Annotated in this window: 51 protein-coding genes, 1 tRNA gene, 2 rRNA genes and 2 pseudogenes (2 of these 56 running past the window's edge); 7 read left to right on the top strand and 49 right to left on the bottom strand. The window is 32.1% G+C overall.

The features are described from left to right. From KQH81_RS02395 to KQH81_RS02360, 8 genes are all read right to left on the bottom strand, one after another. Nucleotides 1-1474 carry the 5' end (the start) of a S8 family serine peptidase gene (locus KQH81_RS02395; RefSeq protein WP_035770978.1) on the bottom strand. It extends 6935 nt beyond the left edge of the window, so 1474 of the gene's 8409 nt are visible here — the first part of the coding sequence; its start codon is at nt 1472-1474; the stop codon falls past the left edge of the window. Continuing rightward, a complete protein-coding gene (locus KQH81_RS02390; RefSeq protein ID WP_027639328.1) occupies nt 1471-2157 on the bottom strand; it encodes a cohesin domain-containing protein in 687 nt (228 codons plus the stop codon). The genes KQH81_RS02395 and KQH81_RS02390 overlap by 4 nt, the downstream gene beginning before the upstream one ends. A gap of 495 nt (nt 2158-2652) precedes the next feature. Next, nucleotides 2653-3093 carry an aminoglycoside 6'-N-acetyltransferase gene (gene aac(6') / locus KQH81_RS02385; protein WP_035770980.1) on the bottom strand — a complete coding sequence of 147 codons (441 nt, stop codon included), beginning with the start codon at nt 3091-3093 and terminating at the stop codon, nt 2653-2655. Nucleotides 3094-3182: 89 nt separating this feature from the next. Then, entirely contained in the window at nt 3183-3572 is a 390-nt protein-coding gene (locus KQH81_RS02380) for a hypothetical protein (RefSeq protein ID WP_051196295.1), read from the bottom strand. Nucleotides 3573-3897: 325 nt separating this feature from the next. Then, a complete protein-coding gene (gene dcuC / locus KQH81_RS02375) occupies nt 3898-5304 on the bottom strand; it encodes a C4-dicarboxylate transporter DcuC (protein WP_027639331.1) in 1407 nt (468 codons plus the stop codon). A 103-nt stretch (nt 5305-5407) separates the two neighbouring features. Beyond that, a complete protein-coding gene (gene rihC / locus KQH81_RS02370; protein ID WP_027639332.1) occupies nt 5408-6331 on the bottom strand; it encodes a ribonucleoside hydrolase RihC in 924 nt (307 codons plus the stop codon). 14 nt (nt 6332-6345) lie between these two features. Next, nucleotides 6346-7263 (bottom strand): ribokinase, encoded by a 918-nt coding sequence (gene rbsK, locus KQH81_RS02365; protein ID WP_027639333.1) that lies wholly within the window; start codon nt 7261-7263, stop codon nt 6346-6348. 8 nt (nt 7264-7271) lie between these two features. Then, nucleotides 7272-7685 carry a GNAT family N-acetyltransferase gene (locus KQH81_RS02360; protein ID WP_027639334.1) on the bottom strand — a complete coding sequence of 138 codons (414 nt, stop codon included), beginning with the start codon at nt 7683-7685 and terminating at the stop codon, nt 7272-7274. A 158-nt stretch (nt 7686-7843) separates the two neighbouring features. On the opposite strand from KQH81_RS02360, the gene KQH81_RS02355 reads away from it, so the two are divergent. Continuing rightward, the gene (locus tag KQH81_RS02355; protein ID WP_206153119.1) at nt 7844-8851 is read left to right on the top strand and encodes a LacI family DNA-binding transcriptional regulator; all 1008 of its coding nucleotides are present in this window, start codon (nt 7844-7846) and stop codon (nt 8849-8851) included. Nucleotides 8852-8934: 83 nt separating this feature from the next. On the opposite strand, the gene KQH81_RS02350 is transcribed toward KQH81_RS02355, so the two are convergent. Next, nucleotides 8935-9279, bottom strand: a complete 345-nt coding sequence (locus KQH81_RS02350) for a hypothetical protein (protein ID WP_051196297.1) — start codon at nt 9277-9279, stop codon at nt 8935-8937. 394 nt (nt 9280-9673) lie between these two features. Between KQH81_RS02350 and KQH81_RS02345 the strand changes: the two genes are divergently transcribed. Next, nucleotides 9674-10420 (top strand): NAD-dependent protein deacylase, encoded by a 747-nt coding sequence (locus KQH81_RS02345; RefSeq protein WP_027639337.1) that lies wholly within the window; start codon nt 9674-9676, stop codon nt 10418-10420. Between the two features lie 342 nt (nt 10421-10762). Here KQH81_RS02345 and KQH81_RS02340 read toward each other — a convergent pair whose 3' ends face one another. Then, entirely contained in the window at nt 10763-11764 is a 1002-nt protein-coding gene (locus tag KQH81_RS02340) for a patatin-like phospholipase family protein (RefSeq protein ID WP_051196298.1), read from the bottom strand. Nucleotides 11765-12018: 254 nt separating this feature from the next. On the opposite strand from KQH81_RS02340, the gene KQH81_RS02335 reads away from it, so the two are divergent. Continuing rightward, nucleotides 12019-12390 (top strand): hypothetical protein, encoded by a 372-nt coding sequence (locus KQH81_RS02335; protein ID WP_143081347.1) that lies wholly within the window; start codon nt 12019-12021, stop codon nt 12388-12390. Between the two features lie 220 nt (nt 12391-12610). Here KQH81_RS02335 and KQH81_RS02330 read toward each other — a convergent pair whose 3' ends face one another. From KQH81_RS02330 to KQH81_RS02310, 5 genes are all read right to left on the bottom strand, one after another. Then, on the bottom strand, nt 12611-12793 hold the full coding sequence (locus tag KQH81_RS02330; RefSeq protein WP_230028785.1) for a PadR family transcriptional regulator: 183 nt from the start codon (nt 12791-12793) through the stop codon (nt 12611-12613). Between the two features lie 149 nt (nt 12794-12942). Next, nucleotides 12943-14142 carry a sodium/glutamate symporter gene (gene gltS / locus KQH81_RS02325; RefSeq protein WP_027639339.1) on the bottom strand — a complete coding sequence of 400 codons (1200 nt, stop codon included), beginning with the start codon at nt 14140-14142 and terminating at the stop codon, nt 12943-12945. A gap of 219 nt (nt 14143-14361) precedes the next feature. Then, a complete protein-coding gene (locus KQH81_RS02320) occupies nt 14362-15678 on the bottom strand; it encodes an APC family permease (protein WP_027639340.1) in 1317 nt (438 codons plus the stop codon). A 99-nt stretch (nt 15679-15777) separates the two neighbouring features. Beyond that, complete coding sequence (locus tag KQH81_RS02315; protein ID WP_027639341.1) at nt 15778-17022, bottom strand: YeeE/YedE family protein; 1245 nt, start codon at nt 17020-17022, stop codon at nt 15778-15780. A gap of 48 nt (nt 17023-17070) precedes the next feature. Then, a complete protein-coding gene (locus KQH81_RS02310) occupies nt 17071-18771 on the bottom strand; it encodes an FAD-dependent oxidoreductase (protein WP_027639342.1) in 1701 nt (566 codons plus the stop codon). 226 nt (nt 18772-18997) lie between these two features. Here KQH81_RS02310 and KQH81_RS02305 point away from each other — a divergent pair, with 226 nt between their 5' ends. After that, nucleotides 18998-19891 carry a LysR family transcriptional regulator gene (locus KQH81_RS02305; protein WP_027639343.1) on the top strand — a complete coding sequence of 298 codons (894 nt, stop codon included), beginning with the start codon at nt 18998-19000 and terminating at the stop codon, nt 19889-19891. A gap of 201 nt (nt 19892-20092) precedes the next feature. Here KQH81_RS02305 and KQH81_RS02300 read toward each other — a convergent pair whose 3' ends face one another. The 13 genes and pseudogenes from KQH81_RS02300 to KQH81_RS02240 all read right to left on the bottom strand — a co-directional run bounded on the left by KQH81_RS02300 (nt 20093) and on the right by KQH81_RS02240 (nt 32825). Continuing rightward, a complete protein-coding gene (locus KQH81_RS02300) occupies nt 20093-21121 on the bottom strand; it encodes a transglutaminase-like domain-containing protein (protein WP_027639344.1) in 1029 nt (342 codons plus the stop codon). A 48-nt stretch (nt 21122-21169) separates the two neighbouring features. Further along, on the bottom strand, nt 21170-22102 hold the full coding sequence (locus KQH81_RS02295; RefSeq protein ID WP_027639345.1) for a WD40/YVTN/BNR-like repeat-containing protein: 933 nt from the start codon (nt 22100-22102) through the stop codon (nt 21170-21172). 155 nt (nt 22103-22257) lie between these two features. Next, a complete protein-coding gene (locus KQH81_RS02290) occupies nt 22258-23076 on the bottom strand; it encodes a hypothetical protein (RefSeq protein ID WP_027639346.1) in 819 nt (272 codons plus the stop codon). 42 nt (nt 23077-23118) lie between these two features. Next, on the bottom strand, nt 23119-23364 hold the full coding sequence (locus KQH81_RS02285) for a DUF2812 domain-containing protein (protein ID WP_268254228.1): 246 nt from the start codon (nt 23362-23364) through the stop codon (nt 23119-23121). A gap of 148 nt (nt 23365-23512) precedes the next feature. Continuing rightward, nucleotides 23513-24829 carry a DUF2812 domain-containing protein gene (locus KQH81_RS02280; RefSeq protein WP_081670339.1) on the bottom strand — a complete coding sequence of 439 codons (1317 nt, stop codon included), beginning with the start codon at nt 24827-24829 and terminating at the stop codon, nt 23513-23515. Next, nucleotides 24816-25145, bottom strand: coding sequence for a PadR family transcriptional regulator (locus KQH81_RS02275; RefSeq protein ID WP_074846104.1), 330 nt, complete (start codon nt 25143-25145; stop codon nt 24816-24818). The genes KQH81_RS02280 and KQH81_RS02275 overlap by 14 nt, the downstream gene beginning before the upstream one ends. 139 nt (nt 25146-25284) lie before the next feature. After that, on the bottom strand, nt 25285-25695 hold the full coding sequence (locus tag KQH81_RS02270; RefSeq protein ID WP_027639349.1) for a YjdF family protein: 411 nt from the start codon (nt 25693-25695) through the stop codon (nt 25285-25287). Nucleotides 25696-25731: 36 nt separating this feature from the next. Further along, nucleotides 25732-27888 (bottom strand): YhgE/Pip domain-containing protein, encoded by a 2157-nt coding sequence (locus KQH81_RS02265; protein ID WP_027639350.1) that lies wholly within the window; start codon nt 27886-27888, stop codon nt 25732-25734. Nucleotides 27889-27898: 10 nt separating this feature from the next. Further along, a complete protein-coding gene (locus tag KQH81_RS02260) occupies nt 27899-30058 on the bottom strand; it encodes a YhgE/Pip domain-containing protein (RefSeq protein WP_035770982.1) in 2160 nt (719 codons plus the stop codon). 142 nt (nt 30059-30200) lie between these two features. Then, complete coding sequence (locus KQH81_RS02255; protein ID WP_027639352.1) at nt 30201-30470, bottom strand: helix-turn-helix domain-containing protein; 270 nt, start codon at nt 30468-30470, stop codon at nt 30201-30203. Between the two features lie 17 nt (nt 30471-30487). Further along, a complete protein-coding gene (locus KQH81_RS02250; protein ID WP_027639353.1) occupies nt 30488-31474 on the bottom strand; it encodes a hypothetical protein in 987 nt (328 codons plus the stop codon). Nucleotides 31475-31553: 79 nt separating this feature from the next. Continuing rightward, a pseudogene (locus tag KQH81_RS17580) lies at nt 31554-31760 on the bottom strand (ATP-binding cassette domain-containing protein); the annotation flags it as partial. Nucleotides 31761-32201: 441 nt separating this feature from the next. Continuing rightward, nucleotides 32202-32825, bottom strand: a pseudogene (locus tag KQH81_RS02240) (YitT family protein). A gap of 121 nt (nt 32826-32946) precedes the next feature. On the opposite strand from KQH81_RS02240, the gene KQH81_RS02235 reads away from it, so the two are divergent. Then, nucleotides 32947-33765: a MerR family transcriptional regulator gene (locus tag KQH81_RS02235; protein WP_027639354.1), complete on the top strand. Its 819-nt coding sequence runs from the start codon at nt 32947-32949 to the stop codon at nt 33763-33765. Nucleotides 33766-33858: 93 nt separating this feature from the next. Here the strand turns inward: KQH81_RS02235 and KQH81_RS02230 are convergent, their stop codons facing one another. The 5 genes from KQH81_RS02230 to KQH81_RS02210 form a co-directional block, all read right to left on the bottom strand. Beyond that, entirely contained in the window at nt 33859-34161 is a 303-nt protein-coding gene (locus KQH81_RS02230) for a Dabb family protein (protein WP_027639355.1), read from the bottom strand. 19 nt (nt 34162-34180) lie between these two features. Further along, nucleotides 34181-34546, bottom strand: coding sequence for a ribosomal maturation YjgA family protein (locus tag KQH81_RS02225; protein WP_027639356.1), 366 nt, complete (start codon nt 34544-34546; stop codon nt 34181-34183). 36 nt (nt 34547-34582) lie between these two features. Then, nucleotides 34583-35347, bottom strand: a complete 765-nt coding sequence (locus KQH81_RS02220; protein WP_230028783.1) for a hypothetical protein — start codon at nt 35345-35347, stop codon at nt 34583-34585. A 279-nt stretch (nt 35348-35626) separates the two neighbouring features. After that, nucleotides 35627-36448: a PH domain-containing protein gene (locus tag KQH81_RS02215; RefSeq protein WP_230028781.1), complete on the bottom strand. Its 822-nt coding sequence runs from the start codon at nt 36446-36448 to the stop codon at nt 35627-35629. Nucleotides 36449-36551: 103 nt separating this feature from the next. Then, entirely contained in the window at nt 36552-37454 is a 903-nt protein-coding gene (locus KQH81_RS02210; RefSeq protein ID WP_027639359.1) for a hypothetical protein, read from the bottom strand. Between the two features lie 189 nt (nt 37455-37643). On the opposite strand from KQH81_RS02210, the gene KQH81_RS02205 reads away from it, so the two are divergent. Continuing rightward, on the top strand, nt 37644-38225 hold the full coding sequence (locus KQH81_RS02205) for an AAA family ATPase (RefSeq protein ID WP_027639360.1): 582 nt from the start codon (nt 37644-37646) through the stop codon (nt 38223-38225). Between the two features lie 204 nt (nt 38226-38429). Here the strand turns inward: KQH81_RS02205 and KQH81_RS02200 are convergent, their stop codons facing one another. From KQH81_RS02200 to KQH81_RS02175, 6 genes are all read right to left on the bottom strand, one after another. Beyond that, on the bottom strand, nt 38430-38846 hold the full coding sequence (locus KQH81_RS02200; protein ID WP_027639361.1) for a MaoC family dehydratase: 417 nt from the start codon (nt 38844-38846) through the stop codon (nt 38430-38432). Between the two features lie 44 nt (nt 38847-38890). After that, the gene (locus tag KQH81_RS02195) at nt 38891-40294 is read right to left on the bottom strand and encodes a GntP family permease (RefSeq protein ID WP_035770985.1); all 1404 of its coding nucleotides are present in this window, start codon (nt 40292-40294) and stop codon (nt 38891-38893) included. Nucleotides 40295-40313: 19 nt separating this feature from the next. After that, nucleotides 40314-41897: an acyl CoA:acetate/3-ketoacid CoA transferase gene (locus tag KQH81_RS02190; RefSeq protein ID WP_051196299.1), complete on the bottom strand. Its 1584-nt coding sequence runs from the start codon at nt 41895-41897 to the stop codon at nt 40314-40316. 302 nt (nt 41898-42199) lie between these two features. Continuing rightward, nucleotides 42200-43561, bottom strand: a complete 1362-nt coding sequence (locus KQH81_RS02185; RefSeq protein WP_051196300.1) for a sigma-54 interaction domain-containing protein — start codon at nt 43559-43561, stop codon at nt 42200-42202. 195 nt (nt 43562-43756) lie between these two features. Beyond that, on the bottom strand, nt 43757-44848 hold the full coding sequence (locus KQH81_RS17710) for a hypothetical protein (protein WP_343751798.1): 1092 nt from the start codon (nt 44846-44848) through the stop codon (nt 43757-43759). A gap of 130 nt (nt 44849-44978) precedes the next feature. Then, entirely contained in the window at nt 44979-46535 is a 1557-nt protein-coding gene (locus KQH81_RS02175; protein WP_027639870.1) for an ABC-F family ATP-binding cassette domain-containing protein, read from the bottom strand. Nucleotides 46536-46688: 153 nt separating this feature from the next. On the opposite strand from KQH81_RS02175, the gene KQH81_RS02170 reads away from it, so the two are divergent. Then, the gene (locus KQH81_RS02170; protein WP_027639869.1) at nt 46689-47690 is read left to right on the top strand and encodes a phospholipase C/P1 nuclease family protein; all 1002 of its coding nucleotides are present in this window, start codon (nt 46689-46691) and stop codon (nt 47688-47690) included. Between the two features lie 181 nt (nt 47691-47871). Here KQH81_RS02170 and KQH81_RS02165 read toward each other — a convergent pair whose 3' ends face one another. From KQH81_RS02165 to KQH81_RS02120, 10 genes are all read right to left on the bottom strand, one after another. Continuing rightward, complete coding sequence (locus KQH81_RS02165; protein ID WP_051196355.1) at nt 47872-48813, bottom strand: CPBP family intramembrane glutamic endopeptidase; 942 nt, start codon at nt 48811-48813, stop codon at nt 47872-47874. A 181-nt stretch (nt 48814-48994) separates the two neighbouring features. Then, complete coding sequence (locus KQH81_RS02160; RefSeq protein WP_027639868.1) at nt 48995-50227, bottom strand: competence/damage-inducible protein A; 1233 nt, start codon at nt 50225-50227, stop codon at nt 48995-48997. Between the two features lie 415 nt (nt 50228-50642). Further along, on the bottom strand, nt 50643-50792 hold the full coding sequence (locus KQH81_RS02155; protein WP_168972712.1) for a hypothetical protein: 150 nt from the start codon (nt 50790-50792) through the stop codon (nt 50643-50645). Between the two features lie 11 nt (nt 50793-50803). Next, on the bottom strand, nt 50804-50968 hold the full coding sequence (locus KQH81_RS02150) for a hypothetical protein (protein ID WP_168972713.1): 165 nt from the start codon (nt 50966-50968) through the stop codon (nt 50804-50806). Nucleotides 50969-51180: 212 nt separating this feature from the next. Continuing rightward, complete coding sequence (locus KQH81_RS02145) at nt 51181-52128, bottom strand: ROK family protein (RefSeq protein ID WP_027639867.1); 948 nt, start codon at nt 52126-52128, stop codon at nt 51181-51183. Between the two features lie 124 nt (nt 52129-52252). Next, the gene (locus KQH81_RS02140) at nt 52253-52483 is read right to left on the bottom strand and encodes a hypothetical protein (protein WP_027639866.1); all 231 of its coding nucleotides are present in this window, start codon (nt 52481-52483) and stop codon (nt 52253-52255) included. A 173-nt stretch (nt 52484-52656) separates the two neighbouring features. Next, nucleotides 52657-54744: an elongation factor G gene (gene fusA, locus KQH81_RS02135; protein WP_027639865.1), complete on the bottom strand. Its 2088-nt coding sequence runs from the start codon at nt 54742-54744 to the stop codon at nt 52657-52659. Nucleotides 54745-55019: 275 nt separating this feature from the next. Further along, nucleotides 55020-55094 (bottom strand) — tRNA-Asn (locus tag KQH81_RS02130). Nucleotides 55095-55101: 7 nt separating this feature from the next. Next, a 5S ribosomal RNA gene (rrf, locus tag KQH81_RS02125) occupies nt 55102-55219 on the bottom strand. A gap of 133 nt (nt 55220-55352) precedes the next feature. Continuing rightward, nucleotides 55353-57671: ribosomal RNA gene (locus KQH81_RS02120) — 23S ribosomal RNA — on the bottom strand (it continues 585 nt past the right edge of the window).

Below are 57671 nucleotides of genomic sequence, written 5' to 3'. Positions count from 1 at the left end.
ATACATAGTCATATGATTTATTTATACCAAGCTGGTTAAGGAAATTAGTATAGTTAGTTGATGCAGTGTCAGTGTATGCTATATTCTTTCCATCTACTGTAATCGTAAATGCTTTAATAGCATTATTATCAACGCTGGCTACTGTCATAGAGTCTGTATATGAGCCAGGATTCCCAACAAGACCTATGTCAGGATTCTTAGCTAAGCTCATATTGTTTCCATGTAGATTGTTGAAGGCATTGTTAGTATCATTACCAGCTGCTATTGCAACTTGAATATCTGTATTGGCAAACTTATCAAACACTGCATTAGTTGATGCTTCTGAATCTGTGAATCCAGCTGTAGAACCTAGTGATAAGTTCATTACATCCACATTAAGGTATACAGCATCTTCCATAGCCGCAAGAACATCTACAAAGTCAGCCCCGCCTTGTGGACTAAACACTTGCATTACTGCTAATTGTGCATCTGGCGCAATTCCTACTACTTCTGTAGAATCTATCTTATTTGCGGCAGCTATACCTGCTACATGAGTACCATGATCTGATCCAGTATGTGCTACATCTAAATTATGACCAACATAATTGTATGCATATGGCACCTTTGTATTACGATATACTCCTATAGGCCTCGCAGTATGCTTGGCAGCATTAAGTTTATTCCAAGTTTCGACTACATCTTCTGCATCCATAGAATTTTCATTAAGCTTATCCCCATTTAAAGGCTTAAAGCTATCGTGATTTAAATATATTCCTGTATCTATTATGGCTATCTTCATGCCTTGTCCAGTATATCCAGTTTCATTCCATACTTTATTTGCACCTATCATAGTTGACGCATTAGATGTAAATGTCTCAGCATCATCTGATAAATAATACACTGGAGATATCCAAGCATCTTTTACTCCTGTCATGTCTTTGATAGATTTAAGATTTTTATACTCTGTACTTACAGCTATACCCGTGATAGCAACCTTGTATTCATAAAGTATCTCTAAATTACTATCGATCTCATCCTCCATTTTTGCTTCCATAGTGTCTATATGATTCTGTTGATTATTTGCATGTGATACAACTCTTATCCCTTCTGCTATTTGTCTCGCGCTGTATCCTGCATCTATTAGAGAATCTTTTTCTAGTTCTACTATAATTTTGACTTTTTTCTCTGGATCATGAACTTCTTTTATGTCAATTTCAGATGCTTTTTTTAATTCATTTTCTTGAATATGAGGTCCTTCTTCTTTCTTTTCCCTCTTTATACTTGGAGCGAAATCAATAGGACTTGATTTGCTAGCATCACTACTTTCAAACTTTTGTCCTGAAACATCTGTTTTCTTTGAAGTATGCTGTTGCTGTTCAACTTTATCTCCATTTGCCATTGTAGTTGCAGCTTTTACTGGCATACTTGTAAATAACATAGTTACAGTAATAGCAGCTGCTAAAACTCTACTTAACATCATACGCTTTCTTATCATGCTCTATCCCTCCCCGCACTATGTTTCTTCAATGCAGCAAGTGCAATTAAGCTGACAATAATAATTAGTCCATATCCTATTAGAGACGAATCTCCTGTTTTAATATCACTATTGTTATTTTTATCAGAAGATCCATTATTGCCTGTACTACCTGGATTACTTACATCGCCTGTTCCTTGTCCAGATCCGCTTCCTATTTTTATATTTATGCTTTTGTCACCATCTAATTTTATAGGAATAGCTTCTCCTTCTTTATCATTAGCATATTTGCCTTCAAGACTAACTTTTGCTATATCATTATTCGCTGCCGAATCGTTAACCTTGAAATCTAAAGAAATTATATCCCCGGCTTTTTCTACTGGATCTACTGTAGCCCATGCAATAACTAGTTTCCCATTTCCAAGGGCATTTACTACAAATTCTGATTTTTCAGCATCACTACAGTATGCAAGTTTTCCTCCTTGGTAAGTCATTTTACTGTTGTCATAAGTTACAATGGCTTTTCCATCTGTAAGTCCTGCCGTGTCTACTCCAACTGCTACATTTACTGTTTCACCTTGCTTTGCTGTTTCTACTGAACCTAGAGTAAAGTCCATTTGATTTGCTGCAAATGAAGCTACACTAGGGTTAACTGCTAATAGAATCAGCGTAAACAAAGTAACAATCGCTGTCTTTGTTTTCATTTTCTCATCCTCCTTTTTATATTTTAGAGTTTGATTTTATATTCTCGTACTCTACAGTACTGAAAATTTTTATATTTTTTTAATTACATTCATATTTTTAATTCAATTTTCATTCAATTAAGAATATTTTAACATTTGATTATTCTATTGTAAATATATGTTAATTTTTTTAGAAAATTCTTATTTTTCTTATGATTTTTTTTAATATCTTTATTAGTAATAGATTATTTCATAGTTTTTTTAACAATCAGTTCATTTTTATTTTTTTCTGTGCATAAATCACTTAATTTTTAAAGAAAAAACACAACCACTAGGATTTATCCAAATGATTGTGTTTTTTAACCTTTATTTATATTTACTGTTTTTTAATTAATTCTTGCTAAACCTATAATAATAAAATGGCTTTTTCTCTTTTTCACCTGAATTTAAAATCATTCTCGTTTCAAGCTTTTCGAATCCTACTCCTTTAAAACTTATTTTCTCATATCAAAACTTTTATTTAAGATTTTTTACAAAGCAAATTATTCTATTAGCCTCTTTGAATCCTATATTTAAGTGAAATTTTAAACTATCTGTGTTTTTAAGCTCACAGTCACTAGCAAATTCTTCTGCACCTTTCATCTTTGCCCATTCTTCACAATATCTTAAAAGTTCTTTTCCTATTCCTTTATTTCTGTATTCTTCTTTTACAAAAATTCCTTCAAAGTATCCAACGGGACAACTGTCCGTTCCTTCTACATAATCAAATCTTAGAGAGCATTGTGCAAATCCAATGAATTCACTTTCATTGCATACTAAAAATATCTTTGAATTATCATTTTCGATTATTGTTGAAAATTCAAGAATTAAATCCTCTATAGTATTTGATGGCCAAAGCTTTAAAGCAATTTCTGCTACTGATTTAATGTGCTCACTTGTTGCAGTTATAAACTTCATATGAATCCTCCTATTTTTAACTTATTATTTCTTAATTACCTCTCCATGAATAAAAACTCGTCCTTCATCAGGTTATGCCTCCATTACCATTATTTTTCCCAAGAAAATTCATATCCTCCAGAATGGTTCTTTGCATCTACCCTAATAGTGTATTTCCCGGGATCTGAAAGTGTAATAGTAAATGTTGATGTTTGAATATCATTTCCTTCATAACTGCAATCAGTTTTGTCGTCATCTTTAGCTATATATGCACTAATTGTTCCATCTTTCGTAACGATATTAACATCTATCTTAACCAGTTCCCCCTCTTTAACAGTAACATTAGTTTCTTTATATCCGCTAAACCTTTTATATGTCATAGACATCATAGTTGACGTATTATGTTCTTTTGACATCACAGTTATTTGGGATCCTCTTGTACATCCATTAAGTACAAGCATCACTATGATTACTAAATATAATATACTTCTTTTTTTCATCATTTCTTCCTCCTGCACTATTTATCCTATGTAATTATTTTACACCTTTAATGTAAATTATACTACAATATTTACCATTCAATAATGAAAGAAGATATGTGACTTTGGGAGTTGGCATTACTTTAGTGCAGTTCAATAACATTTGAACTTACTTTTATTATTAAAAACATGAGTGAAAAGTAAAAGAGTCAGCATCTCATGCTGACTCTAATATTAATTACTTCCTATAATATATAACAAATAATACAATAAAAATTTAACCCTAGTTCCTTGCTATATCTAATCTACATTACTGTAAATTCTACACACAATTATCGATATTTAATTAAACAAACATTATCATTGATAGAACGAACATGAATATTAATCCTGCTATCATTGGTACTGAAGTTCTCTTTACAATATCTAATGATGATTTCTTAACAGACCCAGCTACTATTACTGTTACCGCTGCTACTGGAGAAACCGCTCTCATGATATTTCCAGCAAGACCCATTGGTACTGATAATGCTATAGGATTTATTCCAGCTGCTTCTGCAAGTGGCATTACTAATGGAACCATTGCAAAGAATAATGCTGTTCCACTTCCTGAAAGTAATACTATAAGCACTGTTAATCCAACTAAAATTAGAGGAAGAACTATTCCCATTCCTGTTCCTTGAGTTGATAACATAGCATCCTGAAGTGCCTTTATAAGTCCAATAGACTTTAATCCTTGTACAAATACACTTGCTGCTACTAATAATGCAACTATAGATACTCCGTTTGCCATTCCCTTAAAGAAGTCTTCTGTTCCTTTAAGAACTTTTCTATCTCCTTTATGACGAATTGATTCGCATATTATAGCTATAATAAAGCTTAAAGTTGTAGCTACTTCTACTGAAAGTTTCACTGATGAACCTGAGAAGTATATGAATATAAGCATTAATATAGGTAGTAATGGTAAAAGCGTATATACTAATTTGAATAAGAAGGATCCTTCAATCTTTTTAACTTCTTGAACTTCTATAACTTCCTCTTCTCCTGAAGCTATAGCCTTCTTGTCCATAAACTTCTGCCAGAAATAATGTACAAGTGCCATAACTCCTATCGTAGGTACTGAAATCATAGCATGGTATTTTATAACGTAATCAGTTACTGTTAAACCGCTAAATGATGCGTACTTTGCTAATTCATTTGCAATGGCAACATTATCACTTCCAAGTGGAGTTGGCATTACAGTTGCTGTTGTAGCTATAACTGCTGCTGCTGTTAATGTACTCATACCAGCCTTTTTTAAAACAGGGAATAAAGTAGCTAATAATATGATTGCTAAGTTTGAAGCACTTGGTACTACTAATGAAAGTAAGTTTCCAAGTAAAAACACTATTGGTACTAATATATATGGTGATTTAACTTTTACTATAGATTTTGTAAGAACACTTACTGTTACATCATTAGCCTCAATTTTGTTCATATAAGCAGAATATCCACCTAGTATAAGTATTATGAATCCGGCTGCTGATAGGTTTTGCTTGAATATATCCGTTGCAGCTTTAAGCGGATCAAGCCATATAGAACCTGTTGATGCAAAGTCCTTGATTCCAAGACCATCTCCAACAGTAATTGCTATGTACATTAGTACAAGACCTATAGCAAATAATGTGATTTTTATGTCCATCTTTTTGATTAACATATACACTACGATAGCAACAGCTATTATAGCAGTAGCGAACATAACATAATTATTCATACATTTCATCTCCTTATTTTTTTTATTTTAAAAGGAACTAAGAGCCTGCTTTTTTCCGACTACAACTGCTCTGCTCCATTTTAAATTCATTCTAAATTTAATGCTAAACACAAGCTTTTATTGCTTCCATAAACCATTTTTTAAATTTATCAATATCTATATCTGTACATACTGTTGCATTGGCTTCTTTCTTCATATATCCTTTTAAGTCAACGATTGTACATCCTAAAGTTAGAGGACTTTGAGTTTCAACATCAAGGTACGTTTCTTGAAGTTCATACATCTCTGGACATAATAGGTAAGCAATTGCACAGCTATCATACATTTTAAGTCCTGTCTTAAAGCTTCCTCCTCTATACTTTGAGAAAAGTGCACACATCATATCACCAGTTTTTCCATATGTTTTAATCTCAGCACTATCTTCTGGATAAACTAGAGCTTTTAGTCCCATGTCTAATCCAGCCATAACAAGTTTTAATCCACTTGAAAATACTATCTTTGCTGCTTCTGGGTCAGTAGCTATATTAAACTCTCCCATAACAGTTCTATTTCCTCTTGTTAAAGATCCACCCATAAATACTATTTCATCTATTTTTTCCTTAACTTCTGGATACATCTTTAAAAGTAAAGCTACATTTGTAAGAGGTCCTATAGCTACTATAGTCATCTTTGAGTCGCTTTCTAATAAAACTCTTCTCATCTCATTTACAGCATGACCATCAAGCAAATTGCTTCTATCTGGTTCTCCAAAATCATATCCGTCCATGCCAGATGCCCCATGAACATTAGATGCATCTTCAAATACTTGCATTAATGGTTCTCTAGACCCCTTTGCTACTGGTATTTTCTTTCCCCAGAATGTAAGAAGCTTTAATGCATTTTCTGTAACTAAGTCTACGCTTACATTTCCAGCTACAGTTGTTATAAGCTTTACATCAAGCTTTTCTGAAAAAAGAGCAATTGCTATAGCTATAGCATCATCAATTCCTGGGTCCGTATCAATTATTATCTTTCTCTTGTTTTCCATTATCTTTCACTCCTCTATATATTATTAAAAAATTCATTTACTTCCTTCTCTGTTGGTATGGATATCTGAGCACCTTTTCTAGTCACTGTAACTGCAGAAACCTTTGTAGCATATTCAATTGATTCTTTTAATGAAGTTCCCATTGATAATTTTGCTGCCATAGCTCCTATGAAAGAGTCTCCTGCTGCAGTTGAATCAACAGCTTGCACCTTGTGGGCATTTACTCTTATATTTTCTTTATTAGTTATTGTTAAGCTTCCCTCTTTCCCAAGAGTTATTATGATGTTTGAAGCTCCCTTATCCTTTAAGACTTCTGCAGCTTTTAAACATTCTTCATCATTGTTTGGATAAATTCCACATATAACTTCACATTCGCTCTGATTTATAACTAAAAGATCTATATATTTGTAAACTTCATCTGGTATCTTTTTTGCTGGTGCTGGATTTAATATAGTTTTCATTTTTAAAGATTTTGCATACTCTATAAGTTTAAAAGTAGCATCTAAATCATTTTCAAATTGAGTTATAAATATATCTCCTTCTGAAGCAACTTTATCTAGTTGCTCTTTTGCAAATTCAAATTTCATTGCATAGTTTGCACCTGGGTTTAGTATTATTCTATTATCATTATTCTCTCTAATTATCATTGCTGTTCCTGTAGATACATCTTCATGAATCTGTATGCATCTAGTACTTATATGAAATTTTTCTAATGAATCTAATACCTGTTTACCAAAAACATCTTTTCCTACACTTCCTATGAATATGGTATCTGCTGCTGACTTTACAGCTGCAATAGCTTGATTGCCACCCTTGCCGCCTTCATTTACAAAATAATCATGTCCATGTATTGTCTCACCTTGAACAGGCATCTTGTCCACTTCTATAGTAAGATCAACATTAAGACTTCCTGCAACTATAACTTTTTTCATATGGGTATTCACTTCCTTCTATCTATACAAATCATGCCTGACCCAAATTTAGGATTAGGCCTTTCAATAAATCCAAACTTTTCATAAAACGCTTCTGTTCCCGGCATAGCCATAAGTCCTATGTACGCTCCTTCACATCCTGCCTTTTCTATATAATCCAGCAAATTGTTAACTACTAATTTTCCAACTTGCTTTCCTCTATAGTCTGGATGGACAACAATATCTTTTAAAAAAAATACGATTCTTCCATCTCCAACAACTCTTCCTATAGCTACAGGCATTTCATCATCATACACAACAGTACTATATAAAGTATTTTTTAAGGCTTGTGCTATGTCTTCTTTATCATATACTTTCATATCAGCATATCTTCTCATTGAATCATAAAGATCTATTGTCAAACCATTCTCTACAATATGCACATTATCCCCTCCGTTGGTAAAACGTTTTATCATTTTCTATAAATTTATATTATCACCGAAAGAAACCGTTGTCAAGCTAATAGTAAAACGTTTTATCAAAATTTTAATTGTTAATATTTTATCTAGAATATGATATAATTTTCTTAGGGGTGATTTTGATGAAACTAAAAGATATCGCTAAAGAAGCTGGTGTGTCCATAAGCACTGTTTCTTTAGTTTTAAATAATAAAGAATGTAGAGTTTCTGATGAGAAAAAAACACTAATTAAAAAAATCGCATTAGAAAATAACTACACACCTAATATAAATGCTAGAAGTCTCATAACTAAAAAGACAACTACCTTTGGTCTCATTATTCCCGATATAGAAAATATATTTTTCTCAAAGCTTACAAAGTCTATAGAAACTTATTGTAGGGATCAAGGATATGCATTAATAATTGCAAATTCTAATGATGATTATAAAGAAGATATGCATCTTATAGATTTGTTGCTTGGTAGAGGAATCGATGGTCTATTTATCACCATATCTAATACTTCCTATGATCATCAAGAAGAAATATGTTCAAAGCTTAAAGCTTTAACTATACCTTATGTAATGATAGATAGGATATTTGATGATTTTTCATGCAATCAAGTTTATTTCGATAATGTAAAAGGAGCCTATATAGCAACTAAACATCTAATAGAAAATGGTCATAAAAGAATTTCATGTATCACAAATGCTGTTAACTCTAAAAACTCTATTTCTCGTTTTGAGGGCTATAAAAAAGCTATGGATGAATACGGTCTTGCTATCAATAAAGACTATGTAATAGAAGGTGATTATCATGCAGAAAGCGGTTATGCAGCTGGAGATATCATTCTAAAAAATAATACTACAGCAGTTTTTGTTTCTAACGATATGATGACTTTAGGGCTATTAAAACGTCTTATTGAAAAAAACATAAAAATTCCAGATGATATTTCAATTGTTAGTTATGATAATCTATTAAATGAATTTATGATCTTTATGCAGATTTCATCTATAGATCAAAATGTTGCAGAGCTTGGAACATCATCTTGTAAGCTTATGTTTAATCTTGTACAAAATAATCCAAAAGAAATTTCAACAATATGTCTTAATCCTCATCTTATTTCAAAAGACAGCGTAAAAATAATTTATTAAAATAAGCCAGCTGCTCAGATAAATATGTGATAGCTGGCTTTAATTCTAAAAAATAAACTTTATTTAACTCAAAATATGGCAATCTAATTTTCAAAAGTAAATGCAATTTCTCCTTCACCAATTAAAATCACAGTATATTTTTCTACAGGTAACTCAAGAAAAATATCTACCGCTTTACATGTCTTACCGAAATTTACAAAATACTTTAAGACTCCATCTTCATTTTTTATAATCATCATAATGATATTTTCTTCTGGAGTAGTTAGTTTTAATGACACCTTATTTCCCAAACATTTACTGAAATGATATATTCCTTCTTTGTATATACCTGCTGTTGGTGAAAATGTAATAGGCTTTGCATTAACCGTTACACTAGTACATGCAATAATTAATACAGCCATAATTATATATTTCAATTTTTTCATCATTGACTTTCTCATCCTTTCACAAATAGTTTTCTTTATATCTAAAGCATATTAAAGTAAAACGGTATAAAGATTTTTCTTAATCAAAGAAGGTATCAAATAATATTGATTTTTATTGTCATCTATAATTTAATCTTATGAGTCTTATGTATATTATTATCATCAATTCTTTTAAATATGAATAATTTTTCTATTTAAAATACAAATACTTAGTATATAATAAAAGCATACATAGATTAAAAAATCTTCTGAATGCTTTAAAATTTCTCTAATAAAGATTTGTATATTGTTAAGATTCATATTTAAATTCATATATTACCACTCCATTTACTGTGCTCTTTTTATTTATTGTAACTTGTGACATAATATTAATAAGTAGAAAAATGGAGATGATTTTATGGAAAATAAAATAGAACATTTAGCTAAAATTTTAAAAAACAGTAATAACATAGTATTCTTCGGTGGAGCTGGAATGTCAACAGAATCAGGAATACCTGATTTTAGAAGTTCCAATGGTTTATGGAATGAAAAACTTAAGATCAATTTTACTCCCGAACAGCTTGTATCTCATACATTCTTCTTAAGATATCCTGAGGAATTTTTTGAATTTTATAAGTCTAAATTAATATATCCTGATGCTAAACCTAATGCTGGCCATTTAGCTCTTGCAGAGCTTGAAAAAATGAGAAAACTTAAAGCTGTGGTAACTCAAAACATAGATGGGCTTCATCAAATGGCTGGTTCTAAAAATGTTTTCGAGCTTCATGGATCTGTTTATAGAAATTACTGCACTAAATGTAATGCTTTTTACGATGCTGATTTTGTGATAAACTCTAAGGGAATTCCAACTTGTACAAAATGTGGTGGAAGTGTAAAACCAGATGTGGTTTTATATGAAGAAAGCCTGGACTATGATATTATAGATGGCGCTATAAAAGCAATAAGTAGTGCAGATACACTTATAATAGGTGGCACATCTCTTGTTGTATATCCTGCTGCCAGTCTCATAAACTACTTTAAAGGACAAAATCTTGTGCTTATAAATAAAACTAGAACCTCTGCAGATTCTAAAGCAGCTCTTACAATTCATGACTCTATAGGCAAAACTTTGGATAAAGCTTTAGAATTATTAAAGAATATTTAATGTACATTTTGTTAGATTTGTATAATAGGCTATACGAATATATTTAATCTTTAAATAGCATACTCTATATAGAATATATTTTATAAAGTATATCATATTTAAAGAAATATTTAGAATAAAGAAGATATTTAAATATATTTTAATTATTCAAGCTATACTAAATTTGCTTACAATAAAAATTTCGTATATTATTAAATCAAGGAAAACTTGAAGTTGAAATGATGCTTCACTTATAATTTTTAATTAATCTAACATTTAATTTTGTAAATGATTGTATGTGTATTTTCGTAAAAGAGCATCCCTTGGACAAGGATGCTCTTTTACATTGGACAAATTCTTTGTTTATAATATTTTCTTCTTTGCTTTTAGTTTTTTCTTACTTATAGTTCTGAGGTTAGAACTTATTACCTTTATTTGTTTTAATCTTCGTATACTATCCTCTAGGGATTCTCTTTCCTTAATCATCTCTTCAAGATTATTATTTATTTCATCGTATTTTTCATCTAAAACTTCTACAATATCTTTTGTTGGGTCATCTACTACTCCTTTAAATAATCTAAGTGCATCCTTATATCCTTCAAGAACTCTCTCTAAAGAAGTCTGCCTAGAAAAATCTAAAGTTCCAACAAGCCATCCTCCCATATTCTTTGATGGTACTATTTCTATTATCTTCGCATTAGGAAAAAGAGATCTATCAACTCTCTCTTCTTTGTTAAAATGAATTACTATTATAATGTCACAACCACTATCATAAACTGGCTTTATAGGTACATTATCTACTAAGCCCCCATCCATGTATATCTGTTCTCCTATTTCTTCACTTTCAAAGATCATAGGAAGTGCTGTGGTGGCACAAAGAATATTCTTTATTTCTTTTTCATCATAATCATTTATCTTAAAATATTTAGCTTTCATATCAGGCATTTCTGTACAACATATATACATAGGTATTTGAGAACTTTTTATTTTTTCGTAATTCAATCCTTTATCTATGATTTCGATAAGTCCCTGTTTTGAAATTACATCTCCCTCATCTCTCAATGTACTTGCCCATTTTAATACTTCCTCTTTCTTACGCTCTGAGATCTTTAGATAAAGCATATTTCTAGCTATGATTCTATCATCTATAGGAAGCATTTTTTCTTGAGAACTATTAAGCCATACCTCTTCTCCTATCTCATAATCCTTTTGAAGAAACAAAACTCCATTTAATGCACCTATGGATGTGCCTGATATAGCAGATACTTTGTCCTCTATACCTAATAATTTTAAGCCACGCCATACACCTATTTGGTAGGAGCCTTTTCCTCCTCCTCCTGCAAATACAATTCCTAACTTGCTCATCTTTCTCCTCCTCTCTAAACGCAATATCTAATGGCTATTATACCTTCATTATATACAATTTTTTAAATTCTTCATCTTATTTAAGAAGAATTTAAATTTTTTTCTACTATAATACTATCCTTAACTTCACAATCCTAGTCATATTAACAAGCCATTTAAAATAAAATAAATTATATAAATCTATTTGGAGTGGTTTGATGTTCTATATTATTGTACTTCTTATTATTGCTCTCGGTGTTGAATTCTATTACTTTATGAGTAAACTGGATGAAAAAAGAAGATATGTTTTTACGCTAAAAAGAGAAAATGATTTATTGAAAGATAAGGTCAAGAATTCCTTTAGTAACTATAAATCTTTAGGTATAAAATTTTCAAATCCACCTTTTAACTATGGCGCTCTTTCTCAAAATACAGAGCTTTTTCTCTGTCCATTGCCTGATTCACCAATATTGGCCAAGATGGATACCCCTATACGAGTAAATATATTGTCAAAAGCTCAAGCTTTAGATGAAATCTGGTATGAAGTGGCTTTGGATGTGTCTACTAACATAAACTCTAGAGGTTGGGTTAAAAGTGACAAAATGATATTCAATGAAACAACAAACATACCAGCAAAATATTATTAAGGAAGTATCTTAAAATAAAAAGTCTTAGCAATTTTATATCTAGCTAAGACTTTTCTTATTCCTCATAATCTGATTGAGCCTCTTCATTAAGCACATTCACTCCATGCTTTGCCATATTAACTCTTCTCATAACTTCATTTTCTATTAATTCAAATCCTTTTTTAGTGATGATATACTGCTTTTTTCTATCTGATTCTTCACCTGTATGCTTTATAAATCCTCATTGAGCCATTTTCTTAAGAAGTGTATATAAAGTTGCTGGTCCTATTATCACTTGACCTTCCGTTATGTCTTCTACATATTTCATGATAGCATATCCATGTTTAGCTTTTAATAAAGACAATAATATATAATAAGCTGGATCAGTGAGTTGCTCTGTTTCAAATGTATTTGCTTTAGACATAATATCCTCCTTCCTTTCGAAATAATGGTTGAAAGAGTAAGATTTACCTTACCCTTTCGTGGCAATGGTTGAGACATTCTCTTACAGCTTAAATTTAACTTTGTGTGATTGAATATAGTATTTTTCTCACTTATTTATATGAAATTTTTCTATTTAAGTATATTTATAAATATTGTGATAACCGCTGAATTCACAAAATCTATAAACAAACATCCTACTATGGGAACTGCAAAATATGGTGTTGGTGCAGGTCCAAACTTTGCAGCAAGTGCATCCATATTGGCTACCGCATTGGGTGTGGCCCCCATACCAAAACCACAATTAGCTGATGCAAATACTGCTGCTTCATAATCTTTACCCATAATTCTATATGTAATAAAGTATGCAAACCCACCCATAAGAATAGTTTGAGCTATCAACATTACTATCATAGGAAGAGCTAAGTCAAATAATTCCCATAGCTTCAATCCCATAAGCGCCATAGCTAAAAAGAATGATAAACTTATGCTTCCTATAGCTTCAATTTCATGATCTTCAATATGAATATTTTTGAAATCGCATAAATTTCTTATTATAGCTGCTGCAAGCATTGCTCCAATATATGATGGAAATGTAAGTCCTAAATCTTCTATAAGTCCAGAAATTATAGTTCCAATACCCATTGCTATAAATAGCCATGATACACCATTCATAAGCCTCTTTTGACACAAAACCGATGTATTATCCTCATGAAAATCACTTATTGGTATGTCATGATTTTCTCCTGGTGACTTAGGTGTTTTTAGACTATTTTTTTCAATTAAGTTTTTAGCTACAAAACCTCCTAAAAAACTCCCTACTACAAGCCCAAAAGTAGCTGATGCAAAAGCTACTGTAGTTGCTCCTGTAACTCCCATATCTTCTAAAAGTGGTCCAAAGGAACCAGCTGTTCCATGGCCTCCAACCATAGGTATAGATCCAGTGCATAATCCAAGTAATGGACTTAGTCCGAAAACCCCAGCTAAAAGAGAACCTAATAGATCTTGTAATATAACAAGTAGAATAGAAATACCTAAAAATACAAATACTTTAGCCCCACCTTTTTTTAGTACCCTTACACTAGCAGTAAATCCAACGCTTGTAAAAAAAGCTGTCATAAATATGCCTTGAAGTGTTGTATCTAAGGTAATGCTAACTGATCCTGTAAGTCTTAGAGCTAAAATCAATATAGCAAAGATAAGTCCGCCTATAACTGGTGCTGGTATACAGTATTTCGAAAAAAACTTTATTTTAACCCTCAAATAATACCCTAAATAATATACTATTGTTGCTAATGCCATAGTTTCAAATAAGTCCAGCTTAAATTCCATATCTCTTATCCCCTTCATATATTTTGCATAAATTTTATTTTATCATCTAAATAATGACTTCTAAACTTCACATTATATTAAACCCTAAACTAAAGCTAAGAATCTAGTTTAATTTAGTATTGGTATTTGTGCCTAAGGTTATTCTTTCTCAAACTCTATTACACTCTTATATAACCAAAAAAAAAGCCAAGGATCATCTCAGCTTTCATTTCATTTATCTTATCTAGTTTTTAATTTAAGATAGAACAATAGTCCAACAGCACACCATATTATAAGAGCTATCATTGATTCTTCTCCAAGACATGCTGGCGACATTGGAAGAAGTAATAATAAAACAAATAGTATGCTTATAAGAATCCCTAATATAGAAAATACTTTTCCCGATTTTGTAGTGCACTTTTTATAGGCTATGAATGAAACATAGAAGTATGCTATAGCTGCACCTAAAGAAGACATATCTACAATCCAAAGTATTACCTCTCTTCCAAACCAAGGTGCTATTAAACTGATGCCTGCTATAAATAATATAGAGTTTTTAAATACATCATTTTTATTTAAATCACCCATTTTCTTTGGCAGCATTCCGTAATTTGCTATAGAACCTAAGAGCTTTGAACTGCAAAGCATAAATCCATTTATTCCACTCCATACTGCTGCACTTAAAGCTATTATAAGCATAAAGAAAAATGCCTTTCCTAAAGTTCCTTGCACTGCACTTCCTGTTGCCCACTCCAAAGCTGACGCTTCACTAGAACTAAATGCTAACGCAGTTATTACATTTAATATATTATAAATTGATGTACCTATTAATAATGAAATAATTGCAATTAGAGATGCTTTTTTAGCTGAAAAGTTAAACTCTTTACTAAGTTGAGGTATTGCATCAAATCCTACAAATGCAAATGGAGTTATTGCAAATACTTTAGCTATTCCACCTAGGTCAAACTTATAATTTGTAATGTAATTAGCTGCAAAAGCAGTTTTATCTCCTTTTATAAGCATTCCTGCAAAAACAAGAGCGACCATTGATATAAGCGCAAATATTATAAATTTCTGTACCTTGCTTGTTTCTTTAACTCCTCTTATATTTAAATAAGCAAAAATTAATATTACTAAAGTAGATACAAGTATTTCTCCTAAGTAGACATTATATCCTGCTACATTATATAAATAACCAAATTCCAAAACTCCCCCAACCAGTTTTTTTATAACTAATGGAAAAGCTGTTGCATTAAGTGGAATCATGGTGAAATAAGCTAGTGTCAAAAACCAGCCAACTATAAATCCATGACTCTTTCCTAAATTATTATATGTAAATGAAAATTCTCCACCCTCTTCATTCTGGCTGTTCATCATGACTTCATAATTTTTTTCAATTATAACAATGCATAATGCTCCAAATACAAGTCCTAGAGCTGTATTTATAACTCCACCTTCCTTTAGAAACTTAGTTCCTGGAAGCATAAACGAACCCCAGCCTATGATTGCGCCTACTACTATTGAAAATAAGTCTAAACGCCCTAAGTATTTCTTCATAGAGTTTCCACCTCCTTTTTTAAATAATAAAACTACGATTAATACCTATATAGGTTTCTTTAATCGTAGCCTTATTATTATTAATTTACCTTTTTTATTTTATCTTGTCATTATTTTTTTGTATATTATGTTTCCGAAGATTCCGCCTAAAACTAAAAATACAAGGAATATCCATCCTGATAATGAGAAGTTAGCTATTGGAGTATATAAAGCTCCTACATTACATCCATTTGATAATCTTGTACCAAATCCCATAGCTAAACCACCAACTATATATATTAATGCTTCTTTAAAAGTTATTGATAATCCAGCCTTGAAAGTCTTTACAAAGTCTCCTGCTAAAAGTAATGCTATAAGTGTTCCTAATATTATACCTGTATTTTGAACATTCATACCATTTTGGAAGAAAGGTGCTGTGAACATTTCTACTGGTTTACTTGCAAAAGCTGCTATACTTTCTGGAGATACTCCAAACGCTACAAGTAATCTACCAAACCAAAAACCATAAGGAGTAGATGCTCCCCATCCTGCTTTAGTAACTCCCATTAAAAGTATAAATATACTTCCTATTGCAACTGCTCCTATGCCAAGTGTCCATGGCTTTACGAATAATCTTTCGTATATAGAGTTGTATGACTCTTGTTCTTTGCGAGCTTTTTCTTGAAGTACTTCTGTCTCTACATCAAAATATTTTTTCTCCGATTTTCTCTTGTCTTCATACTTCTTAGCTATCCAAATTGTTATACCTGCAAATATTGCTGTTAGTATTATTGCTCCCAAATATCCTTCTAATCCATCCCATTTGAATAGGTCTGGAAGGAATACACCATCCTTAAAAGTCTCAGTTGATATTAATGTCTCTTTTATCCAAGGTGCTGTACTTTGAAGTGGAAATCCTAAATATACTCCCATTCCAAAGAATACAAGTGTTATTAAAGCACGAGGCATTCCTGTAACTACATCAGTAAGAACTCCTGATGCACAGCAGCTTGAAAAAGCCATACCTAAACCGAATATTAAACCGCCTAATATAAGTCCTAAATTAATTGGGTTAACCCATAAATCGTATTGAGTTACGTCTTGTCCTATAAAGAAACAAACACTTACTACTGCGCTTCCTAAAAATAATATCATTAGCATTCTCATTAATTTTGTAGAACCGCTTCTATAACTTCTGTTTACTCCACCTGCAAATCCGAAGAATGATCTTGTTAATGCATAGCCTAATCCTAATCCTGCTAGTAGTCTAAAGAATAACATAGGACTACCAAGATTAACTTTTCCTACTATTAAAATCGCAGCAAGCAGCAGAAATCCAATAATATATTCCATATTCTTTTTCATAATTTCATCTCCCTTTAAAATATTTATAATATATATGAATTTAAATAATTAATTAAAATTGTAGTCTGTTACTATCTTTTCTCTTCCAGTAACCATATCATTGAAATACTCATGGAAGCTTATTCCCATAAATCCACCTGATACATTGTATATGTTGTTAAAGCCTAAATGACCTAATGCAACACATGCATTGTAGCTTCTTTGAGCACTTCTGCAGTGAAGATAAACTGGTCTATCCTTTGGTATTTCATTTACTCTGTCTCTTATTTCACTTAGAGGTATATTCTTTGCTCCAACTATATGACTTAGTTCATACTCATCAGCTTCTCTAACGTCTACTATAAACGCGCCGCTTTCTACTAAATCTCTAACTTGATGCACATAAACTTGTTTGAAACTTCCGTTTAATATGTTTGTAGCAACTAATGCAGCCATATTTACAACATCTTTTGCTGTTCCAAATGGTGGCGCATAGCAAAGTTCTAAATCTGCTAAGTCATAAACTGTTCCACCAAATTTTATTAATGTAGCTATTATATCAACTCTTTTATCTACATTTCCACGTCCAATAGCTTGAGCACCTAAAACTCTTCCTGTTGGAACTTCGAAGATAAGTTTAAAGTGAAGTGGTTCGCTGTCTGGCATCAACCCAACTTTATCTTGAGGTATAACTCTTACTACATCATAATTTATATTTAATTTTTGAGCCTTTATAAGTCCTTCTGTAAGTCCTGTTGATGCTCCGTTAAAATCAAAAACTTGAATACATGAAGAACCAATAAATCCTGTATTTCTGCTTGGTATTCCGTGAATATGATTTGCAACTGCTCTAGCCTCTTTTTGAGCTGGTCCTGCAAGAGCAAGCTTTGTTTTGCTGTGTGTTAATGCATTAAATACTTCTACAGCATCTCCTACTGCGTATATATCTCTATCATTAGTTAAGTAGTTTTGATCTACTTTTATAGCACCAGTCTCTCCGATTTCTAGTCCTGATTTTTTAGCAAGGTCAGTTTCTGGAGCAACACCTATTGCCATAACAACTGCATCTGCAGCAACTTTCTTTCCTGATCCTAAGACTACAAGGTTCTTTTCAAATGAGTCTACTTTATCTCCAACTATAAGATTAACTCCGTTATCATAAAGTGATTTATGTAATATCTGAACCATATCATAATCAAAAGTTCTCATTATTTGATCCATTGCCTCAACTAAAGTAACGTTATATCCTGCTTCTTTTAGATTTTCAGCAACCTCAACACCAATGAATCCTCCACCGATAACTGTTATATTCTTGGCTCCATTATCCTTTATAAAAACATTTAATTTTGCTATATCTACAACATTTCTTACTGTAAATAAATTAATATCGGAAATTCCTTTTATAGGAGGAACTATAGCCTTAGCTCCTGGAGATAGAACAAGCTTATCATAGCTTTCTTTGTGTTCTTTTCCTGTAACAACATTTTTTACAGTAACTTCTTTGTTTTCTCTATCTATTTCAGTAACTTCACTGAATACTCTTGCATCAATTCTGTATTGTTTGAAGAAAGTTTCTGGCTTCATAAGAACTAAATCTTCATGATCTTCAACCTTTCCACTCAAATGATATGGCAAACAGCAATTTGAGAATGAAACGTGTGGTCCTCTTTCAAACATTACAATCTCATTGCTCTCATCTAATCTTCTAAGACGTGCTGCTGTAGATGCTCCTCCAGCAACTCCTCCAACTATTACTATTTTCTTTCCCATTTCATACCAACCTTTCAATCTATATTTAAACTACTTACAAAGTTTTCAATATTGTTAAAAAAATATCTTACTGTTAAAATCATAACATAAATTAAAACCTGTGCATAATAAGAAAACTTTATTCATGATAAGTATTTCTTATATCAGTTAAAATTCTAAAAAACTTTACATTTTCTCTGATTGTAGGGTAAAATAAACTCATTATAATATATTGGAAGTGATAAATATGAATATTACATACTTACGTTCTTTTTATACAACCGTTAAATTTAACAGTATTTCAAAAGCAGCAAAAGATATGCATTTGACTCAACCTGGACTTAGTATGCAGCTTCAAAGCCTTGAAAATGAAATAGGTACGAAGCTTCTTAATAGAAGTAACAAGGGTGTGGAGCTTACCGATGAAGGCAAAGTTGTATATGAATATGCAGGTACTATGATATCATTAGCAGATAATTTGGAACGTGATTTAAAAAATATACAGAATAAGAAATCAAGTCTTGTAATATGTTCCTGTAAAAGCATAGGTGAGCATATACTTCCTTGCAGTATATATACTTTTAAAGAAATTCATTTTAATATAGACATTGCCATGGAAATATACAACTCTCAAAACGTGTTAAAAAAACTACTAAATCATGATGCAAATATTGGCATAATTACAGGTGTAGATATACCACAAAATATAATTGCTGCTCCTATCATGCATGATAATTTAGTCTTAGTCAGTGGGAAAGATGCAAAAGAAAGTACCATCACTTTAGATGAACTTACCAGTTTGCCTCTTATACTTAGAGAACAAGGTTCTGGCATTTTAGCTCTATTAGAAAACGAATTAAATGAAAAGCATTTAACTTTACATAATTTAAATGTTCTTATTTCATTAAATTCAGTGGAGTCAATTAAATCGTCAGTATCATCAGGCAGAGGATATGCTTTCCTTCCTGAATCTGTAGTAAGTCACGAACTAAAAACAGGTTCACTAAAAAAGATCTCTATTAAAGATTTCACTATCCCTTTTGACTATTATGTTGCTTTCAGAGACAACTATTCTTTAACTGAATATGAAAAGAAATTCGTTGACTTTCTTTCCTCAAAGAAGCGTTGTTTTTGCTACTAGAATTAGTGAAAAAATGAAAATTTACATATTATAAAATTTTAAATATCTTAAATAAAAAATCAGATTTGGTATATTTTTTGTAAATGAAAACAGGATCAGAAACAAATCGGCGATGATATAACCTCATTTTCATTTATGAGCGTAAAAGGAAGCTTTTGCTCCATAGTGATTACTCACCTATTTTGCAAAAGCTCCTTTTCTTTATTTCATAATATCATATTCATAAACAACTTTATCATTATTGTACATCTTTATCTTCTTATCCTTGTCATCAATTTCCCATTTATTGCAGTTTCGAAAACTTGAATACCTAGCCTCAGGACATACTCTTCTCTCCATGTTTGGAAACCAGTCCCTAGTTGGTGATATATAGTTTGGCAGCGCTCCTGTATCATAACGCTCTTCGTCACTCATTGCAAAATACATTACTCCCTGACCATTAGATAATGGGTTCGTGCTTTCAAAAGTAGGGTCAAAATGATAATTTATACCATCAATCTTCGCAATTGTCCATGCATGATGTGTTCCATTAATCATAGGCCCACCAGCCTCACTACATTCTATCCCAACTTGTCTAAGTAAAAACTCATAAATGCTGCTATAAGTCTGACAAAGACCGACCCCTTCCATTATTCCTTTATAGCTGCTATGCATAGGATCATCATCATAGGTTATGTGAGTTGCAACATATTTATAAAGCTTTAATGCCTTTGTAAAATCATCATCTTTTTCACTTAGATTATCATTTAATATTTCTTCTACCTTTGCTATAAAATCATTAACTTTGATCTTATATTCCCCTACAGGTATTTTGTATGTTATATTTATCTTCTTACTATCCACATCATAGGTGAAGTCATCAATAAATACTTTAGGAAAAAATCCTGCAAATATTCCTCTTGAAATCCTATCACATTGCTTTTGGGACTCCAGATCCATATTGACTTCTGTTTTCCCATCTATAACTGCATCTAATAACTCTTTATACCTATCATAATCTTCACCAATAAATTCCCTCTGTTCCTTTACCATAAGATATGGATTATAGTTGAATTTCTTTTTTTCTATCTCAGGTGCTTGTACAACAGTTTCCTCCTGTTTTGAAACTTCTTCTTTTGTGTCTTCAGCCTTAGTACATGCCCCTAATGTCAAAGTAATACTACATAGTAGCATCACTGCCAAATGTTTTAATACTGCTTTATTTTGTATTTTTAGTCTCGATAATTTCATTAATTAATGTCTCTCCTTTAATTTAAGTTGTACTTTAATAAACATATTCTACTTGCTAATCTCGCCGTTATATTTCCAAGTTTGACCATAGTTTTCACTAACAAGTTTTATATATTTATTTTTTTCATTGCTTAAGTTATCTTCATTTGTTCCCTGCCCTATATACATTTCTCCATGTTTTCCTGAAAACTTAGGAACATTAGGAGTGGTATATGAACTCTTTAACTCTTCTGGTATGGGAAGCTTTAATAATTCCCAAGATGTACCCCCATTTTTAGTCATATAAATATTATCTTTATTTGCTTTTGTAGTTATAAACCCTATATTTTTATTTCCAAATGAGATTCCTGTAGCAAAGCTCGTGCCTCCTCCATTTAGTACCCCCTTATATTTCCAACAATCACCATTATCGCTACTTGTGTATATATGTATATTTTCAAAGTTCATAGCCCTATCACCTGCAATTATTGCATATCCTAAACCGTCCTCTGTATATCCTATAAACTGCCTTCTCAACTCAAATCCAATTGAGGACGGGCCTCCTTCACAATTGCTAAGAAGCTGGCTAGTCCTCCAACTTTTCCCCTTATCATCAGATGCATAAACAATACTGTCTCCGTATATAAATGCAGTATTGTACTGAGAAATAAAATAGCTTCCTTCAAGTAAGTCCTTAGTTTCCTCTTGAGCTGATGCCATAGCCTTAAGAGAGCTTAGCGGTACTGGTACCTTAACAAAGTTAATACCATTATCATAAGTTACATAAACATCCTCACCTTCAATCTTATAGCCTTTATCTATATTTAGGATTTCAAGTTTTTCTGGTGTTTTTTCGGATTCTTTTTCAGTATCACTGATATTATGTTTGTTATCATCCGTATTAATTTTGTCATCCTTATTATCCAATATATAGCTGCACCCTATTAGATACACTGCCGAAATTACAACTGCTGCTAGTCCAATTATTCTTCTCTTTACCATATTTTCATCACCTTAACCAAAACTTTCTATTATAAATTTCATTATAACACCATATAGCTTTATGCTATTCCTAAGAAACTCTTAATTTGTACATTGAAAAAGCAGCGCCTAGATGAGAATCTAGAATCACTGCCTCTTTAATGAGTTGCTTTTTATTAAATTTCCTTAAAACATTTTTCATACACTATTTTGATGAATTCCTCATCACTGATATCTTTAATATCCTTATGAATTTCTATAAATCTATCTATAGATGAAAGTATAAAAATATTCTCCAGCTTATCTCTAGTTATAGAATAGACCTCCACCCCATTTGGAAAGTTAAATCTATCTGAAATTGCCTCTACATTATTATTTTCTTTCAATCCACTTAAAGCTCTTTTTTTATAAAAATCTATGATCCAAGAATGTTCGCTTTGAAGAATTTCGTAATCAAAACGATACTCATCATCATAAAAGCTTGAATACCTCATATATTTTGCAAGTATACTACTATGAAATCTTTCACGCTCTTTATCTTTCATAGCATCATTAAGATTAAAGTCTTCTGCAGTAAGTTTTATATTAGAAAGCTGTGATGGATTGTTGTCATCTATAGGCGACCTTGTTATAAACAATGCCAATATAATAAAGACTAAAATATAACCTTTCTTTAATTTATTTTTCCTCTTTATCCTCTTATAATCGTTATACGGTGTAAACTTGTGTCTTCTTTCACCGATTTTACTTCTCACTGCCCATATGAAAAAACTCATTATTTCCGTCAAAAGTATTGCTATAAATATCAAGTATAGTATTCCAACAAACAAGGAGGAATTAAAAGCTATGGCATATTTAATTCTATTTCCAATAAACTCAAAATAAAGCTGCATTGCAAAGAGTATAAGAATAGAAATTTTCATCAGTATCCGAGGTATTGATGCATTGAAAATATTCTTAAACTTTTCCTCATCATCAGTCTCAATGAGAATCACTTTATTCTCATCCTCTGTATAGAATATAAGAAGTTTATTTTCTTAGCATACATAATTCCATCCTGCAGCAATGCAGTATTCTCTATACTCTCTAGATTTTTCCGTGTCTTCTTCATCGTAAATGGACAGCCTTCTGCAGGCTTCAACTGAATATTTTAATTTCTTAGGTTCAATCCTTTTAAATTTAAAAAAATACTCATATATGCTCTCAAGAAGCCATCCCTTTTCTGCCATCATCTCTAGATATTCCTCAACAGCTGTACATTCATAAGTGAATAAATGAAAAATGTTACCTTTTTAGATTTGTCCTTTTTCATATTAGCCCTCCAATATATAAGATTTCTATATATTACATAGAGCTGTTCTCTACGGTCATCTTCAGTTAATCTTTAACATTATAGCAAAGTCTTGTCCAATTATAGTTTGAAACTATTTCTTAAAAGCACTCTTCATAGATAGTTCTCACAAAATCGTATTGGCTCATATCTTCAAAGTTGTTAAAAACTTTCACTATTGTATTAGGTGAAGATATAAGTAATATCCTTCCCCCATCTATGGAGTCAACATCTATATCCTTTGGTAGATTAAATTTATACGAAACTGATTCAATGTCATAGCCGTAACCCTTCATGTTTTTTATGATTCTATCTTTTTGAAGTTTTATAGTCCATTGATAATTACTTTTTAACATATCGTAGCTAATATGTCTGCCCTCTGTACCACCTGAATAATGCAAGTTTTCCGCCAATATACTTTTACTATACCTCTCATATATCTCTTCTGGATTTCCATCTTTATATCCTAAATCTAATAATGTAAAAGTTGATTTTTGTGGTAAATCTGAATCTTCTTCATTGCTATTATTTGTAATCATCAATCCAAACATGGTTATATTTATAGTAACAATTATGGTTATTAAAATTCCTATAACAGATATTGCAAACTTAGCAGGTTTTGAATATTTCCTTCTATTTATAAATTTCTTTATAAAAATCACTCCAAAGATTGATATTAAACTAATGCTAAACATAACTGCAATAATACTTAATATATCATTCGTGCTTGACACAGCAAATATTAATACAAGCATAGATATTCCAAGATATATTTTATTTAAGCAATTTTTTCTCTTAAGCTGCTTATAATTATTATAAGGAATAAATTCATCATTCTTTTCCTTAATCTTGCTCCTTATAGCCCATATAAAAAAGCTGATCACTGATGTTAAATTCATAGCTATAACTGATAGCATCATCACTCCGCTAAATAAGCTTAAATTTGAAGTAAGGTTATATTCTAAAGTTCCTTGAAAAAACTGCAAATACAGATTAAATCCAAATAATACTGCTACCAAAAGATTCATAAATACATTATATAATGATGATTTAAAGATAGCTGTAAACTTTTCTCTATTATCAGTTTGAATAGGTATAATGTTTTCTACATCCGACCTATAAAACACTTGAATCTTCCCTGCCTGACATATATACTTCCACCCTGCTGCTATGCAGTATTCTCTGTAGTCCATAGCCATATCTGAGTCTTCTGTATCCAAAACTGATATTTCGCAAAATGCATCTACTGAATATTTTAATTTTTTAGGCTCTATCTTTTGAAAAGTAAATAGACATCCATTTATCTTTTCTAAAATCCATCCTTTTTCAGCCATATCCTCTAAATATTCTTCCACCGCTGTACACTCATATGGCTGGTACATAAAGTACGTAGTTTTCTTATTCTTATCCCAAATCATCATACCCCTCCATCATAAAGCTTTTTCCATCCTCAACCATAGTCTCTAGTCTTCTATATTCATCTCTTAAAATCTCTTTTCCATAATCAGTGATTATATAACTCCTTTTTCTTCCTACTACTTCTGTCTCTCTTATCATATTTTCCTTTTGAAACTTTCCAAGAAGTGTGTACAAGGTTCCCGGTCCAACCTTCACACGGCCTCTAGAAATTTCAAGAACAGCCTCCATTATATCTACACCACATCTTTCTTTCATTAAAGACATCAAAATGTAGTACATAGGCTCTGTCAAATTTTGAAATTGCTCTCTTGGCATTTATATCATCCTTTCAATATCGATACTCGATATTTATACTTTAATTCTAATATCGTTATACGATATTGTCAACGTGTCTTAAATAAAAAAAGAAAAATACCACAGTGTTTTTCAAAATCCTGTAGTATTTCTCATATAGCTAATGTCCTTTATGCTTTTCTTTTCTCTTACTTTGCTTAAGCTTAAATTTTTCTGCCTCTTCTATACTCCTCTGAAGCTTAGTATGCTTTTTCTTCTCAAGTTTATTATTCTCGTACTGCTCTTTTAAAGCTACCTGAGCCTTTGTTCCAATGCCTTGTTCTTTAGTTTCTCTCTTTATTTTTCTTTGAAGCCTTTTAGGATTTTCTTTTTTTATCAGATATGAATTTTCTTTTTCCATTATAGCCCCGACAAATTTAAGTTTATTATACTTAGTTAATATAAATTCATAAATTTCCTCATCTTTAGGCTCATCTCCAAAAGTCACCTTGCTTACACTGTAACTCTTTCCTTCATGCTCTTCAAACACACCAACCCAAAATGGTTCTTCAAAAAATATGGTTAGTTTAATTTAAATATTATCCTATGGAGTTTTATTCCTTAGCCCTTATAATCCTGCCTTTTTAAATTCACCATGAAAAAAGTGTAATAATTTATGAAATGGTTTCTTAAATAATATTAGCAAAAAGAATCCAAATCCTAATAAAAGTAATATCAAAATATCCACCACCGTATTATGAATTTGTGGTCCTGCTATAGCTTCTCTAAATCCTAAAATAGAATAGGTAAATGGTAGATATGGATTTACAATTTGAAAAAACTTCGGATTTGTTTGTATTGGATATAATCCTCCTGCCCCTGCTATTTGAATGACCATAATAATTACTGCAATGGCTTTTCCCACATTCCCTAGTACAGAATCAAGGGTAAATATTATAACTGTAAATACTATAGAGGTCAAAATAGTCATAAACATAAACAACCCAAGGCTTTCAGGCACTACCCCAAGTATAAATACATCTCCGATGCTTATTATTATTCCCTGTATTAATGATATTGTTAAAAATATCAACATCTTACCAAAGTGCTCATGGATAAGAGTTGCTCCTTCTATATTTTCTAATCCCTTAAATTCCGTTGAAAGTATAGTGCTTGCTAATAGAACTCCTACCCAAATTGCTAGAACAGTGTAAAAAGGTGTAATCCCAACACCAAATACCCCTCCCTTATATACTTCCTCCTCCTTAACATCTATTGGTGAAGCTATAAAGTTTGAGATACTTTCCGGATTTTTCCCCATGATTGATATTATATTATTTATACTATCTTCATTGATTCCCTTAGTCTTGTTATTCAATTCATTTAAGGAACTTTGAAATTTTTGTAGCTTAGTGGCAGTGTCTCCAGCCTGCTTACTTGCTACTTCAGTTGAAGCTATACCAAAGCTTGCTAATGCATTTAATTGAGGAATAATTATCTTTGTACCCTCTAAAATATTATTTGCCATAGATGATTTATCCATAATCTTATTTGATGTAATATTTACAGCGGAAACTCCTTCTGAGTAAAAACTGTTTGAAAGCTGTATTAAATTAGCAGTAACTTCATTTGATACTTGTGATAAGGAATCTAATAATCCGTTTATATCTTTTGAAGGTGACCCACTATCAATACTTTTAGATATTGAATTTAATATATTTCTCTGTGCCTTAACTAACTCATTATTCTTATCTAACTTGTTTACTATCTTAGAGATGTCCTTGCCACTTTTAAGCGAATCGATAACACCAGAATACGTCATTGCTCCATTACTTATCTTGTCCATCTTGTTTAGATTACTGCTATACTCAGATGATTTTTCTTTTAATTGATTTCTAATACTAGAATTATTGATATTCTTTAGTTCTGCTATGAGCATCTGATTTTTTGAGTTTATCACTTGAATTTCCATCACATTATTTTTGCAATTAGTTAGTAGAGAATTTAATGCACTTTGAGTAATACCAATTAACTCTTTTCCACTAACGGTTGCACTTTGCAGATTTTCAATTTGATTTGAAAGTACAGGCAAAGTATTTTTTACTTTGTATAAATAATCTTCAAGAGAAACTGCATGATCAGTAGAATCATTTATTAATTTTATAGTTTTATCAATATTTTCACTGGTATAATTCATGGCATCTCGAATTTGAAATATTTCAGCTTTATTAGTCTGAAGTTCTCCTCCTAGTGAGTTCAAAAATGTAAAGGCTTCCTTATTAACGGTTTCCACAAAATTTGTTGTGATTTTTTTTGTAAGTTTGTCCTTTACAACTGCTGTAATTTTTGTTGCGATAGCATTTGCTTTTTCATTTGCCCTATAAATTATATCTGGCTTTTTGGGGTTTAATGTAACTAATGTAGCTAGTGAACTTGAAAAATCACTTGGAATCTCTATTAATGCATAGTATTTCCCTTCATTGACGCCATAATTCCCCTGCCACTGATCCACAAACTGCCAGCTAATTGAATTATCTTTTTTTAATTCTTCAATAATCTTTGCTCCAACATTTATATCTTTTCCTTCAAGGGATGTACCTCTGTCATCATTGACAACTGCGACAGGTAAATTGCCTGTATTGCTATATGGATCCCAACATGCCTTAATATTTATCCATGCATAAAGAGAAGGGATAGTGCAAAGTATAAGCACAGTTACTAGAGCAACTTTATTCTCTACAATTCTTTTAAAATCTTTTATATATATATACCAAATCTTCTTCATAGTGCTCCTCCTATTCCCCTACCCCTGATTCCTCAAAGCTTTCCTCAAAATATTTAATTTTACTATATAATGGCTTTTTCAAGAAGAATCCTATTAGAATAAATATCATAACATAGCTTAATAGAACTACTATATCTAGTGCTACTTTGGATGAAAGAGGACCAGCAATAGCCTCTCTATATCCTCCTATAGCATAGGTGAACGGAAAAAAAGGCTGGAAAATTCTAAAAATTAAAGGATCTACCTGTATAGGATAAGTTCCTCCAGATCCTGCAAGTTGTACTACCATTAATATTATTGCAGCAACCTTTCCTAAATTTCCAAATACGCTCATTAAAGTATAAACAATAGTTGAAAATGCAAGTCCAATTATTACTGATATCATGACCAATAAAAATGAATTAACGGTATATACATGTAATAGAAAAATATCTCCAATAGAAACTATTAACCCTTGTAGCATTCCTAATACTGCAAAATATAGAAGTTTACCAAAATACTTCTGCCTTGGAGTATAATGATCTCCTTCTGGAATAATAACTGGATTCACTTTAAGCACTGATATTAACATAAGTGCTCCTACCCAAAGGGCTAAAACTGAATAAACAGGTGCCATGGCAGATCCATAGTTAGGTATTCCATAGACAGGTTCTTCCTTTAGGTTTATAGGACTTGAGATATAGTTTCCCATAAGATTCGGATCACTTTGAAGAATGCTTATTATTGCAATTAAATCATCTTCATTTGTTTTTTCTAGCGCTGAACCAAGTACTGAGATTATACCTTTAAAGTCCTTCAATTTATTACTTAAATCCTTTGTTATAGTTCCTGCCAAATTTGATCCTTCTATTCCAAGGGAAAGCATGTTATTAATCTGTATAGACAATCCCTCTGATGTTTTTAATATTTCAGCGGCATCCTTAGTGGAACTTATTAGCTCCTTGGAAATACTATTAAGTTGAGGTCTTGCATTATTATCATAATCTAATAAAATATCTGTACTTTCTTGGACAGACTTATTTGTTAAATCATTTAATAAGGCTATCACTTCACTATTAATATTATTTGTTTCTAGAAGGTACTTTTCTAGTTTTGATAAATTATCCTTTTCCTTATTTAAAGTCTCCTCTAAATTTCTTAATGATAAAATAAGCTTTGCAATTTCTTCATTATTAGCTGTTTTATTTAAGCTCTCTAAATATTTAATTATGGAATCAGAGCTTGTTATGGCTACATTTAATCTACCTTCTATTTTTATCATGTCATTGGTAATATTAGATTTAATTTCCTCGCTACTACTTTCATTAATATCTTGTACTAATGAATGATTTTCCATGGACTCTACCTTTAAATCATTAAGAATTATCCTTATGTTGTTAAAGGATTGATTTAAAGTTTGCTGTACCGTTTCACCTAGATTAGCAGCATTAGTAGTGCTGTTTTCAAGGCTTTGAATTCCATCTGTCATTTGAGGTATGCTTGTCTTTAATTCTACCAAATAACTATTTAGTGCCTCTGCTTCTAAGCTTCCATTATCTAAAGCATTTTCTATTTCATCTAGATGTTTATTGGCATAAATAATCCCTTTTCTAAGCTCCACCAATTCGTTTCTTTTTGACTCTAAATCTTCTCCAACTATATTAACTTTTTCAAAAACTGTCTTATTTACAGTAGAGATAAAGTTGGTTGTGATTTCTCCAACTATTTTTTCCTGTGCAACTTCAGTTATTTTTCCAACTACAGGTGTTGCTTTGGAGTTTACCTTATAAATTATCTGAGGTTTTTTAGGGCTATTTGAAGTTAAACTTGTAATATTATCCGAAAAATCTTCAGGAATTACGATCATTGCATAATAAGCTCCATCTACAAGTCCCATATCTCCTTTTTTTAAACTTACAAAATCCCAACCTATACTTTTGTTTTCTTCTAAGTTACTAATAACTTCTTCACCGACGTTCATCTGATTTCCTAAAAATTTTGTACCCTTGTCCTCATTTACTATAGCTACTGGTATTGTGCTTGTATTACTATAGGGGTCCCAACAGGCTTTTATGTTTATCCATGCATAGAGCGCTGGAATAATACATATTGCAAGTACAACAATTAAAGCTATTGGATTTTTAGCTGTGCTTACTACATCTCTTTTAAAAATTTTAAGAATATTTTTCACTTTTGTCACATCCTAAATTAATACTAATGACTTCAACATACCATATGTTAACAGTTTTCTGCCTTAATTTAAAGTCAAACTTATGGATTTTATGTGAATTTTTATACTTACCAGTCATTTTTTATATTACTTATTATTGAATTTAAATATTATCTTTATCCATTAGGATTTTCTTTATTTCATCAATCCTATGTCCCTGCCTTTTCAAAATTTTTATCTCTTCAATTCTCTCCATTGCTCTTTCTCTTGGAAATCGCCTAGTCAAATTTTCTTCCTCTTGATTAAAAGGCAGCATACCTTCTTCAGTATAAAATTTTAAAGTGCTATATCTTGAATTCGTAAGTCTTACCAACTCACCAATGGACACATATTCTGACTCAAGAATTTTTTCCATAGATCTTTGTCTTGACATCTTTTAATACAACTCCTCTAATTAGGATATCTTCTAAGTCGTACTCCATGAATAGTCGTTCTTCCTCCTGTGGACGTAGGAATGGCTTCATAAAGTATATTATCAATTTTAATGAGAACTATCTTTTCCCCTCTCATTACTTCATACCTGTGCCCCCCTTTAGCTAGACGTGACGTAACTGCCTCTAATCTCTGCTTAGGATTCGAAAACCACTCTTCTGTATCTATAAAAACAGATTGCGAACGTTCAAGCCAAGGAAATACAAAGTTTAACCCTATTCCAGTTGGTGTCTTCATTGCATTCTTCTTTGCTCTCAAAAATTTCTTTATGGCTATTTCCAAGCCATGATATATATTTATTTTAAAAAGTATTTTTGCCAAATACACTTTTTCAGACAGCTCATTCATCTTCACCACAATCTCTTCTAATTCTTTGTTAGAGAAAACCTCTTGAAAACATGCACTCTCACGTAAAAGCCAAAGCATAAAAATAGTTTCATCGCTTACTGGTCCTTCCTCTAAAATCTCCGCGCGTATGCTTTCAATAATTCTAGTATAAACTTCACTTTTAGTTCTGTATTCCTTCATATCTACATCCATACTGTCATAATACAAATCACATCCTAAAAGATTTGGTATCTCCTCAATAAGCTCCTCCCCCTCTAAAGAATCTACCATAGTCTTTTCTAAATTCGCTAAATCTTTTTGCGATAAATTTGCTGCTTTAGTAAGCCACCATGAAAAATTGCCTTTATCCTCTTCCATTTTTAAGATTGATTTAAAAACAGTTTCCGTATATAGCATTGTATTCTGATTATTAAATATACTTTTATCCAATATTAATTGTCCTTGACTTTCTCTTAAGCATCCCTCTAAATAAGCTTCTAAAATAACTGCTGCTGCCATGCAGTTTAGCGATACCTTTTTTGACACAGTCATAGTCTTAGCATCTTGTGCATTTAAAGCTATAAGAGAAAAGCATTGTGATAACTTTAAATCTTTCATACACATATCTCCTTTTGTAAATTTATTACTTTTACTTACTACTTACTACTTATGATTTAATATTATACTCTCTTTTCATAATTGTCAAACTTTTTAATTCTTCTTTCGCATCAATATTTAGATGATTAGTAGGTTCATCTAGAAGCAAAATATCAGGTTTTTCTAATAAAAGCTTTCCTAAAATAATCTTACTTCTTTGACCCCCGCTAAGCTCTTGCGTTTTTCTCTCTAATAATTCTTTAAATCCCAGACCTGAAGATATTCCATTTATCCTTGATTCTATGGATTTAATGTTTCATCTATTCTAACTTACCATGATCCATGAAATAGTAACAAGTTCATAAACATTTCTGTATCAATTATGCTCAATAAAAAGTAGGTGATGTAAAATTTCCTCTGGAAGGATATCCTGCGCTTTTTCATATCTCATAAATCATTGCTCCTATCTACATCTTACTTTGTAAATAAGGCACAACAATAAATAAAACATGAATTCAAATTAATTCTCTAATTAGCTCTGAACAAATTGTTTCATGTCTTACTATAGTTGTGCAGATCTGCTGACTGTCCTAAAGAACATAATCGTTACTTTATGAAGAAAAATATTTAATCTTACTCTTCATAGAAAGAACTCCTAACCCATTTAACTTTAAATATAAAAAACTTAGCGTCAGTTACTAATTTTAACTGACGCTAAGAAAACTACTCTATCTTTTAATGTACATATCTAAACTACCGCTACCTTATCTTTTGAAGCGTGAATCTTTCCAACTACGTAAGACGAAATAGATACCGAGAGAAGAGAACAAATTATCTTGTCTACTGAAATATAAGTTAAAGAAAGCATCAATACTACAAAATCAGCAAGAAAATATGCCTTTGAAATCTTACATTTGCTTAACTTTGAGATGATTAGCGCTAAGGCATCATCCCCTCCTGAAGCCCCTCCAGCCTTAAGAATTATTCCAACACCTAGCCCTACAATTAGTCCACCTAAAACCGCTGCTGATATAGGATAGCCATCTAAACTTGGAAGAACATATCCAAAGTACTCATAAATATTGTAAAACATAGAGAATCCAAAGCTAGCAAAAATTGCATTCTTTAAAAATGTCTTACCTAAAAGCTTGTATGCAAAGAAATAACAGATAGCATCCATTCACAATCCAGTTATACCAGGTGAAATGCCAATCCAATGTTTTATAAACAATGTCATTCCTAAAATTCCGCCTTCGGTAATATTACTTTGGCTATGAATATTGTATAGGCCAAAAGATAAGATAGCAGCTCCCAATAGCAAAAGACAGTATTGTTTTTTTATTATTTTCGTATTTGCCTTTTGTAATAACATCTTAAAACTCCTTTCTATCATTGACACTTTCAAGTATAAAGGATATAGTAACTATATTGTCAACAGATCTTTCCTATGATTTTCTCAAAATAAAAATTTGTGTAATAAGGAGAATTTCTATATGAATACACGCTTTACTGTAGGTGAAATGGCAAAGCTTAATAACATTTCAAAACAGACCTTAATATTTTACGATAAGGAAGGAATCTTCAAGCCCAAAAACATAGACCCAATAAACGGATATAGATACTATACTGCCGATCAACTTGAGGTTCTAGATAGTATTCTGATATTAAAAGAAATGGGACTACCTTTAAAAGCTATACGCGAGTTTATGGAGAATCGAAACAGCGAAAGTGCAATTTCTCTTATGCAAGACCAGCAAAAAGAAATTAAAAATAAAATTAAGAATCTAAAACTTATAAATAAACGTCTAGAAAGAAAAGTTAGAACTTTAGAGGATTTTTCAAAGAATAAAAAGAATGTTTCTTTTATGTTTTGCAATGAAACGGAATACCTAGCCATAGAAAAAGTTGGGGATCCTCAAGACCTTCTTCATCTTGATATAGCACTAAAAATTCTTCTTAATAAAGCTGATAAGTTTAATTATCCACACTATTATCAAATAGGTGCTATGGTTCCTGTGGGGAATATATTATCTGATGATTACACCTCAGCTCACTATGCTTTTATTCCTTTAGAATCAAAGCTAGCTAATATAAAAATCCACAAAAAAATTAAAGGTACCTATGCTTCTATATATCACATAGGCACTTACCCCTCTATAGGGGAATCTTACAAAAAATTATTAAATGAAATTTCAGCTGCCGGCTATAGACCTCAAGGCTATTCCTATGAATACTGCATCCTTGACAGCTTAACTTCTAAAGAAAGTGATGATTATGTTACCGAAATACAAATTCTCGTTGAAAAAGTTTAATTCAATCAAAATTCTCAGTTTCAATATCTTTAATTAAAATCAAAAGGGACAGTCCCCAACTAGGATTGTCCCTCTTTCTTTTACCTTTAAACTCTAAACAATATAATCAACAACTATACGTTCTTCTTTTACCTCTGTAATAAACTCTACTACCTTAAGGTGTTCAGGATGAGTTGCATAGGCTTTAAGCTTTTCTTCACTTTCAAACTCAGAACATAAGACAACATCATAAGAACTGCTTGTATTGCTTATGTCTATCCCAACTTCTAAAAAACTTACCTCTTCTATAATTTCAGGTAATTTTTCTAAACGCTCCTTTATTATTTGAGCATTTTGATTCTTATCATTTCCATTGCTAAAATCCTTTAGTTTCCACATTACTATATGCTTTATCATGGAATTCTCCCCCTTAAATTTATTGATTCCTTCTATTATCCCATATTAATAAAATTATGCTACCGGCTAAATAACATAAAATATCCTTTATATCAAAGGTACTTCCAATAATAATGGAAAGTACTTTATTATTCTCTAATCCTAGCACCTTTACAATATTAAAGAATTGCATTACTTCAACAAAGGCTGCAAAAACAAATAAATACACTGGTAAAAGTTTTATTTCTCTTTTACAAAAGCTTTTTACTAAAGTATATAGTAGCACAATTACTAGAATATCCCCAATGTAAGGTCTAATAATTCTGTCATGTATGAAAAGTGCTATAAATACTTCAATAAAAAATACAATAATAAAAGCTTTTAGATATTTGAAATTTATCTTCATATTTTCTCCTATAAGTTTATATTTTCTTTAAGTAATCTATTTAAAAACAAATCTTTTTAACCTATCATTTACACTTCCTAATGTAGATGGAACTATTTTTAATATACTTGGTAAAAATAAAGAAACTATAAAAGCTACAGCACTTATTGCAAATATCTCATAGCGCATAGGTTGTCCAATATAAATTTGATATCCATGAATTGCTGATATAGCTATTGCCGCTACTATTATAACCTTTGATGCAATCCACGATATTAAACTTATTATCTTGCACAAAAATATTATTATAGATAATATAATTATCACCGGTATTGCTAAAACTTTCAATATCATTTGGGTTACTGTGCCTGCTGTAGATGATTCTTTCCTATCCTTAGCTGATGTTTTTTTATTCTTATCTCTTCTATTTTTTTCTCCATCTTTATTTTTGCTAGTTGAAGATTTTTTCTTATTATTTTTCTGTTTTTTTCTTGATGAATTCTTTGATGAACTTCTCCTGTTTTCTTTCTCATATTCATCATCTTCAAAATCATGAAATTCATCTTCATTAGCGCTATTTTTTAAATTCTTCTTTGAGTAATTATCTTCATAGCTATTCACATCTGAATTGTGCTTATACTGATTTTGTTCCCTTTCTGTCTTTATTGCCTCATAAGCTTCATCAAATACTTTTATAAATGCATTTGCTCTTTTTTCATTATTTATCTCTTCTTTAAATTGGTTTACTTTACTTTTGTATGCTCTCGTTACCTCTTCCATTGATGCCTTTTCATCAACACATAAAATCTTATAATGTTCCATAATTCATTGTCTCCATATTATAAATTAGTAATATATTTTTTCCACCAAAAACAATATATTCTTTTTCTTTTGTTTTGTCACTATTATATCAGTTCTGATAAATTAGTTGAACGGTAATTATATCCTCCATTCTTCTAATGAGGTTATTTAATGCCGTTTTTCGATTTTAAAAAGTACCGCACTACAAATATGTTCAATTAATCTTTAAGTTCATTTATAAAAATAAATAGTGTATGTGGAAATAATTTTTTATCCCACATACACTAAATACTCTATAATTTATAAACCTAAAAGTTCTTTTTTCTTTACCTCAAACTCTTCTGGTGTCAATACACCCATGTCCATTAACTGCTTATATTTCATCAATTCATCTGCAGTAGACACGTTATTAATTACTTGAGTTGTAGGATTCATTTTAGCTTCTTTATTTAATTCTTTCTCTTTATTTACAGTATCAATAAAAGAATTCATTGTTATAAGTGATACATTTTCTATTTCTCTTGGAGTTGCTCCATCTGTAATAGATATTTTACCGAATATTCCTTTTTTAGAATAAGATATACTATTAATTCTGTCTAAAGGAATATCTGTTGTTTGCAATTCACGATTTCTCTTTTTATCTATGTGCAATACACGTTTATTAGTACATACCATAAGCCAAGGGCTTCCATTTGTTAAGCCGCTTGTCATAGCTTTGATATTTTCATCACCTAAAAGTATAAATGGTAATTCCTTAATCTCGTCTTTTAGAGATTTTAAATTATCTTTAAATGGTAAGTTATCTATTTCAGTTTGAACTTCACTTAATGTTTTTCTAGATCCCCTATCTTCTTTATTTCCATAATTTTTACATAAATACTCTATAGCTATTTCCCCAGCATTTTGATTCTTCTTTGTGTATACTAAATTTATAGGTTTATTTCCTACTATAAGTTGTATGATTCCATTTGTAGCTATAGTTACTTTACCCATTATTTTTACATCTTTTATTTCTGTAAATAATATCTCTTTGCCATCATAGATTAATCTGTCACTTAATAAAGTCCATGTTTTTTGAAATGCAGATTTAAATGTTAAATTCATATTATTATCAATTGCCATAACTTTTCCCCCTTATATTAAGAACATTAATTTCTATCTTCTTTATAATAACACAATTTCAAATTATATGAAAATTTTTTATTTTTATATCCATCACCCACAATTATATCTCCCCTCTAGCTTTTAGATATTTATATAATCCATAATAAGTATATTTTCTATGGTGGTTTGACATTTCGTAGTACCTCCAGCTATATCTATCATCATAGTCATTTATAAACCATATTTTAGGTTTTATATCATATACTTTATAATCTTCTAATATATCTTCACTAGACTTATAATTAGATGAACATATTATTATAGAGTCTTTTTTTATAGTTTTCCCTTTTTCATATTCCTTCTCTTTGCTTTCTCCCCATGGGGTCAACTTGATATTGAAATCAAATATTTTTGATGCTTCTTCTATTAAAGGTGATTCTATCTTTTCTATCTTTACATCTTCATTTACTGTAAATGCAATAGAGCCTATGTTATCTGAAGTTTGTGCACTGAAGTGCTCTAGAGCTACAGGATTATTTTTTTCTTTGTATAAAACTATTTTTCCTAAATCCACATCCATTTTTAATCCATCATCAAATTCAACCGTAGCCTCGCTTAGTACAAGTTCTTCAGAGTAATCCTCATAATTAAAAGAATGGCATGTCACATTTACTGTATGAATTCCATACCTTCCATACTTATTCACATTAGAATTTTCATCTATAGATCCAATTACATTACTCCATCTATTATACTCTGTTGCAAAAAAATCTATGTCTGGAGCTTCTTTAAAGGTTATTCTAACGACACGCCGTGTATCATCTACGTTAGAAATATATTTTAATTTAAATCTCTCTTCCCCTAAAGAATATTTGTCTCCAATTTCATAAGTACCAATTTCACAATAATTTATTAAAAATACAGGCTTTTCTAGTCTTAGCTTACCGATTAACATTATGACTATTATTAATGATAACATTATTAACGTAAGCGATATTTTTAGTATTTTATTGTTTTTACTCATAGCTCCCCTCACCCCATTTACATAATTATACCATTAGTGTAAGTTTATCACTACAAATAAATATTTCTATATTTTTACTTACAAAGATTTGCAAATGTAAAATTTAGTATTAGTCATTAATAAGGTTACAATTTCAATGTTTATGATATAATAAAGTGTATTTACTTAATTTAATTGGAGGATTAGACGATGCCTATAAGAATTGCAATTTTAGGCGGCCCTAGATGTGGTAAGACTACTCTTATACAGCAAGTATATGTAGACTTAAAAGTAAAAGGCTTAAATGTAGGTGCTGCAACTGAATATAGTACAGATTACTTAAAAGAAAAAGGTATGATAGAGACCATTTCCGAGCAATATGGAATTTATCTTGGACAGAAAATGTTAGAGGATTCTCTTAATGAATTTGATTATGCTATAACCGATTATGCCACATTTATTCCATATGTATATGGAAGATTTATGCTTGGGGATAAGAAGAGAAGTACCAAAGAAAAAGAAATTTTAAAAGATCTTTATGGACTAGCCCTAAGTGATCTTGATAAATATGATTATCTATTTTTTGTTCCTAGAGAATTCGGCTACAAGCAAGACGGTATAAGATGGCAGGATGAGACACTTGCTAAATCAATTGATGAAGCAATCAAACAATTTTTAGATTCCGAAAACGTACCTTACATAACCATAGAAGGTTCTACAAAGGAACGTTCAGAAAAAATCCTTGAGATACTAAATATCAAAGAATTATCTGAGCAGAAAAAAGATGCTTAGAAAAAGACTGCATCAAAAATATCAAAACTTTTGGTGCAGTCTTTTGTTTCAATCTTATTACGCTTTTAATAGATTATTGTTAATTTGGGTTTATCTTTGCATAAACATAAGTATCCCAATAAATAGGGTTGCCTTTTGAATCTAGATGAAAAGAAATAATTCAACATAAAAAATCCCTACACATAAGTATAGGGATTCTCATAACTATTTAGGTGGCATTACAACCGCTTTTCCTTTTACAACAACTTTTCCATCTTGATTAGTGCAAATTGTATCTAAAACAATTCTATTTTTTTCTTCTATTTTCTCTATAACCTCAATAGTTGCAGTTACAGTATCTCCAAATTTAACAGGAGCAGTAAACTTCAATTCTTGAGATAAGTATATAGTACCTGGTCCAGGTAATTGCATTCCAAGCACCGTTGATATGTAACTTGATGATAACATACCATGGGCTATTCTGCCTTTAAACATAGTATCTTTACAATATTCTTCATTAAAATGTGCTGGATTTAAATCTCCACTTACTCCACCAAATAATACTACATCTGCTTCGGTTACCGTCCTGCTATAACTTGCTTTATCTCCTAAATTAATTTCATTAATAGTTTTGCCAGTCATATTTTCCATCTCCTTTTACTTCTAAATTGTGTTTATTAATATTATTAAACTATACCCATAGATCCTAAGATTATAGCTGCTATTAACGCTACAATTGGTATAATCACTGAAACCATCATGATATCAAAATATGATTTTTTATGAGTCAATCCACATACTGCTAATAATGTTACAACAGCTCCATTGTGTGGTAGGCTATCTAATCCTCCACAAGCTATAGTTGCAACCCTATGAAGTACTTGAGGGTCTATACCATAAGTGTTGGCAAGCTTAAGTAGATTTTCTCCTAATGCTCCTAGAGCAATACTCATTCCCCCTGATGCTGATCCAGTGATACCTGCAAGAGCAGTTACTGAAATACCTTCTGCAACTAACGGATTCTTTGATATTCCTAAAATACTTCCTTTAACTATCTCAAAAGCAGCTAATGAACTGATAACATTTCCATATCCAACTGCAGCAGATGTGTTTAATATAGCTATTAATGAACCATTAGCACCTTCATTTATTATTTTTACTGGATGGTCAAACTTTTTATAGTTAGTAAATAAACATATTAAGATTGAAATCAGAAGTGAAACTATTAAAGCCCATGTACCTCCAACCTTTTGTATTGTAGTATTATATTTACTTAAGTCTCCCCAATCCATAAATGATTCTACAAATACAAACTTAGATAATAAGAAATTTAATACTAGAACTAATAAAATTGGTAATATTGCAATAAAAAAGTTGCCTAAACTCTCATTAACTGGCTCCTCTTCTATATCTCTAATTGCTTCAGCAGCCACTTCTCCTTCTTCCGGTGAAAAAGCTTCTTTAGCTAAAATAGCTTTCTTTGCTCTATACATAAGCCATGCGCATCCTCCAACTGCCATTATAAGAGATGCTATGATTCCCAAGACAGGTGATGCCCAAGTATCTGTTCCAAAGAACGGCATTGGGATAGCATTTTGAACTTGTGGAGTACCTGGTAGTGCAGTCATTGTAAAAGTAAATGAGCCTAATGCTATGGATGCTGGTATTAATCTCTTTGGAACTCCAGCTTCTCTAAACAAAGATACCGCTATTGGATAAACGGCAAATGCAACAACAAATAATGAAACTCCTCCATAAGTTAATATTGCACATGACAGTACTACTGCAATAATAGCTTTTTCCTTTCCAAGCTTTTTAGCTATGGTATTAGCAATACATTTAGCTGCTCCAGAGCTATCCATAACCTTTCCGAAAATTGCTCCAAGAAGGAATATTGGGAAATAGGTTCTCACATAGTTTGCTAAACTTACCATATAGGTTTCAGTATATACAGGAAGTAAGTTTAAGCTTCCGCCCAAAATAACAGCTAGTAAAGCTAATACTGGAGTAAGTATTATAACGCTCACTCCCTTATAAGCAAAGTACATCAAAAGTATCAAAGAAATAATTATTCCTAAAACTCCAAACATTATTTTTTCCCCCTAACTTTTATTTTTCTTTATTTTGGTATTTCTCTTTTAATTTCTGCTCAAGGCCCATCAAAGAATCATTGAATATACTGGAATCCATTAATTTTAAGTTTTCATCTACAATAGGTTTAAAATCCATCAAGTCTAAAACATCTTTTTCTAAATCTATCCCCGGTGCAATTTCTATTAACTTTATTCCTTCAGAAGTAAGTTCAAAAACAGCTCTTTCTGTTATATAAAGTACAGTTTGTCCAATATCTCTTGCGTACTCACCGCTAAAAGTAATGTGCTCTACTTCAGACACAAACTTTTTGCAATTACCTTCATTTAATATATTTAGTTTTGAATCGCTAATATCTATTTTCAAACCTCCAGCTGTAAAAGTACCACAATATACTACTTTTTTAGCATTTTGAGTTATATTTATAAATCCTCCGCAGCCAGCTATTTTAGATCCAAATTTGCTGACATTTATATTTCCATATTTATCACATTGAGCTAATCCTAAAAATGCAATATCTAAACCACCGCCATCATAGAAATCGAACATAGAGTTTTGATCTATTATTGCATCTGGATTTATTGAGGCTCCAAAGTTTAATCCTGAAGCAGGCACTCCACCTATAGGACCTGATTCAATAGTTAGTTTCATATAATCTCCAACCATCTCTTCATTACTTACTGACGCAATGCCCTCTGGCATTCCAATTCCTAAGTTAGTTATAGAATTAGGCTTTAACTCCATGGCAGCTCTTCTAGATATAATCTTTCTTTCATTTAAATCCATTGGTTTAATAGAATTCAAAGTGACTCTTATCTTTCCTGCAAAACTTGGATTATACTCTTCAGCAAAAGTTTGCATATGATTTCTTTTATCTTTAGTTATAACTATATAGTCAACTAAAATACCTGGAAGCTTGACATAATGAGGATCCAAAGTTTCTTTCTTAACCATATTTTCAACTTGAACTATTACTATTCCATTGGAATTTTTAGCTGCTTGTGCCATAGCTAGTGCATCTAACTGAGCTGCTTCTTTTTCAAAAGATATATTTCCATCCTCATCTGCATAAGTTCCTCTTAAAATAGTAACGTCTATAGGAAATGCTTTATACAGCAAATAATCCTCTCCAAATATATTTGTAAGTGAGACTATCTCTTCTTTAGTGATATCGTTTAACTTACCTCCACTAATACGTGGATCTACAAAAGTTTTTAATCCAACCTTTGTGATTGTTCCAGGTTTGTTTGCTGCTATATCTCTATATAAGTGACTAATTACGCCTTGTGGCAGATTATAAGCTTCTATCTTGTTTTCTATAGCGAGCTTTTGAAGTTTAGGTGCTAATCCCCAATGTCCTCCAATAACTTTTTTTACTAATCCCTCATGACCAAAATGGTTTAATCCCCTATCTTTTGAATCTCCTTGCCCTGCTGCATAAACAAGAGTTAAATTTTTAGGTCTTCCTGATTTAATGTAATCTTCCTCAATTCCGCTAGTTATTTCTTCAGGATGTCCGGTTCCTATAAATCCTCCAACTGCAACTGTAGCATTATCTTTAATTATTTTTTCAACTTCATTAGCTGTTATAAATTTAGCCATAATATCCCTCCAATAATTTTAAATTGAACCTGTTAATACATAATTAAAGCAATTTATATACCAAACTATTGAAGCTTAATTCGCTTAAAATCAATACAAATGCATTCTTTTTCTCTATTAGAGGCTATATTTTTTTCAATTTTCAAATAAATGTGTATGGATACCTTTACATATAAATCAATTTCAAAACCTAACTGTTAACTTTACTTAACATCTTTTTTACATTTAATTTTAAGTGTAAATAAAAACTAACACTTTGAGAAAACGTTTCACAAAGTGTTAGTAAAATAATAATTTTTTATTTAAATTTTAATATCATATTTCTTTATCTTCTCATAAAGAGTTACTCTGCTTATGTTAAGCTTCCTAGCCGCTAAACTCTTATTCCCTTTATATGTTATCAAAGCTTCATATATAACTTTCTTTTCTGTATCTAAAAGCCGCTCTTCTAAAGTTTTTATATCCTTTATAATAGGTTCATTCTTCTTCAACCTTTCTGGCAAATCATTAACATTTATAACATCAGATTCATCTATTATATTTAAACACCATTCAATCACATTTTGTAACTCTCTTACGTTGCCTGGCCAATCGAATTTATTTAAAAGTGCCATTGCTTCTTTAGATATTTTTTTAACTTGCTTCCCCATCTTTAGTGATAATAAGTTCAAAAAGTGATAGGATAATAACTCAATATCTCCTTCTCTATGTCTTAAAGCCGGTACGTTAATTTTAATAACATTTAGTCTGTAATATAAATCTTCTCTAAAGGTTTTTTCCTTTACCATGGCTTGTAAATCTTTGTTGGTAGCAGCAATTATTCTTATATTTAATTTAATTGGCATATTAGATCCTATAGGTTCTACTTCTTTTTCCTGCAGCACCCTCAAAATTTTTGCCTGCATAAATAAAGGCATATCTCCTATTTCATCTAAAAATATAGTTCCATTGTTTGCAAGTTCAAATTTTCCTATTTTCCCAGACTTATTTGCTCCTGTAAATGCACCTTTTTCATATCCAAATAATTCTGATTCTAAAAGTTCTCTCGGTATAGCTGAACAGTTTACTCTAACTAATGGCTTGTCTCTTCTACTGCTTAATGAATGAATAGCATGTGCAAATAACTCTTTACCAGTACCACTTTCACCTAATAATAAGACTGTGGAGTCAGTTAATGCAGATTTAACAGCTAATTCTTTGCTCTCTAATATAAGATCACTCTTGCCGATTATTGAACCTAATGAATATTTTGAAGTAACTTCTGCTTTTAAACTGCTTTTATAACAACTTATCTTCTTTTCCATATTGAATATCTTGTTATATAGCTCTTGAACTTCCCTAGTATCTTTATAATTTACATAGCCCAATACTCCTGTTATTTTACCTTCTTTAATTATAGGTATTCTGGTAGCTATCATATTTCGACCATGAATTCTTTGAAGGTGTGAATACTCCGCTTCACCAGTTTTCAAAACCTTATGCATCCTAGTATTTTCAACTACCTCTGTGATATGCTTGCCTATTATTTCATTTTGTACTACACTTAAAAATTCACAGTAATCTTCAGACATATGAACTATTTCTGACTTTGTATTTATAATTACTATTCTCTTACATATAGCGTCTAATATTTCTATGCACTCTAAGCTTAATATCTCTTCCACATTTCTCCCTCCGTTTTATTTATATTTACATTTTTCGTATATATATTATTATTTTCTCAAAAATATGTACTACAGTTAATATAAATATATTATCATAATAATTTTTTCTATAAAATATATTTTTTTCTATTTTATCACAAAAGGGATATTTCATAAATTGAAACATCCCCTTTTACTATGAGAATTGATATATTTTTAAAATCCTTCTTTATGATTATCATTATTTGAATGTATAGTAAGATTCTTTGAAGCACCTTTCTTTTTCTTGATAACAGCCCCTCCTGCTATCCCACCAACCAATAATACAGCCATTGTAGTTTTTATAGCTCTATCTTGAGATTCTTTCTCTAACTTTAATTTTTCTACACCTTCATTATAAGATGATAATAATAATTCCTCAACACCAGCTAATTGTTCTGGTATATCATATTCTTTTCCTGTGTGTCCATATTCATAAGCAATATCTTTTTCTTTTTCTATATCAGCTTTTCCTTCATTGTATCCTTCATCATATGAATTCTTTTCTTCAGAATGTTTAAAATTAGAAGAATCAGCCTCTTTATTGTTTACAGCTTTTTCATAGCCTAAATCATAAGCAATCTTCTTTAAATTAGAAGTTTTATTACTATAAGATTTTTTATACTCCTCTTTTAATTCATTTGGAACATTGCTGTCAAACTCTCTCATAGTGAAATTAACAGCGTCCTCTTCTCCAAATTTAAAATACTTCTCTTTATTTTCGTTTATATATGCCTTCAAACCATTATCGTAACCCTTTGAATAAGAACTTTTAATAGCTTGTACATCATATGTATTGTTTTCATTTTCTCCTTTAGAACCAAGTGCAAATCCCTCATCATAAGCTGTTTTAATTTTAATTTCTAGTTCTTCTTTTCCCTTTTCATATCCACTTGAATATCCACTTTTATATTCATTTGCATATGTTAAGGAACTTGAATCATTATAAGTATCTCCATTAGATCCTGCTTGGTATCCAGCATCATATCCATTTTTTTGAGCTTCATTCCTTTTTGAAACATCATTATCATTTGAGCTCGTTGATGAAGATGATGAATTATTCCCATAAGGACAAACTCCATTAGCATGTAAATGTGCTGGATGTCCTCCACAATGATAGTGATAATAACCAAGTCCTGATACATTTTTATTATCTCTATGCCCTCCACTAGAATCAGTTCTACCTTTGTGTGCAAATGCAACTTGAGGAGTTAAAGTTATTACTATTAATAATGACATAATTGTTTTTAAAATTTTCTTTTTATTCATGTTTCCCCCTATTTATTACTTATATGTTAATATTAATCATCTAAATTATATCATATTTTTCATAACTTTTCTGATAATTTATCCATTATAAAAGAGTTAGAATAACTCTAACTCTTTTATAATATAAATATTAAAATACTTTTAATGTCCAATCCTCACAGTTCCACACCTCATTAACTACATCTCTATAAAACTCTGGTTCGTGGCATACTAAAAGAATTGTTCCCTTATATTCATTTAATGCTCTTTTTAATTCATCTTTTGCTTCCACATCAAGGTGGTTTGTTGGCTCGTCTAGGATAAGGATGTTGCTTGGCTTATTGATAAGTTTACAAAGTCTCACTTTTGCCTGCTCTCCTCCACTTAGAACTACAACCTTACTCTCTATGTGCTTTGTAGTAAGTCCGCATTTTGCAAGAGCTGATCTAACTTCGTATTGTGTAAAGCTAGGAAAGTCCTGCCAAACCTCTTCTATACAAGTCTTGTAATTTGCATCTTTTATCTCTTGTTCGAAGTAGCCGATTTCTTGATAGTCACCTAATGTAACTTCCCCCTCTAGTGGATTTATGAATCCCATAAGGCTTCTTAGAAGCGTTGTCTTTCCAAGACCATTTGCTCCAACTAATGCTATCTTTTGTCCTCTCTCCATTTTTAGATTAAGTGGTTTTGTAAGAGGACTATCATATCCTATAACTAAATCCTTAGTTTCAAAAATAACCTTTCCTGAAGTTCTAGATTCCTTAAAGTAGAATTCTGGCTTTGGTTTTTCTCCTGCAAGCTCTATTCTATCCATCTTGTCTAGCTTCTTTTGTCTTGCTCTAGCCATTCCTGTTGTAGCAACTCTTGCCTTATTTCTAGCAACGAAATCTTCGAGTTTTGCTATTTCTTGCTGCTGTCTTTCATAAGCCGCCTCAAGCTGCTTTTTATTTGCTTCATGTATTCTCTTGAAATTATCGTAGTCTCCAACATATCTTGTTATCTTAAGATTTTCAACATGATAAATAAGGTTTATTACACTGTTTAAGAATGGTATATCATGTGATATCAATATAAATGCGTTTTCGTAATTTTGAAGATATCTCTTAAGCCATTCGATATGAGCCTCATCAAGATAGTTTGTAGGCTCATCTAAAAGTAATATATCTGGATTTTCGAGAAGAAGTTTTGCAAGCAATACCTTAGTTCTTTGTCCACCACTTAAGTCTGTTACGTCTTTATCTAATCCAACATCCTTAAGCCCTAAACCTCCTGCAACCTCTTCAATCTTTGCATCTATAGTATAAAACCCGCTGTGATCCAATATATCCTGAAGCGTTCCCATGTCATCTAAAAGTTTTTCTAATTCTTCAGGTGTTGCTTCTGCCATTTTATCTGATATTTTAAGTATTTCTTCTTCCATATCAAAAAGATATTTGAAGGCATCCCTAAGAATATCTCTTATGGTATTACCTTTTTCTAGAGCTGCATGCTGATCCATGTATCCTACTCTCACCCTGTTGCTCCACTCTACAGTTCCCTCATCTGGCATAAGCTTTCCTGTTATTATATTCATAAAGGTGGATTTTCCTTCTCCATTAGCGCCTATAAGCCCTATATGCTCACCCTTTAAAAGTCTAAATGATACATCATCAAATATAGCTCTGTCACCAAAGCCATGACTTAAATTTTTTACTGTTAGTATACTCATCAGTTTCTCTCCTCACGTAAATGACATTCTTAGATTATTATATTTAAAAATCGAAAAAATCTCAAACTCTATTTTTCCCTTTAGTAAATATCCTATGGCAATATTGGAGATAGTATCTATATGAGACTTTAAAATTTTGGGAGAATGATAAATATGAAACGTGCTTTAATATCTTTATTTGTTTGTTTTACTTTAATTTGTGGTATTTCAGCTCCCTGTATTCCTACTTATAGTAAGACTGAAATTCCAAAACAAGGAACCTATAGCCCTATATCAACTTCCTTCAACAAAGAAAAACTTGAAGATATATCTAATGGCAGTGATGATATTATGGGTAGCGGTAAGGGATTTGAACCATTATTTCATAATGATACTGAAGACGCTAGATGGGAAAGCGGAGGAATAGATCATACTCATCAATATCTATGTGCTAGAGGAATAAAACTTTTTTTAAGTGATGTAGGTGCTGATTATGATGATATAATATATCCTTACGTTCATGTTATTTTAAATGGCGCTGATGCTCCTGATATTGATGAAAATGAATTTTTATATGTTCATCACTTTTATCACTACATCTTCAAGAAAAATTATGCTTTTGTTGGAGCAACTGCAAAAGACAAATTTATTCAACACAGTCAGCTTGCTTTAGAACTTTTCACTCATGACAAGCATGAAGCATTCGACCACCTTGGTCGTGCTATCCACTATCTTGAAGACATAAATGAGCCCCATCATGCCTCAAACCTTACAGCTGTTAATTCTAACCATGTAAAGTATGAAAAATGGGCAGATAAAAACAGAGCTAAATTTAAACTTTCAAATGCAACTGTATATTCAGATTATAGAGATATTAACTTTTCTAAGGCATTGAATACTTTAGCTGAAAGATGTGCAGCTAATGCTTATAATATGAAAGATTATGCTACTGCTAAAAAATGTACTCCTTGGGGAGGCTATAGTATAATTCTTGATGATTATGATAAATGGGGACTTAGTGCTGATTCCACTATGACATATACTCAAGATGCGATAAGCGCATATTTGTATATATTTTTTAAGGAAGCGAAAGCAAATAGCTTTATTAGACTTGCACAATATGATACCTCAAACTGTATTACGACAGATTTTTCAAAAAAGGAAATGGAGCCCTAGGTGCTTGTTCCTAAGGACTCCATTTGTAGGGGTATATAATAACTAAAATTTGCTTGACAAAATAATTAATTTTTTCGCGCTACTTTAGTAATCTATCAACTTATTTTCTACTATATTGAAATTATATCATCTCTATCTAACTATAGCAACTATATTTGGTAAAATCTGTACCATAATAGTTTTATTGAAAAAGCTTAATAAATACAATATTAAATATCACCAATAAAATAAAAGGCAAATTCACCATTGTTTCTTTTTTTAATTCCCATACTTCATCCGAAAAATTCTCTTCTTCATTTTCATCTTGGCTTACAATATTTAAATTAAGCCTTTCTCTTTTCTTTTTCATATACCTTACAAGAAGCCATATAATAAATCCACTTATAGTTGACATTATCGAAAGAGTTATTATAGCACTAAGAAAAGTATTTGCAGTCATAGGAACAGCTTCTACCATAGCATCACCTTGAAATTTAGTTGCCATATATGATACTGTCATATTGAATCCATTAAAAACAAAATGTACTATCATAGTTGAAAATAAACTTCCAGTGATTCTAACTATATATGCAAATAAAAATCCTAACACAGCCGCATATAAAAATTGCTGTCCGCTTAAATGCATAAGTCCAAATATAATTCCATTCATTACAGCTGCTTTAAATGTATTTTTATATTTATACTCACTAAGGACTACTCCTCTCATAACAATTTCTTCACATATTGCTGGAGTAAGTGCCATTATTCCTATAAGAGTTGCAAAAGATATTCCCTGAAGTTGATTTACCACAGCCTGCACATTGTTTTCAAAAAATATGCTGGATATGTTTGCACATAATCCTGCGATTGGATAACATAAAATTCCTATAGCTATAAGACATATTATGTCTGTTATATAAAGTTTGTTTAACTTCAAAGTTTCCTTTATCGGTTTCTTGGTTATTATAAAATATATAGCCGTTGGAACTAAAAGGAATGCTACTTGGCTGAAAACTAAAAGTTGTCCTGTAGTCATTTTCGCTCCTATAGTATTGCCTAATATCAAACTTCCGATAAATTGAATTGTTACCAGCACTAGTACAAAGCTGTTGCCTTTAAATATTGGTTTCATTTTCTTTTTCACACGCATTCTCCTAAATTTTTTTTGATAAGGATGTATATTATTTTTGTATTTAGTAAATACTTATAAATGTAAAGTAATTACCCAATCTAATATAAGTTGACTTATATTAGACTCTCCCCCATTTTATTTATATAATCTCCTAAAGTCCCTCTAGCATAATAGTTAGAGGGATTTTTTTATCTTAAATTAATTCTTTTCTTATAAAGTTTAAAGCATTCAGAGCTGCCCTTGACCTTATTTGGCTCCTATTTCCTTGAAAATTAAGCTTTTCAGCCCTTACCTTGCCATCATTATATATACCTATATAGACAAGTCCAACTGGCTGATCTTCAGTTTCTCCTCCTGGACCTGCAATTCCTGTTACACTTATACCTATATTCGAACCTGTTCTTCTAGCAATGCCCTCTGCCATTTCTATAGCAGTTTCTTCGCTGACCGCAGTATATCTATCTAAGGTTTCCTTTTTAACTTTTAAAGTTCTCATTTTTGCTTCATTAGTATAAGTTACAGCTCCTTCAAGAAATACTTCGGAAACTCCTGGATAATTCACAAGCATAGATGAAACCATTCCTCCTGTACAAGATTCTGCTAGAGATATAGTTTTATGATTAGCTATTAAGAGTTTTGCCACTTCATCTTCTAATGTTGTATCTCCCTCACCATATATATATTCATTTAGCCTATTTCTTATTTCTTCTTCCATAGGTTCAATGAGTTTTATGGCTTCTTCCTCACTATCAGCTTTTGCTGTAATTCTTAAAGTTACATCCATCTCTTTTGCATACGGAGCAACTGTTGGGTTTGTTTGTCCTTCTATTATATCATCTAGGCATTCAGCCATGTGACTTTCACCTATTCCAAATAATCTAAGTACTTTTGAGTAAAGTATGCCATCGCTTAATTTCTTAATATATGGCTTAACATAATTGTTAAACATAGGTTTCATTTCTTTTGGTGGTCCAGGCAATATAATTATTGTTTTGCCATCAGTTCCTTTTATAATTGCACCAGGTGCTGTTCCATTTGGATTTGGAAGTATTTCTGCATCCTCAGGAAATAAGGCCTGTTTTCTATTATTCTCACTAAAAGGTCTTCCAAGCCTTTCAAAATATTCTTCTATATATTTAAAAGATTCTCTATGTAGGATAAGCTCCTTATTAAAAAATTTACAGACCATTTCTTTTGTCATATCGTCTTTTGTTGGCCCTAGACCTCCAGTAGTTATTATAAGATCACAATCAGAAAATGCATCTTTAAAAGCTCCAAGAATTCTCTCCTCATTATCTCCTACAGTTCTTTGTCTGTATACATTGATTCCAAGACTAGCTAGCTCCTTAGCCAAAAATTGACCATTCGTGTTTACAATGTCTCCTAAAAGTAATTCTGTTCCTACTGCGATTATTTCAGCATTCATAGTATAACCTCCCTTTGATAATATGTAAAATTCATCATATTTAGAATATCTATTAATGCTTTACATTAATTATGTCATAAATTTTTCCATTGTAAAGTAATCATATCATAATAGAAAAAACTGTTCAATGCTATAGTTTCCCATAACACTGAACAGTTTAATATATGAAAAAACTCTTCTCTTTTACTTTGAGGTGCGCACGGTAGCTTATTTAATACATATATTTCTACAATTGTAGAGGTGTCCTTTACTAATAACAATACATCAATTGAATGTTTCTAATCTGCTATATATGCTATCCATTGACTATATGAGTATAACAATGATTACCGCAAAAGAGAAGAGCTCTTTGCCTTAGTTATGTTTGTTTAAATTTTCAATAGTTATATAAAACTTTTAATCCATTATGCATGGTTTAAGGATTACTTTTCCAATTATTGTTTATGGTAGACTGTTTTTTATTTGTTCTGTTATGATTTTTACCTTCTTCACTAGTTATAGGAGTTTGATAATTACATTTTTCCATTCTAGCTCTTTTATTGTCTGGTTGACTATCCTTTGGCATATAGTCTCCTCCTAATCATAATATATTGGATTTGCTTTTTTGTTCCCACTTTTTGCGGCCATACCTTGAATTTCTGGTACAGGTGGCTGATCATTTTTAGGGAATTTTTGTTTATGATTACTTTCAGTTCCATGAGGATCACTTGGATCTGGTCTACGCATACCCTTCTTTGCCATATTCATATCCTCCTTCAAATTTTATTTATAATACTATTTTGCTATAATTTCGTTTTTATATGCTAGTAAATTTACTCCAATAAATTTTATTTTAAAAATCTTTAAAATAAACACCTTCAAAAAATACAAAAGGTCAGCTTTAATTAAACTTCTAGCAGCTTTCTGTAGATTATACAATAAACTGTTCAGTTTTTGCTGACCTTAAAATATTTTTATTTAATTTCTGATAATGCAAGTGCTACTGCTCCTGAAACACCTGCGTCTCCACCAAGTTTTGCTGGCTCTATTCGGCAACTTTCTGCCATAGCTTTTAAGCTTCTTTCTTTTACAACTTTCTTTACAGTATCAAAGACTATGTCTCCTCCTTTACTTACACCGCCTCCGATAACTATCATTTCTGGGTCAAAAATGTTTACTACATTTGCAATTCCTATTCCTAAATAATTTAAAGCTTCATCTAATATAGACTTTGCAACCTTGTCCCCATTTTTCTCTTCTTTAAAAACTTCAAAAGAAGTTACATTTTCATAACTGGATAAAGATGTTTTTTCTCTTCTTTCAATAGCTTCCTTTGCTCTTTTTGCTATTGCTGTTCCTGATGCTACAGCTTCAATACATCCATAATTTCCACAATTACATCTTGGACCATCTGGCACTATAGTAGTATGTCCTATTTCTAAAGCGTTACATGTGTTACCTGAATACAACTTTCCATTTATAATAGCACCTCCACCAATTCCAGTGCTTACAGTTATATAAACCATATTATTTGTTCCTTTTCCAGCTCCTAATAGGTGTTCTCCTAAAGCAGCTACATTTGCATCATTTTGAAGATAAGCAGGAACATTAAATTTTTCACTTATTGGATTCACTAAGTTAAAATTTTTAAACGGAAGGTTTGAGGCTTCAATTATAGTGCCCTTTACAGAGTCAAGTGGTCCCGGTGAACCTATTCCTATGGATTTCAATTGACCTTCTTCTACTTTTCCTTCTATTTTTAAGTCTTCTATCACTGATATAATTCTATTTAAAATATGTTCTTCACCAGAATTTGCTTCTGTTGCTATAGTTTTTTTGATTAATATATTACCATCTAAATCAGCTAAAGCACCACAAATCTTTGTGCCGCCTAAATCTATTCCTATTACGTAACTATTCATTCTTCTTCCTCCACAATTAATAAATCATTATTAAAATTATTATATCATAGAACTTTATCTTCCTTAAAGTGAAACATAAAAACTAGCTTTATTATAAGCTAGTTCTTCTAAAATTTCTTGAAATTTATTTTTTATTTGCTTTAATTTCCCACTGTCCAGGAGCAGTGTTTTCATAGCAAATATCAAAGTTATTTTCCTTTAACATCGTATAAATCATATTGAAATTTTGTTCATTCATATCACTTAGCCTAAGTACAAAATTATCCTTCATATCTACAACACCCATATAATCATAAATATTGCTATAATCCATCAATCCTAAATTCCCTGTCACATCTAGTCGATAATTTGACATATATATCTCCTCCATCTCAAGCACTTACAATTAATATATGAATCCATAGGTGTATTTTATCCATTTTTCTTTCAATAAATTCTTTGAAATGATAAAAAAATAAGATGCTGTTCAAATACAGCATCTTATCTCGGGATTTAATAGAAAAACAAAATATAAATTAATATTTGTTTTTATGCTTCATTTCTCATAGCTTTTGCAGCATCTATTATCTTTGCAGCTTCCATAGCAGGAACTTCTTCATATCTCTCAAAGCTCATGGTGAAACTTCCTCTGGCCTGAGTTGTTGAACGTAGATCTGTGGAATAAGTAAGCATTTCACTTTGAGGTACCTCAGCTACTATAACCTGTAGGTCATCTACAGCTTCCATTCCTAATATTCTTCCTCTCTTCTTGTTAATACCACCCATTATATCTCCCATGTAGTCCTTTGGAACTGTAACTTCCACATGCATAACTGGTTCTAAAAGTATTGCATCTGCTTTTTCCATTCCTTTCTTAAATGCCAATGAAGCAGCTACTTTAAATGCCATTTCAGAAGAATCTACTGGGTGAGAAGATCCATCATGCAAAGTAGCTTTTATCTTTATAACTGGGTATCCAGCTAAGATTCCATGTCTCATACATTCCTTAAGTCCCTTTTCTACCGCTGGTATGAAGTTTCTTGGAACAGCTCCTCCAACGACTTCATCAACAAATTCAAGTTCTTCTATTCCATCTGCTCTAGGTTCAAATTTAATCCAAACATCACCATATTGCCCATGTCCTCCTGATTGTTTCTTGTGCTTACCTTGAACATCAGATACCTTTCTTACGGTTTCTCTATAAGGTATCTTTGGTAATTGAAGGATTACTTCTGCACCATATTTTGTTTTTATCTTGCTTGCTATGATATCCAGATGAGTTTCACCCATACCACATACTATAAGTTCAGCATTTTCTATGTCTCTAGTTACCTTAAATGTAGGATCTTCATCTTGAAGTTTTGTAATTGCTGATGAAATCTTATCATCATCTCCCTTAGCTTTAGGTAAAACTGCCATAGACATAACTGGTTCTGGGAAATTCATCTTGTCATAAACTACAGGATTTTTCTTATTGCATAATGTATCTCCAGTTTCTGTATATTGAAGTTTTGCAACTGCTGCTATATCTCCTGCTATTACTTCTTTTACTGGAATCTGAGTTTTTCCTCTTAAGAAAAACAAGTTTCCTAATTTTTCTTCTTTTTCTTGATTAGAATTATACACTACATCATCTGATTTAACTTTTCCTGTTATAACCCTAAAGATAGACATTTTTCCCACGAATGGGTCAGCTATAGTTTTCACAACCATTGCTGAAAATGGATCATCTTCATTTATCTTAATAAATTTTTCTTCTCCGCTCTTAAGATCTACAGCCTTTTGAGGTATTGCATATTCTGGTGATGGGAAACATTCTATTATTCCTTCAACAAGAGTTTTCATTCCTATAACCTTTAATGCTGAACCACACATAACTGGGGCTATATCTCCACTTGCACAGCCTTCTATAAGTCCCTTGTAGATTTCCTCGTCACTAAGTTCACCTTCACTAAAATATTTATCTAATAATGCTTCATCTGTTTCAGCTACTGCTTCCATAATCATTTGCTTACATTCATCAATTTTGTCTATAAGTTCTTCTGGAATTGGACCATCTTCCATATCATGTGTCTTAGAATTATAAAATCTTGCTTTTCTAGATATAACGTTTACTACACCTTTAAAATCACTTTCACTGCCTATTGGATACTGTATTGGAACTACAGATATTCCAAATGCCTCTTTAAGCTGAGTTAAAACTTTTTCAAAATTACTGTTTTCTCTATCTAATTTATTTATAAAGAATGTTCTTGGAAGCTTAATCTTGTTTACATAGCTCCAAGCTTTTTCTGTACCAACCTGTATTCCGGATACTCCAGATACAACTATAGTTGCCACATCAACTGCTCTCATACCTTGAATTGATTCTCCAACAAAGTCGAAATATCCAGGTATATCTACTAGATTAACTTTTACATCGTCCCATTCAAATGGTGTTACTGTAGCAGAAATTGAAATTGCCCTTCTCTTTTCTTCTGAATCAAAATCGCTTATGGTTGTTCCATCTTCGATTTTTCCTAAACGGTCTGTTGTTTTTGTGTAGTACAAAAGTGCCTCTGCCAATGATGTTTTTCCTGCTCCACTGTGTCCAATTATGCCTACATTCCTTAGATGCTTGGTTTTATATTCTTTCATAGTAAAACCCTCCTAGCATTAAATTAGATTATTAATACTTTAATTCTATATAAAATATTAATTTTCCTTCAAAATTCATTAAATGTTCTGAAAATTTTAACAATAGTAATTCTTATCTAAAAAAGTCCATACTCTAGCATATTCTTCTTATAATTATATTTATTACCTCTCAATATATTTTTATGCACTTTTCTTATTTGAGAATTTAAAATAAAAAAACCTAGGCGTCAGCCTAGGCATTAATAATATTCTAGTTTATTTTTGCGAAAAAAAAGTGGCTCCGCGAAAAGGATTCGAACCTTCAACCTATCGGTTAACAGCCGAGTGCTCCACCGTTGAGCTATCGCGGAATGCCTGACCTGGCGACCACCTACTCTCCCACAGAGCCTCCCCTGCAGTACCATCAGCCGTAATTTGCTTGACCTTCGTGTTCGGAATGGGAACGGGTATTACCAAATTACGCATCATCACCAGATGCTTAATTTTTCCTAAATCTTCGATTTAGCTGAAAAACTGTACTCCTCACTTCAGTGAGTAAGTTTCCTTTGAAAGAACTTAATTATTCTTTCAAAATTGCACACAGATTTTCTTTTCTATCTTTGTTTTCTTTGATTAAGTCCTCGACCTATTAGTATGAGTCAGCTGAATACATTGCTGCACTTACACCTCTCACCTATCTACCTTGTGTTCTTCAAGGGGTCTTACTAACTTACGTTATGGGAAATCTCATCTTGAGGGGGGCTTCACGCTTAGATGCTTTCAGCGTTTATCCCTTCCCGACTTAGCTACCCAGCTATGCTCCTGGCGGAACAACTGGTGCACCAGAGGTCAGTCCATCCCGGTCCTCTCGTACTAAGGACAGCTCCTCTCAAATTTCCTACGCCCGCGACGGATAGGGACCGAACTGTCTCACGACGTTCTGAACCCAGCTCGCGTGCCGCTTTAATGGGCGAACAGCCCAACCCTTGGGACCTACTTCAGCCCCAGGATGCGACGAGCCGACATCGAGGTGCCAAACCTCCCCGTCGATGTGGACTCTTGGGGGAGATCAGCCTGTTATCCCCGAGGTAGCTTTTATCCGTTGAGCGATGGCCCTCCCACGAGGTACCACCGGATCACTAAGCCCGACTTTCGTCCCTGCTCGACTTGTTGGTCTTGCAGTCAGGCTCCCTTCTGCCTTTGCACTCTTCGAAGGATTTCCGACCCTTCTGAGGGAACCTTTGGGCGCCTCCGTTACTTTTTTGGAGGCGACCGCCCCAGTCAAACTGCCCACCTAACAATGTCCCGTCACCAGCTTCATGGTGCCCGGTTAGAATCCCAGTACTGTCAGGGTGGTATCCCAAGGGTGGCTCCACAGGACCTGACGATCCTATTTCTCAGCCTCCCACCTATCCTGTACAGACAATACCGGAACTCAATGCTAAATTGCAGTAAAGCTCTACGGGGTCTTTCCGTCCAATCGCGGGTAGCCAGCATCTTCACTGGCACTACAATTTCGCCGGATTTGCAGTTGAGACAGTGCCCAAGTCATTACGCCATTCGTGCGGGTCAGAACTTACCTGACAAGGAATTTCGCTACCTTAGGACCGTTATAGTTACGGCCGCCGTTTACTGGGGCTTAAGTTCACACCTTCGCTTATGCTAAGTGTTCCCCTTAACCTTCCAGCACCGGGCAGGCGTCAGCCCCTATACATCAGCTTTCGCTTTAGCAGAGACCTGTGTTTTTGCTAAACAGTTGCTTGGGCCTATTCTCTGCGACCATATTTCTATGGCACTCCTTCTCCCGAAGTTACGGAGTCAATTTGCCGAGTTCCTTAACTGCAATTCTTCCGATGGCCTTAGGATTCTCTCCTCACCTACCTGTGTCGGTTTGCGGTACGGGCACTACTTTGCTCCCTAGAGGCTTTTCTTGGCAGCGTGGAATCAGATACTTCGGTGCTTGCACCTTCCCCATCACACCTCAACATTGTAAAGACGGATTTGCCTATCTTTACTGTCTAAGTGCTTAGACTAACATCCATTAGTTAGCACATCTTATCCTCCTGCGTCACCCCATTGGTCATACGCTTATAGTGGTATCGGAATATCAACCGATTGTCCATCACCTACGCCTTTCGGCCTCGGCTTAGGTCCCGACTAACCCTGAGCGGACGAGCCTTCCTCAGGAAACCTTAGGTTTTCGGCCAGTGAGATTCTCACTCACTTCTCGCTACTTATGCCAGCATTCTCACTCCTATGTCGTCCACTGCTCCTTTCGGTACAACTTCTTCCAACATAGGACGCTCCCCTACCGCGTACATCTAGTGTACACCCATAGCTTCGGTGGTAGATTTTAGCCCCGGACATCTTCGGCGCAGGATCTCTTGACTAGTGAGCTATTACGCACTCTTTAAATGAGTGGCTGCTTCTAAGCCAACATCCTAGTTGTCTTAGAAATCCCACATCCTTTTCCACTTAATCTACACTTTGGGACCTTAGCTGATGGTCTGGGCTGTTTCCCTTTTGACCACGGATCTTATCATTCGTAGTCTGACTGCTGAGATTCAAGTTAGTGGCATTCGGAGTTTGATAAGGTTCAGTAAGCTCTATGCCCCCTAGCCCATTCAGTGCTCTACCTCCACTACTCATTCTCAACGCTAGCCCTAAAGCTATTTCGGGGAGAACCAGCTATCTCCAAGTTCGATTGGAATTTCTCCGCTATCCACAGTTCATCCCATGGTTTTTCAACACCAACGTGGTTCGGTCCTCCACGAAGTTTTACCTTCGCTTCAACCTGACCATGGATAGGTCACCTGGTTTCGGGTCTACAGCATGCAACTTTTCGCCCTGTTAAGACTCGGTTTCCCTTCGGCTCCAGACCTTAAGTCCTTAACCTCGCTACATACCGTAACTCGCTGGCTCGTTCTACAAAAAGCACGTCATCACAC

This window comes from Clostridium cadaveris (assembly GCF_020911725.1).
Classification (GTDB): Bacteria; Bacillota; Clostridia; order Clostridiales; family Clostridiaceae; genus Clostridium_X; species Clostridium_X cadaveris.
This window is presented reverse-complemented; position numbering and strand designations above follow the sequence as displayed.

What these genes read in the sequence shown, in the direction of transcription:
- KQH81_RS02205 (WP_027639360.1), top strand. Translation starts at nt 37,644, where the DNA reads ATGCCTATAAGAATTGCAATTTTAGGCGGCCCTAGATGTGGTAAGACT.
- KQH81_RS02310 (WP_027639342.1), bottom strand. Translation starts at nt 18,771, where the DNA reads ATGGGAAAGAAAATAGTAATAGTTGGAGGAGTTGCTGGAGGAGCATCT.
- KQH81_RS02335 (WP_143081347.1), top strand. Translation starts at nt 12,019, where the DNA reads ATGAGTAAACTGGATGAAAAAAGAAGATATGTTTTTACGCTAAAAAGA.
- KQH81_RS02295 (WP_027639345.1), bottom strand. Translation starts at nt 22,102, where the DNA reads ATGGTAAAGAGAAGAATAATTGGACTAGCAGCAGTTGTAATTTCGGCA.
- fusA (WP_027639865.1), bottom strand. Translation starts at nt 54,744, where the DNA reads ATGAAAGAATATAAAACCAAGCATCTAAGGAATGTAGGCATAATTGGA.
- KQH81_RS02380 (WP_051196295.1), bottom strand. Translation starts at nt 3,572, where the DNA reads ATGAAAAAAAGAAGTATATTATATTTAGTAATCATAGTGATGCTTGTA.
- KQH81_RS02305 (WP_027639343.1), top strand. Translation starts at nt 18,998, where the DNA reads ATGAATATTACATACTTACGTTCTTTTTATACAACCGTTAAATTTAAC.
- KQH81_RS02160 (WP_027639868.1), bottom strand. Translation starts at nt 50,227, where the DNA reads ATGAATGCTGAAATAATCGCAGTAGGAACAGAATTACTTTTAGGAGAC.
- KQH81_RS02170 (WP_027639869.1), top strand. Translation starts at nt 46,689, where the DNA reads ATGAAACGTGCTTTAATATCTTTATTTGTTTGTTTTACTTTAATTTGT.
- KQH81_RS02195 (WP_035770985.1), bottom strand. Translation starts at nt 40,294, where the DNA reads ATGTTTGGAGTTTTAGGAATAATTATTTCTTTGATACTTTTGATGTAC.
- KQH81_RS02220 (WP_230028783.1), bottom strand. Translation starts at nt 35,347, where the DNA reads ATGGAACATTATAAGATTTTATGTGTTGATGAAAAGGCATCAATGGAA.
- rihC (WP_027639332.1), bottom strand. Translation starts at nt 6,331, where the DNA reads ATGGAAAACAAGAGAAAGATAATAATTGATACGGACCCAGGAATTGAT.
- KQH81_RS02315 (WP_027639341.1), bottom strand. Translation starts at nt 17,022, where the DNA reads ATGAAAAAGAATATGGAATATATTATTGGATTTCTGCTGCTTGCTGCG.
- KQH81_RS02265 (WP_027639350.1), bottom strand. Translation starts at nt 27,888, where the DNA reads ATGAAGAAGATTTGGTATATATATATAAAAGATTTTAAAAGAATTGTA.
- KQH81_RS02225 (WP_027639356.1), bottom strand. Translation starts at nt 34,546, where the DNA reads ATGAAGATAAATTTCAAATATCTAAAAGCTTTTATTATTGTATTTTTT.
- KQH81_RS02230 (WP_027639355.1), bottom strand. Translation starts at nt 34,161, where the DNA reads ATGATAAAGCATATAGTAATGTGGAAACTAAAGGATTTTAGCAATGGA.
- KQH81_RS02300 (WP_027639344.1), bottom strand. Translation starts at nt 21,121, where the DNA reads ATGAAATTATCGAGACTAAAAATACAAAATAAAGCAGTATTAAAACAT.
- gltS (WP_027639339.1), bottom strand. Translation starts at nt 14,142, where the DNA reads ATGGAATTTAAGCTGGACTTATTTGAAACTATGGCATTAGCAACAATA.
- KQH81_RS02235 (WP_027639354.1), top strand. Translation starts at nt 32,947, where the DNA reads ATGAATACACGCTTTACTGTAGGTGAAATGGCAAAGCTTAATAACATT.
- rbsK (WP_027639333.1), bottom strand. Translation starts at nt 7,263, where the DNA reads ATGAAAAAAGTTATAGTTGCAGGAAGTCTTAATGTTGATCTTACTATA.
- dcuC (WP_027639331.1), bottom strand. Translation starts at nt 5,304, where the DNA reads ATGAATAATTATGTTATGTTCGCTACTGCTATAATAGCTGTTGCTATC.
- KQH81_RS02150 (WP_168972713.1), bottom strand. Translation starts at nt 50,968, where the DNA reads ATGGCAAAGAAGGGTATGCGTAGACCAGATCCAAGTGATCCTCATGGA.
- KQH81_RS02175 (WP_027639870.1), bottom strand. Translation starts at nt 46,535, where the DNA reads ATGAGTATACTAACAGTAAAAAATTTAAGTCATGGCTTTGGTGACAGA.
- KQH81_RS02190 (WP_051196299.1), bottom strand. Translation starts at nt 41,897, where the DNA reads ATGGCTAAATTTATAACAGCTAATGAAGTTGAAAAAATAATTAAAGAT.
- KQH81_RS02200 (WP_027639361.1), bottom strand. Translation starts at nt 38,846, where the DNA reads ATGACTGGCAAAACTATTAATGAAATTAATTTAGGAGATAAAGCAAGT.
- KQH81_RS02250 (WP_027639353.1), bottom strand. Translation starts at nt 31,474, where the DNA reads ATGAAAGATTTAAAGTTATCACAATGCTTTTCTCTTATAGCTTTAAAT.
- KQH81_RS02155 (WP_168972712.1), bottom strand. Translation starts at nt 50,792, where the DNA reads ATGCCAAAGGATAGTCAACCAGACAATAAAAGAGCTAGAATGGAAAAA.
- KQH81_RS02320 (WP_027639340.1), bottom strand. Translation starts at nt 15,678, where the DNA reads ATGAAGAAATACTTAGGGCGTTTAGACTTATTTTCAATAGTAGTAGGC.
- KQH81_RS02350 (WP_051196297.1), bottom strand. Translation starts at nt 9,279, where the DNA reads ATGATGAAAAAATTGAAATATATAATTATGGCTGTATTAATTATTGCA.
- KQH81_RS02340 (WP_051196298.1), bottom strand. Translation starts at nt 11,764, where the DNA reads ATGAGCAAGTTAGGAATTGTATTTGCAGGAGGAGGAGGAAAAGGCTCC.
- KQH81_RS02330 (WP_230028785.1), bottom strand. Translation starts at nt 12,793, where the DNA reads ATGTCTAAAGCAAATACATTTGAAACAGAGCAACTCACTGATCCAGCT.
- KQH81_RS02255 (WP_027639352.1), bottom strand. Translation starts at nt 30,470, where the DNA reads ATGTCAAGACAAAGATCTATGGAAAAAATTCTTGAGTCAGAATATGTG.
- KQH81_RS02140 (WP_027639866.1), bottom strand. Translation starts at nt 52,483, where the DNA reads ATGTCAAATTATCGACTAGATGTGACAGGGAATTTAGGATTGATGGAT.
- KQH81_RS17710 (WP_343751798.1), bottom strand. Translation starts at nt 44,848, where the DNA reads ATGAATAAAAAGAAAATTTTAAAAACAATTATGTCATTATTAATAGTA.
- KQH81_RS02215 (WP_230028781.1), bottom strand. Translation starts at nt 36,448, where the DNA reads ATGGCAATTGATAATAATATGAATTTAACATTTAAATCTGCATTTCAA.
- KQH81_RS02280 (WP_081670339.1), bottom strand. Translation starts at nt 24,829, where the DNA reads ATGATTTGGGATAAGAATAAGAAAACTACGTACTTTATGTACCAGCCA.
- KQH81_RS02355 (WP_206153119.1), top strand. Translation starts at nt 7,844, where the DNA reads ATGAAACTAAAAGATATCGCTAAAGAAGCTGGTGTGTCCATAAGCACT.
- KQH81_RS02210 (WP_027639359.1), bottom strand. Translation starts at nt 37,454, where the DNA reads ATGAGTAAAAACAATAAAATACTAAAAATATCGCTTACGTTAATAATG.
- KQH81_RS02345 (WP_027639337.1), top strand. Translation starts at nt 9,674, where the DNA reads ATGGAAAATAAAATAGAACATTTAGCTAAAATTTTAAAAAACAGTAAT.
- KQH81_RS02275 (WP_074846104.1), bottom strand. Translation starts at nt 25,145, where the DNA reads ATGCCAAGAGAGCAATTTCAAAATTTGACAGAGCCTATGTACTACATT.
- KQH81_RS02390 (WP_027639328.1), bottom strand. Translation starts at nt 2,157, where the DNA reads ATGAAAACAAAGACAGCGATTGTTACTTTGTTTACGCTGATTCTATTA.
- KQH81_RS02145 (WP_027639867.1), bottom strand. Translation starts at nt 52,128, where the DNA reads ATGAATAGTTACGTAATAGGAATAGATTTAGGCGGCACAAAGATTTGT.